Consider the following 46,177-nt stretch of genomic DNA (forward strand, 5'->3'; position numbering starts at 1 on the left):
GGATCACGACCGTGTCGCCGATGCGCACATCCTTCTCGCGGACAAGATCGACGTTATGCAGGCTGGCGCGTTGCACGGTGGAACCGGCCAAGAAAACAGGATCCATAACGGCTGTCGGTGTCACGACGCCGGTGCGGCCGACTGTCCACTCAATGTCGCGCACGATCGTTTCGGCTTCTTCCGCCTTGAATTTGTAGGCGATCGCCCATCGCGGCGCTTTTACCGTATAGCCGATTTCTTCTTGGGCAGCGAATGCATTGACTTTGATGACGATGCCGTCGATTTCGTAAGGCAAATCTTTTCTTTTCGCTGCGATTTCTTCCGTGAATGCCCACACGTCTTCGATTGAATCGAAGAGCCGGCGTTCCGGATTGGTCCGCAGGCCGACCTGAGCCAATCGGTTCAGCAGCGCATCCTGCGTCTCCACAGTCAATTGTTCGAAATTGGTGGCGCTATAAAGATAGATGTTCAGGTTGCGGCTGGCCGCAATGCTGGAATCCAGTTGACGCAGACTGCCGGCAGCAGCATTGCGCGGATTCGCAAAAATCTCCAGGCCTTTCTCATCACGATCCGCATTCAATTGGACGAATGAGGCTTTCGGCATGTAGCATTCGCCGCGGACTTCGAAAGTCAGCGGTTCATTCAGGCGCAACGGAATGGATTTGACCGTCCGCAGGTTCTGCGTGATGTCTTCGCCGGTGTTTCCGTCCCCACGCGTCGCGCCCTGGATGAACAAGCCGTTTTCGTACTTCAGCGATACGGCCAAACCGTCGATCTTCAGCTCGCACATGTACTGCAAAGGCTGATCGGTCAATTTGCTGATCCGTTGATGGAATTGCAGCAGTTCTTCCTGGTTGAAGGCATTCCCCAAGCTCAGCATCGGTGAATCGTGCTGCACCTTGGTGAAGCCGGGCAGGATGGTATCGCCGATGCGTTGCGTCGGTGAGTCAGTGGTGATCAGCTCAGGATGGGCTTTTTCCAATTTTTCCAGTTCTTGATAATGCTGGTCGTATTCTTTATCGGAAATACTGGGCTTGTCCAGTACATAATACTCGTAACTATAGCGGTTGAGGAGCGTCTTCAACGTCTCGATGCGCTCTTGGGCTTCGGTCGGACTTACTTTCGCCATGAATGATTCCCCTCCTAAATTATGCTTTTTCGATCGGTGCAAAGGATGCCAACAAGCGTTTGATGCCGATGTCTTTGAAGGCGATATCCAATGTCAAACCATCGCCTTCTCCGCTCGTCTGAACGACAATGCCTGTGCCCCATTTCTTATGGCTGGCTTTGTCCCCGACAGCCCAGCCAAGGCTGGCCGCACCGCTGCTTCCGGTTTGCTTGACGGACTGCGTCGTTTTTTCACGCGGTCCGGCCGAAAACGGCTGACTGAAGGCTTTCTCCTGGCGGGTATCGCTTGCTGTTTTCCAGCGGCCGCCCGAGCTTGCCGGTTTTGAAGAATACATGTTTGACGTGGATCCCGAACTGTCCTCGCGGTCCAGAACGGATCCGTCCAATTCATCAAGGAAACGCGATGCCGGGTTGGACATCGTACGTCCATAAAGCATGCGGGAATAGGCATTCGTCAGGAACAGTCTTTGCTCCGCCCGCGTGATGCCGACATAGGCCAAGCGCCGTTCTTCTTCCATCTGGTCCTCATCCATGAAGGAGCGGGACGACGGGAAAATGCCGTCTTCCATACCGATGATGAAGACGATCGGGAATTCCAATCCTTTGGCTGCGTGCATCGTCATCAGCGTCACTTCGCTCTGCGGTTCTTCCTCAATCTGATCCAAATCGGAAACCAGCGCCAAATCGGTCAGGAAGGAGGTCAGATCAAAGTCTTCTTGATTCATTTTATCGAACTCCTGCGTTACCGACAGGAATTCGTTGATGTTTTCGATCCGTGCTTCCGACTCCAGCGTCTTCTCCATTTCGAGGGCTTCCAGATAAGTCGTCTGGGAAAGCAACTCCTGCACCAATTCCGTGATCGGCAGGAATTCCTGCATTTTGTGCAGATTGTCCATAACGGTCGCGAATTTCTTCAATTCCTTCGCGGCTTTTCCGGATATGCTGGATAACGCCACATCATGGGCTGCCTGCAGCAAAGTCAGGTTATGCATATTGGCGAATTCGCGCAGTTTTTCGACACTCGCATCACCGATTCCGCGTTTCGGCACATTCACGATCCGGCCGAAGCTCAAGTCATCGGACGGATTAACGATCAGGCGCAGATAAGCCAAAAGGTCTTTGATTTCTTTGCGGTCGTAGAACTTGCGCCCGCCGACCATCTTGTAAGGGATATTCGACTTCAGAAGGTTCTCCTCGATGACACGCGACTGGGCATTCGTCCGGTAGAGCACTGCGAAATCACCGTACTGGCGTTTGTTTTCGCGGACTTCCTGGAGCATCTTCGAGATGACATAGCGCGCTTCATCGTGTTCGGATTGGCCCCGGAAGTAGACGATGTTTTCGCCGTCCGGATTGTCTGTCCACAACTCTTTTTCTTTCCGGTTGACGTTGTTTTGGATCACATCGTTGGCTGCGCGCAGGATTTTTTTGGTGGAGCGGTAATTTTGCTCCAGCAAGACCACTTTTGCGTCCGGATAGTCCTTTTCGAAGTTGAGGATGTTCTCCATGTCAGCCCCGCGCCATCCGTAGATACTTTGGTCCGCATCGCCGACTACGCAGATATTTTTGAATTTGCTGGCCAACAGCTGCACCAATTGATATTGGGCGTAGTTGGTATCCTGGTACTCGTCCACATGGATGTAATGGAATTTATTTTGGTAGTAGGACAGCGTTTCTGGATATTCCTGGAACAGTTTGACCGTCAACATGATCAGGTCATCAAAATCCATCGATTGGCTGTTTTCGAGCGCTTTTTGGTAATCCTTGTAGCATTCATAGACGATATTATCGATGTATCCGCCAGCAAGATCGCCGAATTCCTTCGGGGTCTGCAGCTCATTTTTTGCTTGACTGATCCGCCCCAAAATCATGCGGTGATCGAATTTTTTGGAATCCAGATTCTTTTCGCGGATGATGCGTTTCATCAATGTTTCGGTTTCGCTCTGGTCGCAGATGGTGAAGGAGCGCGCATAGCCGAGCTGTTCGCTCTCTCTTCTGAGGATCCGTACGCACATGGAGTGGAAAGTGGATACCCACATGTCGTTGCCGACCGTTCCGACCAAGCGGATGACCCGCTCTTTCATTTCTTTTGCTGCTTTATTCGTAAAGGTGATGGCTAAGATGTTCCAAGGGTTTACTGATTTTTCTTCCAGTAGATAGGCCATGCGGTGAGTCAGCACACGCGTTTTGCCGCTGCCTGCCCCTGCCATGATCAATAGTGGCCCTTCTGTCGCCAAAACGGCTTCTGCTTGCCTTGGGTTCATTCCTTTTATGAGGTCATGTTTTTGTTGCACAATTGCCATCCTTTCTTTTGTTGCCTTTGTTTCGGAGTGTGTATGGGTGTGTTCTTTTTTAGGTTCAAGGCGATGGTGCAGCCTTATCGCTTCTGATTTGCATCATGGTTTAGTCTATCATTTTAGAGGGCGGCTATCAATGAATCCCCTGATATTTTAAATAGTTTTTAACCCTTGTTCCCCTCCGTGCGGTTCCGTTTCTTTTCACCCTATTATGCCATCCAAAATAAAAGTCCTGCCGCTGAACCATTTGGTTGATTCAGAGGCAGGACTTTCTTTATACAATAATGATGGCTAGCTTCACGGGTTAGCCCTTCGGAAATTAGATAAATCTGACCCATTGCGCTCTTCGATGCTCATTCAGGGCCAGATTTCCTAAATTTCTTTCAGGGCTGAACGAACCCGTTCCGCTTTTCTCATATTACTGGGCTAGGATATCGTTTGAGTCTTTCAACGTTTCGAAGAAGAAGATGAGGTATTCGCCCATCTTGTCGTAATCCTTATCGCGTATGCAGATGCTTACTTCCTGATACAAGGCGAGCAATTTAGCTTCGTTTTGATAACGCGCCTCATCGATCAGGTCACTGTTGTCGGAATAGGTTCCGTGGATATCGCGGGCTGTCGTCAAAATCACTTTCTTCATGAACTGGTTGTCGCTTTGGGCAATGAATGTCTCAAAGAGTCGGTATTCATTATTGAAGTAACCCGTCGCATCACGGTAATTCAGGTACTCCACTTGTTTTCCCAGAAGTTTTTCAAATTCCTTATGATCCAAGGTTATGTCATTTTCCTTCAGATATTGTAGGTAATTCATGATGAGACCTGCAATCAGTTCCAGGCGTTCCAACAGACCCTCGTTTGAGATCTTCTTCTCGGCCACGATGTAGCCTTTGTAGGGAATGGATTTCACCATCCCTTCTTCCTCCAGCAAAAGCAGTGCTGTGCGGATCGGTGTCCGGCTCATGAACAAGGCTTCCGAAATAAGTTGTTCGGTTATTTTGGTTCCCGGAGGCCAGCAATTGCTGTCGATTTTATCTTTTATGTAGTCGTATGCTTTATTGAATAGTCTATCCTCCATCAATTGATTCCTTCCTTCATATAAGAGAGCGGACACCTGTTTCCGTTACTCTATAGATTCTAACAAGCCGTTTTCTTCCAGTTCGTTGATGAGGATATCCGGGCTGTCACCCAATAATGTGACGTGTCCCATTTTCCGTTTCGCACGGTGTTCTTTTTTTCCATAAAAATGGAAATGCCAATCTGGTTTTGTCAACAGCAAAATCAGTGCTTCGTCAAGTTTTTCCTCCATGATGTTGAACGTCACGCTTGTATCGTACAACTGGATTTCCGGAATAGGCAACCCACAGATGCAGCGGACAAGGATTTCATATTGAGAGATGCTGCAGCCATCCAGCGAATAATTGCACGAATGGTGTGGTCTGACGACCAAGCGGTTCACATAGAGGGAGCCCGATGAAGTCATGAATGTCTCGATCGTCAAAATGCCGGTCAGATTCATGGCCTTCGCAGCCAGCTTGCCGATATGTTCAAGCTCTTTCTGGATGTTTCCGCCTACGCGTGCTGGCGTGATTGTCTTCACAAGTTTCTGCTCCCGATAGACCGTTTCGGTGACTGGGAATGATGTGAACACGTTGTTCGCATCCTGTGCGACTGTGATGGCCAACTCCATCTCGAAGGGGATCCAAGCCTCCAAAATGCACGTCCCATTTTTCAGCAAGGCTGATGCCCTTCCGAAGTCCTCTTCACTGTACAAAAGATGCTGCACCGGCGTGGCCACTTCGACGCGGATCGGCTTCAGCACACACGGGAAGCCGATGCTTTTGACCGCCTCTTCCATGTCTTCGATGGCAGTTATCGTCGCGTAAGGCGTTACGTTGATGTTCAAGGATTCCAGAAACGCTTTTTCGATCAACCGGTCTTGGGTGATGGAAAGGCTGTCCGGATCCTGAGGTATGCTGATATAAGGATTGATTTGTGTCAGCAACATCGTATCCACGGCTTCGGATTCAAAAGTCAGGACGTCCGATTTAGCTGCGAGGTCCGTCAGCGCATCGAAGTCCGTATATTTCTTGGTTATCTGCCAATCAGCTATTTGCCCAGCCGGACAGGCAGGATCGGCGTCCAAGATGCCTATTTGGTAGCCCATTTTTTTGGCTTCCAAAGCAATCATACGGGCGACATGTCCTCCGCCAATAATACCGATTGTTTTCCCGGGTAAAATTTGATTCGGCATGTGATCACACTACTCTCTTGGATTTTTCGTTAGAATTAGGAATAAGTTAAAAAAAAGTCTTCACCAAATCATTTTATCACTATATTCGACGAATGTCGCCATGCAAAAACTGTCCGTTTGTCGAATTTTCGTGGTAAGTCAGGGAGCGTGCGGTTAAAATTTGTCAGGTTGCCGGATAACAGGGTGTTATCCGATTGCGACGCAAAAAAACGCACGGACAGGCTGTCCTCCTCAAAAGAGTCCAGCCCGTCCGCGCGTTTCTGTTTGCATCCTTCAATTATCATATTCATAAAGTGCGTTCTGTTCGATGACCGCTATCAATTTGGCGGCATAATCCGGATCGGTCGCATAACCGCAATCTTGGAGAGCCTGGGCCGCTTCTTGATAAGTGGTTGCCTGCAGAACAGGAGCGTATTGATTCGGATCCCAAGTGGTACCGTTCACGAACAACAGCGCATGGTCCTGGACCGATTCTGCCCAGTTGCCGTAGACCCTGAAGTTTGCTTGGATGGTGACCCACTGGCCGTTGTAGTATTCATTGGTAGTCAAGAGGACCGTATTCCCCGGGTCATCACCCTTCATGCCGTACAGATTATTGTAGACGGCGGACAGTTCGCTCTCTCCCCAATCCGATTCAAGGATCGCTTGTGCGATGCTGATGCTGGCATGGACACCGTAAGTCGCTTGCATCTGTTGCGCGGCAGGGGCGATATTGCCGATGAAGTCAGTTCCCTGATTATTGCCATACTCCGGGATATCCGGAATGATTGGAGAAAAATCGCCGATCAGCGACAGACTTGCCATAAAACTGATCAATAAGAAAAATAAAATCTTGACGGCCTTAGCGGATGCTGATTGCGGTTGTTTTCGAGTCCGCTTTCTCTTTCGTGCCATATGTTCCTCCGTCTGTTTGGTTGTGCTGTATTACCTGCTATTGTTCGCTGTTCCCGAGCGTTTCATTTTGCTTCAGGATTGCTACGTATTCTTCCAAAGTCAGGTTGTTTTCGGTCATGTAAACAGCGTTCTCTATACCCACATACCGAAAATGCCAAGGTTCAAAATTGATGCCGGTGATGGCTTCCTTCGCTTTTGGATAGCGCAAGACAAAACCGAATTTGGGTGCATTTTCTTTCAGCCAAAGCCCCTCAGGATAATTCTCCAGATCCGGGAATAAGCCTGAATTGCCTTCTTGGTTGGCTAAAGCGGTCGATGTGATATCCACGGCGAGTCCGGTTGTGTGTTCGCTGGCATTAGGCAAAGCGATATATTCTTCTGTCTTTGCGCGCGCCTCTTCTTCAGACAAACCTGCAGCCAGATAATTTTGATAGTTGACGTCATAGTTTGCCTGCTGTTGCTCGATGGAGCGGTAACCTGAAATCATCGTGAAATCCATTCCGGCAGTTTTTCCTGCTTCCAGCAGTTGCAAATAGGGTTCCTGTATCCTGCTGTCGATCGGATAGCCGCTCTCGGTCAGGTAGATCTCCATTGCGATTTCTTCAGCAAGTTGATTTTCCCTGTTCACCAATACCAGATTCCAGTCAGTTGATGAAGCTGCAGGTGTCACGATCACTTTGGACTCGGCTTCGTCAACTGAAGCTTTGGAAGAGGATTGCGCTTCTTCTGAATGTTTGCTAGTTGTCGAATTCTGCTGACTGTTTGACGGTTCATCGTCATCGGTTGTGCATCCTGTGAAAAAGAGCATCGCCAGCAAGAGTCCCGCAAGGAAACGCAGTCTTTGTGCGTGCCTCTCAGGTGTATGGGAATATTTTTTTTTCGTTTCCATCTTCTGCCCTCTTCTGGTCTGTAATTTTTTGCTATGCCTATTTTAGCACAACTGGCCCTCAAACCACACCCAAAAAGTAAGCCTTAACCCTGAAACACACGAAAAGCCAAGATAGTATCATCTCGGCTTTCCGGTTTATATTCTATTATTCAGTAATTTTTGTGATGGTATCAGGCGTATTTTCATTGAACCATTCAAGCAGATTGATTTTTTCCGAATCGATCTGATGGCGGATGATGCTAGGCAAGCGCAAATCGATGATATCTTTGTAACTCCAGAAATCATAATTGCACTCAAGCCGGAGTGTGGTGATTGCCGGTTTATGGATTTCTGAATCATGGACTGTCTCTTCGGTGGTGTACCATTTGAAATCGGCCAAATCCGTCGCTATCCATTTTTTGGCGACTTGATATTTCAGGAAATGATATTCTCTTACAGGGTTCTCTGCCACTTCGGGAAGAATTTCGGCATTGCGGCAAACTTTCTGGACAAGCATCCATTCATAATCGGTAAACAGTTTAGAAATGATCTGCATGTTCTCTGGTTTTAAACCATGCTCTCCTTTTTTCCAGCGATCCCAGCTCTGCGGCGAGATCCCTAGTTGATTGGCATAAAAAGCTTTTTCACTGACATATTGCTCTTTGATCGTATACAAGACAATTGTTATAAGTGCATTATTCATTTATGTAACCTCCAATCTATCATGTCCTTATTATACACTTATTACGTGATAAAAGAAATCCTTTGCTTAAAAAAACCGCCCACTCCGTTTTGTTGGAGTGAGCGGCTTGCTTATTTGTATGGTTTTGCTTGGTGAACGGGATTATTTGGATCCTTTTAGAACGGTTCTGAATCCTATACTCTTTCTGGTTTGTAGATGATCGATCCGATTTCGTAGCCGTGTTCTTCCAGTCTGGCACGGATACCGTCGATGTCTTTGCTTTCCAATTGGATGACGACTTGGACATAGCCCATTTTGCGGTAAGTCGCAATCTGTTGGATGTTGATGTTCTCATCTGAGAAGATATCGGTCAAGTCTTCGAGAACGCCTTTTTTGTCTTCATGGATATTGACGACAACGCGGACGCCCGGTGTGTAGTAGCCCAGCACATCGATGAAGGCAGAGAAGATATCCTTTTCGGTGATGATGCCGATCAGGCGGTTGCCTGCCTCGACGACCGGCAATACGCTGATGCCATTCTCACGCATCATTACTGCAGCTTCTTCCAAAAGAGCTTCCTTGTTGATTGTCACGACGCGTTTTTCCATGATGTCGGCCACTGTCGTTTTATTCAACAGATAGTTGACTTCATGCATATCCAGGCTGGTCATGCTGGAAGGCGTATTGCGTTCGATGATGCCCTCCGTGATCAGGCCCACGATGGTCTCGCCTTGAACGACCGGCAGACGGTGAATCTTGTGCTCCTTCATCAAATCCAAAGCTTCGATGATTTTTGTAGAAGGTTGAATTGTTACTAAATCCGTTGACATATAGCTCTGTACATCCATTTTTTAGCCTCCTAAGTAAGCTTTCTGAACTTCGTCACTTGCTAATAATTCTTCTCCGGTTCCGGTCAATACGATATTTCCCGTCTCCAATACATAACCGCGATTCGCGATTTTCAGCGCAACGTTGGCATTTTGTTCAATCAGCAGGATCGTCGTGCCTTGTTTTTGGATATCCTGGATGATATGGAAGATTTCCTTGATGAAGATTGGCGCCAGCCCCATCGAAGGCTCATCCAGAAGCAACAGCTTCGGCTTCGTCATCAAAGCGCGGCCCATAGCCAACATCTGTTGCTCTCCGCCCGACAAAGTGGCTGCATCCTGATTTTTTCTTTCGCGCAAAATCGGGAAACGTTCGAATATCGCCTCCAGATCACCGGCAAAGTTCTGCTTGTCTTTGCGGGTGAAACTTCCCAAATCAAGGTTTTCCTGTACGGTCAAACCTTTGAATACATGGCGGCCTTCCGGAACTTGGGCAATCCCTTGTTCAACGATTTTTCTGGTCGCCACATTATGGATAGGTTTCCCCAAATATTCGATTTCGCCTGAAGACGGTTTTACCAACCCGGAAATCGTACGCAAAATGGTGGACTTCCCTGCTCCGTTGGCACCAATCAAAGTCACGATTTCGCCTTCATTCACTTCAAAACTGATATCTTTGATGGCTTGGATCATGCCATAATGCACAGATAGATTTTTTACTTTCAGCACGTTAGTCGCCTCCTAGATAAGCCTTGATTACGGCTGGATTTTTTTGGATTTCTTCCGGTGTTCCTTTGGCAAGCAGACGGCCGTATTCCAACACATAGATTCTTTCGCACACATTCATGACCAAGGACATATCATGCTCGATCAAGACGACAGTAATTTTGAAATCTTTCTGTATTTTGCGGATCAAAGCGGTCAATTCCGCAGTCTCTTGCGGATTCATGCCGGCTGCCGGCTCGTCCAGGAAGAGGATTTTTGGATTCGTCGCCAAAGCGCGGACGATTTCCAAACGACGTTGCTCACCGTAAGGAAGATTTTTCGCCAATACATCATATTTCTTTTCCAATTCGAAAATGGCCAACAGTTCCAAAGCTTTTTCACGCATTTCGGCTTCCTTGCGGTAATAAGTCGGCGTGCGCAGCAAGCTGTGGAAAGTACTCTCACCCATGGTGCTGTGCATCGCGATCAGCACATTATCGATAACCGTCAGTTCCTTGAAGAGACGGATATTCTGGAAAGTACGCGCTAAGCCGAGATCCGTAATTTTGTATGGCGCTTTGCCGTTCAACAACACTTTTTTGTTGTCGATCTCCAATTCGATCGTGCCTTCTGTCGGAACGTAAACACCGGTCAGCAAGTTGAAGAAGGTCGTTTTTCCAGCACCATTGGGACCGATCAGACCGACCAATTCATTTTCTTCGATCGCAAAATCGACATTGGATACAGCGGCCAAACCGCCGAAGTTTTTGGTCAATTCTTTTACTTCTAATAGGCTCATTATTGGACCTCCTTCTTAGCAGAATCTTTTTTCGCAAAGCGCTTCAACAAAGCGGACATCGTGAATTCGCGGTTACCCAATAATCCGCCTGGACGGAATACCATGATGGCGATGATGGCCAGCGCGTAGAAAATCATCCGCAGCTCACCGAACGATTGCAGATATGTGTTCAGGATACCCAACACAACGGCTGCGACAACTGTGCCGGTTACGCTGCCGATACCGCCGAACACAACGATGATAAGCACGTCGATCGATTTTTGGAAAGTGAAATCGCTTGGATTGATGACGCTGAAATAAGTGCCGTACATGGAGCCTGCAATGCTGGCCGTCGCTGCACCAATCATGAAGGCGATGACTTTGTAAGTCGTTGCATTGACACCCATCGACTCGGCAGCGATCTCATCTTCGCGGATGGCGATGGTCGCACGGCCAGGGCTGCTGTTGATGTAGTTGACGGTAAGGATGGTCGTTACGACCAATATCACGAACAAGACCATGATGAAACCAGTATTCGATTCGAAAGGGAACGAAATGCCGCTGATTCCGCGCGCACCATTGGTAAGTTCACCCATGTTCAAAATCAGGATACGGATGATTTCCGCTACACCCAATGTCGCAATCGCCAAGTAGTCGCCTTTCAGACGGAGCGTCGGTATTCCGACGATCAAAGCCACGATGATGGAGATGATCATGCCCACGACCAATCCGACAAAGAAACCGGCCAAGCCTTCCATCCTATCTCCGATGATGGCGCCACTGTAGGCACCGATTGCCATAAAACCGGCATGTCCCAGTGAGAACTGTCCGGAAAAACCGATGACCAGATTCAGTCCAATCGCCAGGATGATGTTTATCAAGATTGTAACTAAAGTAATCTGGTAGAAGGGAGAAATCATATTTGTGCTGACGCCGATGAACAGTACAACAGCCATCACAGCGATAAGAATGAGCCAACCTAGATTTGTTTTATTGAATTGTTTCATTTTTATCACCTACACTTTCTCTTTTGTATTTTTCCCGAAGATTCCGGAAGGTTTGACGATCAGAATGATGATCAGGATCAGGTACACAACTGCATCTTTGAACATCGATCCGCCATAAGCGCTGACTAAAGTCTCGATGATCCCGATGACGTAACCACCGACCATGGCCCCAGGGATGATGCCGATGCCGCCGAATACTGCCGCAACGAAAGCTTTCAGACCCGGTGTCACACCCATCAATGGCGAAATCGAATTATAATAGATACCGACCAATACGCCTGCCGCTCCGGCTAACGAGGAGCCAAGGACGAACGTAAAGGAAATGACGTTATCCACGTTGATCCCCATCAATTGTGCTGCTTCAGGATCGGTACTTACTGCCCGCATCGCTTTCCCCATCTTCGTGTATTTTACGATGACCTGCAAAGCGATCATCAGAATGACTGTCGTCAGGAAAATCAGGATCTGCTGCGAGTTGATGGTCACCCCGCCGAAAGTCCAATTCCGGACGATCAAGGCTGTCGGGAAGGCCTTCACTTCAGGCCCCATTATATAGATCATGACATTTTGCAATAAATAAGAAACCCCGATGGCTGTAATCAGCGTTGCTACTCTTGTTGCGCCCCGCAACGGTTTGTAGGCGATCTTCTCGATGACCACCCCTAAAATGGCACAAAAAATCATTGAAATCAGAATGGCTGGGAAAAGGCCAAGACCAACGTTTTGGATCAAAGCATATCCCAGGTACGCGCCCACCATATAAATGTCCCCGTGGGCAAAGTTAATCAATTTGATGACGCCGTATACCATTGTGTACCCTAGCGCAATCAAGGCGTAGATACTTCCCAACGATATACCATTTATCAGCTGTTGAACTAAATTTTCCATTTTACACCTCTCTTTTCTTCTGCTGCACAGAAATCTTTCTTTCATTATACTGTATTGTTCGTCTATAGTTTACTATTATTCACGCACGATGAGGGATTAACTTTTGATGAGGAAAAACATAAAGAAAGGTGCTAAGCAAATTCTGCCAGCACCTCATTGTGTTACTTTAGAATCAAACGGTCTATTCAGGTTTCAATGCCGCAATGTTGCGCGCCAGGCTATTTTTATTTAGCTGGTTCCACAACAGAGTTGCCGACTTCTACACCATCTTGTAATTCAATAACGAAAGCCGATTTGATAGGGTTGTGGTTCTCGTCAAATGAGAATGTACCCGTTACGCCTTCGAAATCTTCAGTTGTCGCTAAAGCATCTGTGATTGCTTGAGGATCTGTGCTGTCAGCAGTCGCGATTGCGTCGAATACTAATTGCGCAGCATCGTAAGCCAAAGCTGCGAATGAATCTGCAGGTTTGCCGTACTCTGCTTCAAAAGCAGCTAAGAATTCTTGTACTTTAGGGTCTTCACTGTTCGGAGTGAAGTGGCTAGCGTAGAATACATTATCAACGTTGTCGGCACCTGCCAATTCAACCAATGTTGAGTTAGCGAAGCCATCCGGTCCAAGGATCGGTTGCATGATTCCCATTTCACGGGCTTGCTTGATGATCAGTCCGCCTTCTTCATAGTACCCAGGCAAGAAGATGACATCATAATCCATTTTTGCAATGTTCGTTAAGATCGCTTTGAAGTCGGTATCGCCGGCTGTGAAGTTTTCTTCCGCTACGATTTCTCCTTCAAATGTTTCTTTGAATGCATCCGACAAGCCGATTGCGTAGTCAGTGGAGTTATCCACTAAGATGACAGCTTTTGTAGCTTGCAGATCTGTTTGAGCGAATTCAGCCAAGGCTTTACCTTGGAAAGAATCTTGGAAACATACGCGGAATACGTATTCCAACACGGAATCGCCATCCATTGTTACGCTATCGCCTGTAGCAGCTGGAAGGATTGCTGGTACTTTTGCTCTTGTGACAGCTGGAGATTGCGCATTTGCTGCACCAGTTGTAGCAGGCCCTAAGATTGCGACAACATTATCTTCAGTAGCTAAACGAGTCGCAACCGATGTGGATTCTGAAGGCTCGGATTTATTATCGTAAGATATGTATTCAATCTCTTTGCCCAATAAGCCATCTGCAGCGTTCTGTTCTGCAACAGCCATTTTGATCCCTTCATCCATCAGCGTACCGTATGCACTCGCACCGCCTGATAATTCGAAGTTACCACCCAATTTGATTGTATCGCTCTCTTCTGTCGCGCCATTGCCGCATGCTGCAAGTACGAATACAGATGCCAAGCCCATCAATAATTTCTTTTTCATCTAAATAATCCTCCCCATCTCACTATATGTTAATAATTCGTTGCAAATCCAAAGAAAAGGCCCTCATCCTTCTCCTTAAAATTTAATGTCATTAGTATAGAATATTCTGACAATTTAAGCAACCCAATTTTGGCCTTTTTTGGCAAAAAGCGAATGTTCTTTTTTTACCCTACTTAAAAAGGGCGCCATTGCAACAAAACCAATAAAATAATCGGCCTCGAAAAAGACATTTTTCGTCCAAAAACATCCACTTTTTTTCTCTCATTTTCTGCAAAGTCACTCTGAACAATACCGCAAATGTGAGTGTATTATTTGCACAATAATATGAAAATGACTTGATAAAAATTCAAAAATGCTTATGATTGAGATATTATTTCATTTCGAGAGGAAGTGCAGTACTTACTATGTTCCATTTGGATAAGGAGAAGTTCCGCGTAGGCATGCGTACGACCAAATCCGGCGTTGCTGTCGGTTTGTGTGTCCTGCTGTTCAAATTATTGGACCGAGGTTCTCCTATGTTGGCCGGATTGGCTTCTGTCTTTGCTTTGCGTGAAGATTGCTCGCAATCACTCCATCATGGAATCCGTCGTGTCGGAGGCAATACTGTCGCCGGTATCCTCGGGGTCACCTTGATAGCCATCAAAGATTTTCTGGGACTGGATTTTTCTGTGGATTTCTTCGGTACGATCATCGCCGTCATCATCCTGATCATGGTCTGCAACATTCTGGACATGTCAACGGCTATCGTCGGCGCTACAGCGACTTTCCTAGTCGTTTTCTACAATATAGACGATACCGAAAAAATCACCTATGCCATCCAAAGGGTACTGGATACCGTAATCGGAACTTCCATCGCCATCGGGGTCAACTACCTGCTGCCTGGCGCACCCCAAACACCATCCGAAAACTGAGTATCTGCAGAATAAAACGCGCAAGCGGCCATCCATTGGCTGCTTGCGCGTTTTTCCTATTTTCTTATTCGACTGACTTCAACGCTTCGATCATGTCCACTTGTTTGAGTTTGCGGTGCATGATCAGCATGACGACGCTTGAGAACAATAACGACAGCAGACCTGAATACAGGTAGCTGATCGGCATGATTGTCGGCGGGAACATCATGAAGTCGATTTCAACCATTTTGAGAACGATTGTGCTCAAAATTTTTCCAAGAACGAAACCTGAAAAAATACCCAACAACGTTAAAATCAAGGACTCTCTGTAGATATACATGCTCACTTCCACATCATAGAACCCCAAAACTTTGATGGTCGACAATTCTCTGATCCGCTCCGATACATTGATGTTCGTCAGACTGTACAGGACAACGAAAGCCAATGCGGCTGCCGACACAATCAATACCAATGTGACGATATCCAGGCTCCCTAAGGTTTCAGCGAAGCTGCGGTCGACAGAATTGATGAACGTCACCAGTGCGACAGCCTTTTCTGCCATCGCTTCGGATCCGAAGCCCCGCTCCCAACTTTCCGGTTCTTCAAACAGCAACAAATCCGTTGTCGGTTCCGCGGCTTGGATGAAAATCTCTTCGTACAAAGTTGGCGTCAAGTAAATGTAATGGTTGACGTAGTTCTCGGTGACAGCCTGAATCGGAACCTGATAGGTCTGCATTTCATCATTCCGGATTTCGATGCTGTCCCCCGGTCCGACGCCTGCCAAATTCGCCAATTTTTCCGAGATGACGGCTCCCTCATCAGTCAGCGCGATCGGTTCTTGCGTTGCGCGATCACGCAGGCTGACAAAATCCGAAAGATTTTCGGTTCCCAATGGAGAAAAAACCGTGACGTTCTGCAGGTTCACACCTTTTTTATCCAGCTTATAGCTCTCCTGGACCACTTTGAGATGGTCCGTTATTTCAGGAGTCGCCGCGATCAGTTCATCATAAGAAGTGATGTCTTCCTCACTTGCTTCCGGGCGCATCGCCGTGATTGCGTTATAGCGCATCACATCGTTGAACTGTGTGTCCGCCAATCCGGAGATGGAATTTTTGATGCCGTATCCGGTCAAAATCAAGGCGGTACAGCCAGCCACTCCCAGTATCGTCATCATATTGCGCGCTTTGTAGCGCAGCAAGTTCCGTACCGTTATCTTCGAATTGAAGCTCAGGCGATCCCAAACGAACGTCAGTCGTTCCAAAAGCACACGTTTGCCATTCTTCGGCGCTTTCGGCCGCATCATCGCTGCCGGATTTTCCCGGAGCGACGTATGTGCCGCCCATGCTGCCGGGCCGATGGTACAAAGCAGCGCGATGGCTATGGAAATCAGTGCATAGGACAAGTAATAGGTGATCTTTACGGAAGGCAGGCTGTACATGGACCCGTAGGCATCAAAGATGACCGCAGGGAAAATATTATAACCGGCCACCAAACCGAGCGATGTGCCCACGATGCAGGCGATCGCTGCATAGATCAAATATTTTTTGGCGATATCGAAATCGCTGTAACCGAGGCCTTTCAACGTCCCCATCTGTTGGCGCTGTTCATCCACCATCCGGGCCATCGTCGTGAAACTCACCAAGGCCGCGATCAGGAAGAAGAACACCGGGAAAATTTCTGCGATTGCCGAGATGCGGTCGGCATTGTCGCGGTATTCCTGATAACCAGGATTGCCGGACCGATCCGTCACATAGTAGACAGGGTCGATCAGATCGGCCAAAGCTTGCTTCGCTTCCTCGACCTGCCGTTCCCCATCGGCTATCTCGATTTCTGCATCGGCCCGCTCAGCTGTGAAGGTGGCCAAGCCATCTTGATATTCTGCTTCGCCCTGCTGGATTTCCTGCCAAGCTTCAGCAAGGGCCTGTTCACCGCTCGCACGTTGGCTTTCCAACTCGGCCCAGCCGTCGTTGATCTGTGCCTGGCCGTCCTCCAGTTGAGCGAATGCCGACGCCAATGCCAATCTGCCGTTCTCCAATGCTGCTCCTTGTTCGGCGAATTGGGCATCTGCGGCTGTAATCTGGGCTTCGGCATCGGCCATGAATGCAGCAATTTTTTCTTCCAGAAGTTGTTGCTGCTCCAGCAATCCCTCCCCTTTGTCAGACAGCTCGGAGCCGGCTTGCTCCAAGAGGCGCTGTTCTTCCAAGAGAGCGGCCTCTTCACTGGCCCGTTCCGCCTGGAAAGCCGCGGCTGCGGCGGTTAAGGCTTCTTGCCTGCTCGCTAATGAGGCGCCTTGTTGCTCCAACTCACTTTGGCGGATAGCCAAATCCGCTTCGGTTTGAACCAGAGCGGCCTGCTCCGCATCCAATGTTGCCTGTTGATCGGCCACAGCCGCCAAGCGTTCCGCAACGCTCGGGTCCGTTTCCGGATCCAAAGCTGCTAAGGCGGCCCTTTCTGCATCGATGGCGGCTTGCCTTGCCGAAAACTCCGCTTGCTTGACTGCTTTCTCCATTTGGAAGGCTGTCATGTCAGCGGTGAAAAGGGTCAATTCGTTCTGATAGGCTGCCCCATCCGTCTCCAGACTCGTCTGCTCAGCCAGCAACAGTTCTCCTTTTGTCGCTAAGGCGGTTGCCCGTTCCTGCAGCTCCGCAGCTTTGGCTTCCAGTGAGGCTTGGGTCGCTTCAACTTCGGCTTGCCCATCCAATAAAGACTGCGCCAAATCAGCGATTTCGCGGCCTTCCGGTGTGTCGGGCAGGCTCGCCAGCAGCACATCCAATGAATCCTCCGAACCGGTCTGCCCTTGCAGGGATTCTTTCTGAGACTCCCAGGCAACTTTTGCCTCGTCGTAGAGCGCTTGGTTTTCCAGATAGGTTGCCAAGCCTGCGCGGTATTCAGCCGTGCCCTCATCGATTTCAGCCTGGCTGGCAGTTAATCTGTTCTCGGCTTCTGCGATTTCATCCAGAAACAACTGACGATTTTCTTCATAGGCCGCTATGCCGTCATCCAATTGTTTTCGGGCATCCTGAAGTTTCTGCTCGGCTTCCGCAAGTTTGTCTTTCCCTTCCTGCAGTTCATCTTCCGCATCTTTGATCTTCCGCTGCCCTTCTGCTCGGATTTCGTTGATGCGCTCCAAAGGTCTTCCGTTCAATGCAAGCTCCACTTTATCGGCCAGGCTGTCCACCTGGTCATCGTAGCTGTCCGTGTAGCCGGTTTCCGCCGCATCGGGAGCGATCGTCAGGTAGGCTTCCGTGTAGATGCTGCCGAGCATGTCCGAATCGGCCACGACAACGAAAGCATCCAGGCTGCCTTTCCCGACGTTCGTGGAGCCGCGCATCATCGTTTCGATGTACATCGGCGAGTCTACGAAACCGACGACCGTGTATTGCTGATCTTTCAAGGAAATGCGGTTTTCCTTTTCCTCCTCGGTGAGCCCTTCTTCGGACTCATGGCGGAAGCTGATCGTATCCCCAATCTCATAAGTGTCCATCAGATTCTGTTTCGCATCCAAGGCGATTTCTCCGCTTGTCTCCGGCAGTCTGCCATCGACGACTGCATATTCATTGACCGGATCCGCACCGCTTTGCAACGGGAAGACTTTTACGAGGAAGTCACTGCCTTCCATTTCGATATCCACTGTGCGCATCGGATGGACAGCCAGATCGGCCGTTTCCGCCAAAATGGCGATATCCGCTTCTTCCAATCCGTAGGTGGACAACACCTTCAGGTCATACAGATTGTTTTCTTCATAATATTGGTTGGCGGTATCCAGCATATCCGGACCCGCCGCTTTGATGCCGGCAAAGAAGGCCACACCCAACGTGATGATGGCCAATAACGCGAGGAAGCGCGCTTTACTTTTGCCTATTTCTATCCAAATGTCTTTCCAGAGCGCCTTCTTCTTCATCGTCGGCTCCCCCTCCTACCATTCGATTTCTGATACTGGTTTAGGATTCGGATTTTCATGGACTGCCCTCACTTTGGCATTGTTGATTTCGATGATCCGGTTAGCCATGGCTGCGATGGCTTGGTTGTGCGTGATGACGATGACGGTAGTCCCGGTATCGAGGCACGTATCCTGCAGCAATTTGAGCACTTGTTTGCCTGTTTCGTAATCCAGTGCCCCTGTCGGCTCGTCGCAAAGCAACAGCTTAGGTTGCTTCGCCAAGGCGCGGGCGATGGCGACGCGCTGCTGTTCGCCTCCCGAGAGCTGCGCCGGAAAGTTGTCCATGCGTTCGCTCAGACCCACCGCCCGCATGACTTCAGCAGCATCGCGGGCATGCGGCGATATCTGCGAGGCAAGCTCCACGTTCTCCTTTGCGGTCAGGTTAGGCACCAGATTATAGAATTGGAAGACAAAACCGACATCCCGCCTTCTGTAGGTCGTCAAGGCTTTTGAAGTGAACTGGGAGATGTCCACCCCATCGATGCTGATGTGCCCCTCATCGGCATCATCCATCCCTCCAAGGATGTTCAGAACGGTGGATTTGCCGGCTCCACTGGGCCCAAGTATCACTACAAACTCTCCTTCGTTGATGTCGAAGCTGATTTTGTCGTTGGCTGTGATCCGTGTCTCGCCCATCTGATAGAATTTGCTGACATTCTTTAAGGAAATATATGCCATCATGCAACCCTTCATTTCTTGATTGATTTGTATTCTGAAGCTTTCCACAGACGTGTATGCAAAAAACGACCCGGGAAACCTGAACGTTTCTCCTTAGGTCGTTTTTCAGTGCCTAAACCGTGCTATTCGACGATATTGGTGGCGATTTTGTCCAATGTGCGTGGCCGGTCATGCAGATAGCCGTGCGGATAGCCCGCCACCATCCCGGCGACAGGGGTGAAACCTTCAGGAATCTGCATTTTTTCGCGGATGCCTTCAGCATCCAACGTGCCGTTCTGAAAGAGTCCCATCACGAAGCAACTGCCCAACAGTTCTGCGGTTGCCTGCAAGTGCATATTCTCTACGATTGCTGCTGCGCTTGCGATGCTGCCTGGTTTAGCCGGTTCTTTGGCGGAAACAACGAAAAAGGCAGGTGCTCCGTACAAGGGGTCTTTGTCCTTATTGCCCGTCACTTCCTTCGCTGCGGATGTAATCGCTACCAATATTTCCGAATTTTTTATGACCGTGATATGGTAATCCTCAAAGCGACCGCGGCTGATCGGCGCATTTTGCCCAGCCTGCAGCATAATTTCGATTTGTCCCCGGGATAGCCCGAACGTTTGGTAGCTGCGTGTTGTTTGTCTCGTATGCATTACTTTCATGAAATCCATTCAATTCCCTCACTTCTCAAAAGATAACTGTACTATACTGCTATTATACCCTTTCGGGCACAAAAAATGAACGGAAATCGAGGCCTGCAGAAAAAATCATTCTGCATGATCGCTGCTTAGCTGTTCAGCAATCAAAGCCCCGTTTCCGTCCAAGAGGGAGGAGTTCTTCTGCGGGTACAGAAGAGGAAAAAGAAACGATTATCTTTGGGTATGAACACAGTATAGCCGCGATTTTTGAATATTTAATGAAGGAAAGCCTGTTTTTTCATGATCATTTTGGGAAGAAAGCCGTTTTCAGATGGACATATCTGTGATAAAGTAAGTGCAGCAAAAGATCGGAGAAATTAAATAATATGAAAACACGCATCATTATTGTCGGTGGAGGTTCAAGCGGTCTGATGGCGGCTTGCACCGCTGCCGAAGCAGGAGCTGAAGTGACGCTCCTCGAACAAAATCCAAGTCTCGGGAAAAAATTGCTTTTGACAGGCGGCGGACGCTGCAACGTCACCAACAATCGTCCCGAAGAGGAAATCATCCGGCATATTCCCGGAAACGGAAAATTCCTGCACAGCAGCTTTACCCAATTCAGTCAATATGACATCATGACCTTCTTTATCGAACGAGGAGTCGCACTGAAGGAAGAGGATCACGGCCGGATGTTCCCTGTCACGGACAAAGCTCGGACTATCCTGGAAGCATTCATCGAGGAACTGAAGCGGCTGCAGGTCCAGATCCGGACCAACATAAAAGTGGAACGCATCCTGATCGAAAACGGACAAGTGACCGGTGTCCTTTTGGAAGATGGCGAAACCCTCCAGGCTGATCGGATCATCCTGGCGACCGGAGGGAAGGCCCTGCCGCGCACAGGATCCAAAGGCGATGGCTATAAGTTCGCCAAGGCTGCTGGGCACACCATCACGGAACTGTACCCTACCGAAGCGCCGATCACTTCCGATGCGGACTTCATCCGTTCAAGCGAACTGAAGGGACTGTCCCTGCGCAATGTTGCCCTCAGCATAAAAAATAAAAAAGGCAAAACGGTCGTGTCCCACCAGATGGACATGATCTTCACCCACTTCGGCGTATCCGGCCCTGCTGCTTTGCGTTGTTCGATGTTTGTCCACCAAACGATGAAGCGCGATAAAACCGAGACCGTCACGATGTCATTGGATGTCCTGCCGGAACTTTCATTGGGTGCCGTCGAGCAACAGTTGCAGAAACTCATCAAGGATCAACCGGAAAAGAGCGTCAAAAACGGCTGGAAAGACCTGATGCCGGAGCGTTATTTGCTTTTCGGCTGCAACCAGGCCGCTATCGACCCGCAGAAATCCCTGAAGGAATTGACGCCGAAGGAAATCAAAGCTTTCGCCGACTTCTGCAAAAATTTCTCCTTCGAAGTGAACGGCACGCATCCTTTGGATAAAGCCTTTGTCACCGGCGGGGGCGTCTCCACGAAGGAAATCAATCCGAAGACGATGGAAAGCAAACTGACGCGGGGGCTTTATTTCTGCGGCGAACTGATCGACTACAACGGCTACACAGGTGGCTACAACATCACCGGCGCCTTTGTTACAGGGCACACTGCCGGGCAGCATGCAGCTGCAGATCGGGACGAATAAAAACATCCATTCGCAAAGAGAACGGAGCCACCTCATTTAGAGGCAGCTCCGTTCCCTTTTTTCTATATTGTAGGAAAAATATAAATTTCTCTGTACTCAAAAGTGCGTCACCGTTGGTGCTTCAAAGAATTGCAAAATGTTCCATGCAATCCAAAGCGTTGGCTAGCTTCACGGGTTAGCCCCTCGGAAATTAGATAAATCTGACCCATTGCGCTCTTCGATGCTCATTTGCATGGTAGTCTTAGGGATTCATCCCTTAGACTACCAGTACAAGGTGCCCGTAGGGAACGTTGCGAGGTCATATTTCCTAAATTTCTTTCAGGGCTGAGCGAACCCGTTCAGCTTTTCTTATCTCGCCAGTTTCTTGATGATGAAGACCTTCAAGTAATCGCTGGTCCTGCTGCCTGCCGGAACAGCGAAGTCGCTCGGCAAGTGGAAGGTTTCCAGGATACGGTAGTCACAATGGCTGTTCTTGAAGGCTTGGTCGATGTCCTGTTTGAAATTTTTTTCCTTGTAGTTGGCGGCGTTGGAAGAAACGATCAGTGTGCCATCCGGTGCGGTGATCTGGATCAGCTCCTCCAACAACTGGGTGTAATCCTTCGTGACCGAGAAAGTCCGCTTTTTGGTGCGGGCAAAGCTTGGCGGATCGATGATGGTCACGTCATACTGCAATTCTTTGCGGATGGCGTAGCGGATGAAATCGAAGACATCCATGACATAGATTTTTTGCGCATCGCCATCCAGGTTGTTGACGGCGAATTGTTCTTTGGTCCGTTCCAATGAACGGTTCGCAACATCGACACTTGTTGTTTCGATTGCTCCGCCCATGGCTGCAGCAACCGAGAAAGCGCCCGTGTAGCTGAAGGTGTTCAATACCCGTTTACCTGCCGCATAACGCTCCGTCAGAGCACCGCGTACGTCGCGCTGATCCAGGAAAATGCCCGTCATCAGCCCATCATCCAGATAAGTCGCATAGTTGATGCCGTTCTCCTTCACGATCAGGGGCGTCGGGGCTGCTTCACCCGTGACGAAGCGGCTGATCAGGCTGTCTTTCCGTTGGTAACGGAATTTTTCATAGATGCCCTTCGTTTCCGGGAAGACCGCTTGAAAAGCAGCGAGGATGGCGGCTTGGTAGCGGAAGATGCCTCCGCTGTACCAGGATACCACCGCAAATCCGTCATAATGGTCGATGGTGACACCGGGAATGCCGTCACCCTCCGCATTAAAAAGCCGATAGGTTGTCGTTTCCGGATCCGCTTGCAGATCCATGCGCTTGCGTTTCGCTTTTTCGAACTGGTTTTTGAAGAACGCTTCATTGAAACTATCCGCGTTATCCAACGAAAATACCCAGCCTACTCCTTTGTTCTGTTTGGCCAAATAGGCTCTTGCAACGAATGCTTGGCGAGAATCGACCAGTTCGACTATTTCGCCCTCATTGAAGCTGAGTTCATTTGGAAAATCCTCGAACTGCAGCAAGGGATTCCCTGCCTTAATTTTTTTTTCGCTTATTTGCGTAATGATTATTTTTTTCATTGTTTTCTTCCTTTATAGTCAATTGTCCGTTCTGTACTGCTTTGTTTTTTTGAAGATATCCAGATGCCGTAGCCGATTGCTGCACCCAACGTATTGAAGAAGACATCATCGATATGCGTCACGCCCGTCTGAAAGATGAGCTGGAGGAACTCGATCATGGCGGAAAAAAGAAAGCCGATCGCCGTAACTTTGAGGAAACTGCATTTTTTCCTGAACAGATACGGGCCCACGAAGCCCAACGGCATAAACCAGACGACATTCCCCCACGAATTATACCAGGCCGAAAAACCGGAGTCCCCGTAAAATAGCTTGACCGTATCCACCAACGGCAACCAATGGATCGCCGACCAATCGATTTTGTGGTACTCGACGGTCCAGAAGGTCTCCTCGTTGCGGAAAACCGTCAGTTGAAGCAGCAGCACGATGTAGATAAACAGAGCATGCAACAAGCCTTCCTTATATAAGGGGATTTTTTTGCCCGTCTTGCGGTGTCTGTGCAGCAGATAGGCCGCCCGCAGGACCAGCCAAATCAAATAATACAGAATGGTCTTGTCCACGCTGTTGAAAACTAATTGTATGAGCGGAAAATGATTGACGGATGATTCCAGAGAAGCAGCCACCCACTCATACGGTCCTTGTAAAAATATCATAAGCTATGCTCACCTTTGTCAGTTTTGTTCCTTTGATCAGATACATGGAAAGACCCATTTTCTCGAAAAATCCTAAAAAAAGCAACCGTTCTTGATAAAAACTTAGGAAAAACTTTACGGTGCTTCGATTGACTATCAAAAGCATTCAGAATATAATGACACTAGCTCATTTTACATAAAATTCACAAACAACACACATTACCCTTAAAAATCCACATGAAATTTACATGTGTTCCACAAGATATCATTAGGAGGTCTCTTTTTTGAAACAAAAATTAACTGAACAGTTGCAGACGCGATTCGGATTTTTCCTGTTCGCCGTCGTCCTTTTCTGGCTGAAGACCTATTTCGCTTACCACACAGCGTTCTCTTTAGGCGTAGATGGCTGGTTCCAGCAACTGATTCTTTTCATCAACCCAATCGCCACTACCTTGTTGATTCTGGGAATTTCCCTTTTTGTGAAGAATCCTAAAAAAGGTTACCGAAGCTTGATTGCTCTGTACATGCTGAATTCGATCCTGTTGTTCGCAAACATCGTCTATTACCGCGAATTTACGGATTTCTTGACGATCAAGACCATTTTCGGTTCGGCCAATGCAACCAAAAACCTGGGTTCAGGTGTCATCGCCATGATGCAGCCGATCGACCTGTTCTATTGGATCGATGCTTTCGTGCTCGTTTACGTCTATAAGAAATTCGTCAGCAAAAACCGCGACGAACGCATCTTCAAGAAAAGATGGGCATTTGCGACAATCGCCGCTTCAATCGCTCTCTTTGCCGCTAACCTGGGTCTTGCTGAAATCAGCCGCCCACAATTGCTGACGAGAACTTTTGACCGCAACTATATCGTAAAATACTTGGGTATCAATGTCTATACGCTTTATGATGGAATCAAAACCGCCCAGGCCAACCAAGTGCGTGCAAGCGCGGACAGCTCGGATATGGCTTCCGTTCTTGATTATATGAGTACACATTACGCCGAGCCGAACGAAACATACTTCGGACAAGCGGAAGGCAAAAACGTCGTCTACATCCATCTGGAAAGTATGCAGCAATTCCTGATCGATTTGTCGCTGACGGACGAAACAGGCACGACAGCTGAAGTGACGCCGTTCCTGAACAGCTTGTATCACAGCAGTGATTCATACAGTTACAGCAACATATTCCACCAGACCGGACAAGGAAAAACAAGTGATGCCGAACTGATGCTGGACAATTCCCTGTTCGGATTGCCTCAAGGTTCAGCCTTCACACAGATCGGCGCGGACAATACGTTCCAATCGGCACCGGCCATCTTGAGTGAAACATTTGGCTACACGTCAGCTGTTTTCCACGGCAATGTCGGCTCTTTCTGGGATCGCGATAATGTTTACAAATCCTTTGACTATGATTATTTCTTTGATGCCGACAGCAGTTATACGCTGACGGATGAAAACTCAGTCGAGTACGGTTTGAAGGACAAATTGTTCTTCCAGGAATCGACTCAATACTTGGAACAATTGCCGCAGCCTTTCTATGCGAAATTCATAACTGTTTCGAACCACTTCCCGTTCCCTGAAGACGAGATGAACAACACCTTCGCTTTGGATACCGGCGACGAAACGGTTGACGGTTATTTCAATACCGTCCATTATGCCGATGAGGCCTTGGCTGAGTTCTTCCAATATATGAAGGATGCAGGACTTTATGATAATACGATTTTCGTATTGTATGGCGACCACTTCGGCATTTCCAGTTCACGCAACGAAACATTGGCGCCGCTCATCGGAGCGAATGCAGATTTGTGGAGTGCCTACGATGATGCCATGATGCAACGGGTTCCTTTCATCATCCACAACCCTGGTTCCGGTACTGGACAGATCAGCGACGTCTATGGCGGACAGATCGATATCTTGCCTACTGTGATGCATCTTCTGGGTGTAGACACTTCGGCCAATGTCCAACTTGGGCAGGATCTGTTGTCGGCTCAACATGAGGGAATTGTTGCTTTCCGTAACGGCAGCATCGTAACGAGCGAATACACTATTTTAGGAAATACTGTCTATCATACTCAAACAGGTACACTTGCTTATCAGACCGAAGAAGTGATCCAAAAGATTGCTGAAATCCGGGCGCAAGCTGAACTGCAACTGGCCATCTCCGATCAGATCATCAACGGCGACTTGCTTCGCTTCTATACGCCAGATGGATTCACCCCAGTCGACAAAAGCTTGCACAGCTATGTGGATTCTCCAGCCGAATTGGAAGAGGACCTCGCCGAATTGGGCGACCTGAACACTTCCTTGTACTACACGAACAACGGCGTCTCAAGCGTTCCGCTTTACCAGACGGATGCCCCTGAGTTCCCGGCCAACCAAGCCGCTGCTGAAGGACCCGCAACGGAAGAACAACCCGCTTCGGAAGAAACCCAAGCAGAAGGACAGACAGAAACAGTTGAATAACCAAAATAGCTGTCGGAATTTAAAATTCCGACAGCTATTTTTTTAACTATTTTTATCAAGTGCAGTTTTCGTTGGCAATGTAATCGTGAAAGTCGTTCCCTCTCCTGGATTGCTTTCCACGTCGACAGTCCCTTTGTGGTTCATCACTAAGGATTGGACCACAGCCAAACCGATTCCCGACTCGCCAAATTTTGTATTCTTTCTGGAAACATCCACTTTGTAGAACCTTTCCCAGATGCTCGTGATATCCTTCTTCTCGATGCCGATTCCCGTGTCCTTGACCTGGATGACTTGCTGATCGTCATCCGGGAACGACGACAAGGTGATGGTACCGTTTTTCGTGAACTGGATTGCGTTTTGAGTGAGGTTCACCATAATTTGGATAAAACGGTCATAGTCCGCGTAGATCCGGTCCGCTGCATCCACCTGGACGATGATCAAGTCATCCTTCGCCTGTGCTTTTGCCCGCATCTGCTCCGCGACATTCTCCAACGCTTCCTTAGCGGAAAATTCCTGCTTCACTAAAATAATCTGATTGGAGCGGATCTTTTCATAGTCCAGGTTTTCGTTCACCAAACGGATCAGCCTTTTGGTTTCTTTTTGCATCAGTTGCATGCTCCGTTCCCGACGTCTTTCGGGAATCATGTGGTGCTGGATCCCTTCCAGGATGCCATTGATCGTCGTGAGCGGCGTGCGCATCTCATGGGCAACATCCATCATGAACTGACGCCTTAAATTCTCTTGGCGTTCCACTTCCTCGTTGGAGGCTTTCAAAGACCTTGCCATTTGGTTGAAATCCTCAGACAGCTCATCAAATTCATCTTTGTGATGATTCTCCAGCGAAATATCAAAATTGCCTGAAGCAATCTCATGGGTGGCCCTCCGCATGCGTTTGATGCGCCTTGTCAGATAATTGGCGATGCCGAGGCTCAATACAATCGCGATGCCCCCGGAAGTCAGCACAGCCACAAGCAGGTTGTGCTCAATTTCGTTGATTTCATCCTCGATGCCTTTTACCGGCGAGCCCACCGCTATGAAGCCTGTGAACTCGGCCGTAGTCGCATTAAAAAGCGGGAGATAAACCGTCAAGAAGCGCTTCTTTTCGTTCAGGAAGCCGCGATCCCGTTCCGTCAAAGAAATCCGTTCCCCTTCTGAGAGCCTCTCAAAATCCTCCGTGCTGATTCCGCTCGTATACAGATCCGTTGCTTGCGGGTACACCATATGGTCTTCTGCATCAAAGATGGCAAACGAGACGTCCTGGTTGGACACCAAAGTCGAACCGCTTTCCAGTTGCTGGATCGTCATGTTCTGATCGATGATCGATTCGGCATATCCGTACAGCTGCGCCTCTTTCTCGTCGTAGACATTACTGGTGACGTATTGGATGATCAGGATGCCTGTCGTACTGACGGTTATTAGAATCAATGCGAAAAAAGCAAGGGTTTGTTGATAGACGTACTTCATTTTCCCTCTACTCCGCTGTCGTCGAATTTGTAGCCGACTCCCCAAACCGTTTGAATCACTTGCGGTCCGACCGCTTCTATTTTTTGCCGCAATTTCTTGATGTGGGCATCGATTGTGCGTTCATCCCCGTAATAAGGATCTTCCCAAATCCGGGTCAAAAGATGTTCCCTCGAAAATACTTGTTTCGGGTGTTCGGCCAGCAACGCGAACAGTTCGAACTCCTTCGGCGTCAAACTTTCGATCTGGTTCCCGTCAAGATAGGCTTCACGCGTGATCGTGCTGATTTTGACATGATCGGTTAGCACATCGAAATCGTTCGTAGCCTGCACCTGCGAATGATCTACCTTAGCGCGACGGTGCATCGCTTTGATGCGGGCTATCAGGGTCAGCGGGCTGAACGGCTTCGTGACGTACTCATCCGCGCCGATTTCCAGACCGATGACCTGGTCGCTTTCCGAATCGCGCGCCGTCAGCATGATGATTGGCACAAACTGGGAAATCTTTCTTATTTCGCGGCAAACCTGCATCCCATCCATGCTTGGCAAGTTCAGATCGAGGATGATCATATCCCATTTTTTGACTGCAGCCGCGAACGCCTCCAGTCCTTCTTTCCCATCATGTTTGAAAGTAGCTTGCCAGCCTTCATTCTCAAAAAACATCGCCATCATTTCGCAGACGGCTTCATTGTCTTCTATCATCAAAATTTCCATAGCGACTCTCCTTTTCATTTCTTCCATTATATCTTTTTTTCCGATAAGCAGCATCATTTCCAGTCTACGATACCACATACCTTTGAAGTTTCTATGAATAAATAAGGAAATCGCTGTTTCAGAAAGAAAAAGCCCCGGAATCCGGGGCTTTTCAATGGAAGCATCAGACTGCTTCCTGTTCTCTTTTCGCTTCCACGAAATACAATTCTTCCACTACCAATTCGATGACATAGACGTGCTGCTCCTGCTTATTGACATAGGAACGCGAAACCAAATGGCCATTGACACCGATCTGGTTGCCTTTGGCGCAATACTGTTCGACCAGATTTGCGGTTGCTCCCCAAAACACGACAGGTATGAAATCCGCCTGTGGTTGGCCTTCATCCGCTTTCCTTAGGCGCTGCACCGCTAATGTATTGTTGCAGACTTGCCTTTCCCCATTCACCTGTTGCACTTGGATGGGCCGCACCAGCCGCCCGATCAATGATACTTGATTCATCCTTTCATTCCTCCTTCAGCTTGACTTACTGTCTATAATATCCGCAAAAAAGCATGCTTGATTTTTTAACGAAAAAAAATAAACCTGAAGACTTTTCTTGTCTCAAGGTTTATTTTTCTGTATCAGCGGATGGCTTTCCCCATCCGCAGCGAATCGGCGTAATCGTTTATTTTTCGCAAACGGTGATTGATGCCCGATTTGGAGATGACTCCACTGGGGATCATTTCACCAAGTTCTTTCAGGCTGATGTCGGGATTCTCCAACCGGATCACGGCAATTTCCTTCAGCTTGTCAGGCAATCTCCCCAGCCCTACCGTCGCTTCGATGAATTCGATGTTGGCGATCTGTTTCGCAGCAGCATCGATCGTCTTATTCATATTCGCGTTTTCGCAATTCACTAAGCGATTGACCGAATTACGCATGTCTCGGATGATCCGCACGTCTTCAAACTTCATCATCGCGTTATGGGCACCGATCAATGCCAGAAAATCGGCGATCTTCTCAGCTTCCTTGAGATAAGTGATGAAGCCGTTGCGGCGCTCGATCGTCCGCGCGTTCAGGTCAAAGTGATTCATCATATCACAGATATCCTGATTGTGGTCCTCATAATTGGAATAGATTTCCAGATGATAACGGCTTGTTTCCGGGCTGTTCACCGAACCACCGGCCATGAAGGCGCCGCGCAGGTAAGAGCGTTCCTTCTGGTTATTGTTCATGATGTCTTCGGAAACTTGCGTCTTGAATGACAAGCCGTCGAAAATGCTCAGATCACTCAGCAATTCCGTGACGCCCTGCTTCAGGCGCACAATATAGACGTTATTCTTCTTCAGCTTCATTTTACGGCGCACCAACAATTCGCTTTCGAATGAGTAGTGATCCTTCAAGAGAACGTACATCCGTCTGGCGATTGCCGCATTTTCTGTCTGGACATTCAGGACAAATGACTGGTTATAGATGCTGACCGATCCGCTCATCCTGATCAACGCGGTCAGCTCGGCTTTCGCGTGTTCGCGGTGCACTTCCAATGTTGTTAATTCTTTTTTTACTTCAGATGCAAAAGACATATATGCCCCCTTTCCGACAGCTTCTTTCTATCAGAAAAAAGGTCAACAGATAGTTTTGATATTGGAAATCAGATTGATCAGTTCCGAAACGACTTTATTGCCGTCATGGTACACGCCGCCGTTCTTCATATCCAGAAAGTCCGCTGAGATGACCCGGCAATTTTCTTCGCGCAACCCTTTGAAATCATGGCGCACTTGCAGCAGATATTCTTCATCGGCTTGTTGATTGAGGTATTCATCCGGCACTTTTTCCGTGTTCACCAATACGGTATCGATGAATTTCGCTTTCAGATGGTCATGCAAAACCTTGATATGATCAGCATCGGTGAAGCCCTCTGTTTCGCCCAATTGCGTCATGATGTTGCAGATGTATACTTTCTCGGCTTTGGTATCGATGACCGCTTGTCCCAGATCACTGATCATCAGGTTAGGCAAAATGCTCGTATACAGGCTTCCCGGTCCGATAACGACCATATCTGCATCCAGAATGCTTTTGATGACGTGACGGGAAGCGACGGCCTCCCTAGTTTCATCCAACGGTTTGACATATACCCGTTCGATTTTTTTGCGGCCATTTGCGATTTTCGACTCGCCCTTGATGACCGTACCGTCCTTGAACTCTGCGTAGAGCGAGAGCGGCTCGTCAGCTGCGGCGTAAATTTTCCCTTTCACGCCCATCATGACGGACAACAACCGAATGGCATCAAAAATGTTCCCTTTCATTTCAGTCAGGGCCACGATGATCAGGTTTCCGATTGCGTGCCCGGAAACGAAGGAATCCTTTGAATCGAAACGGTACTGGAAAATGTCCTTTTCCAATTTCGGCATATCGGAGAGCGCAATCAGGCAGTTGCGGATATCCCCGGGAGGCACAATGTTGATATGGTCGCGGATGATGCCGCTGCTGCCGCCGTCATCAGCCACCGTGACGATGGCCGTGATATCCGTATTGTGGTTCTTCAGTTCTTCAAGAATGACCGGCAAGCCCGTTCCGCCGCCGATAACGACGATTTTCTTCGTTCTGCTCGGATTTTGACTCATGACCGATTCACCGTCTCTTTGCGCTTATTCCGATCACGATGGGTTGTATTGACCTGATAACCAGCACTCTTCAATTGCAGGCTGGTGCGTTCAGCCAAAGCGACCGAACGGTGTTGTCCGCCTGTGCAGCCGATGGCGATATTCACGCTGGTCTTGCCTTCTTTTTTGTAGCCAGGAATGATGTATTCCAGCAAATCGATAAATTTTTTGTAAAAAATTTCCGTCTCCGGTTGCTTCATGACATAATCGTAGACAGGCTTATCCAGTCCCGTCAACGGACGCAGTTCATCAACGTAATGCGGATTGGGCAAAAAGCGCACATCCATAACGATGTCGGCATCGATCGGCAAGCCGTACTTGAACCCGAAAGATACGACTTCGATATGGAAAACATCCTTATCGTCGACTTTGAAAGTATCCAGCAGACGTTCCCTTAATTGGCGCGGTGTTGTTTCGCTTGTATCGATGACCAACTGCGACCGATTGCGGATGTCCTCAAGCAGTTCCCGCTCTTTGCGGATTCCTTCCAGTACGGTTCCGCCCGATTGGGTCAGGGGATGACTTCTTCTTGTCTCTTTGTATCGGGAAACAAGCACATCGTCCTTCGAATCAAGGAAAATAACCTTTGTCGTGATAAAGGAAGTATTGTCCAAACTGTCCACAGCAGACATGATTTCTTCAAAGAATGCACGGGAGCGCAGATCGATCACTAAGCAGATTCTGCTAATTTTACCCGATTCCTTTACAAGCTCCCAAAATTTCGGTAATAAACTTGGGGGCATATTATCTATACAGAAATAGCCTAAATCTTCAAATGTCTGTAAGGCCACCGTTTTCCCGGCGCCGCTCATCCCCGTTATGACTACCAATTCGAGAGTGTCTGCCATTATAATTCCTCCAGTCAAAAAATATATATGTCCATTATAACATACCGGGTGTATCATTTGTGCATTTCTGAATATTTTATCGATTCTTACGTTTTGGTTTGGGTATTCAAGCAGAAAAGCTTCCTTACTTTGCTCCGCTAAACGAGGCATCTCGCTCTTTAAACGCGTTCTGAATCCCAGAAATCTGCGCCTAAGCTGACTACCACACACGGACAAAAAGCGTCCGCTTTGTGTTAGTCCTCTTAGTGCTCGATTTCTACCCGGGATTCATCTCGCTCTCTTTGGCTTATGTTTGAAGTGGCGGGCGGCGGCTACTGCGTTTTGCCAGCCGGCGTAGAGGTCTTCGCGCACTTCAGTAGGCATATTCGGATGGAATTCGCAATCGGGTTCCCAATTTTTGATGATGTCATCGGTATCCTTCCAGAATCCTACTGCCAATCCCGCCAAGTATGCGGCTCCCAGTGCAGTCGTCTCCATCACTTTGGATCTGGTCAACGTTGTGTTCAGAAGGTTGCTTTGGAATTGCATCAGGAAGTTGTTGTGGGCTGCTCCTCCATCGACGCGCATGTTCGTGATGACCAGTCCGGAATCCTTCTGCATCGTATCCACGACATCCTTTGTCTGATATGCCAAAGATTCGAGCGTCGCACGGATCAGGTGCGCTTTAGAAGTCCCTCTCGTCAATCCAAAGAAAGCACCACGCACGTCCTGATCCCAATAGGGTGCCCCCAGGCCGACAAACGCCGGAACCATATAGACGTTCTCGTTCGATTCAAGCATTTCAGCATATTCTTCCGACTCGGCTGCAGTCCGGATTAATTGGGCTTCATCGCGCAGCCATTGCAGAGCGGACCCGGCCACAAAGATGCTTCCCTCAAGGGCATACGTCACTTCACCGTTCAACCCGTAGGCGATCGTCGTAAGCAGGCCGTTTTCCGATTTCACCGGTGTACGGCCTGTGTTCATAACAATGAACGCGCCGGTCCCGTAAGTATTTTTCACCATCCCCTGTTCAAACCCGGTCTGCCCGAAAAGAGCGGCTTGTTGATCGCCGGCGATTCCGGCTATCGGGATGCGCGAACCGTAAAAATCATTTTCTTCGGTATATCCGTATATTTCCGATGAAGAACGGACCTCAGGCAGTAGCGTTCGCGGAATGTCCAGCAAATCCAGGATCTGCTGATCCCATTTCAATTCGTAAATATTGAACAGCATCGTTCGGCTGGCATTGGAAACATCCGTTACGTGCACCTTTTTTCCTGTCAGTTTCCAGACAATCCATGTATCAATGGTGCCGAAAAGCAGTTCGCCCTTCTCAGCCCGCTCACGAGCACTCGGGATATGATCCAACAACCATTTTATTTTGGTGGCGGAAAAGTAGGAATCAATAATCAATCCGGTTTTATCATGGATGAAGTCGTTATGCCCTTCCTGCTTCAGTTTGTCGGCGATTTCCGAAGTCTGGCGGGATTGCCAAACGATCGCATGATGGATCGGCATCCCAGTAACGCGGTCCCACACAACCGTCGTCTCGCGCTGATTCGTTACCCCTATTGCCGCAATTTCCTCCGGACGGATGGCCCCCCTGATCAAAGCATCCGCTATGACCGACTGGACACTGATCCAAATTTCATTCGCGTCGTGTTCCACCCAGCCTGGTTCAGGATAATATTGCATCAATTCTCGTTGCGAAGAAGAGATGATTGTGCCTTTCTTGTCCCAGATGATTGCACGCGTGCTGGTCGTCCCTTGATCTATCGACATGATGTATTTTTTTTCCACTTGTATGCCTCTTTCCTGATTTGAAATTTATCATCGGCCAAAAACAAGAAACCGCTCTCATTTTTTGTTGTCTGCGCATATTTGCCTCTACTATTATCCTAGCATTCTTTTCGACGAATCCCAATTATTTTTCTTTGCTCCAATCCTGCATCAGAAGCTCATGTAAATTATTTTGGGGAGATCTCAAACCCTAGCTGCCTGCTGAAGAGTTCAAAGTTAAACGTAACTGTTGAGCGCAAAAAATAAACAGTGAAATCAAAGGACAAGGCAGTTCCATTCAAAATGGATCGCTTTGTTTTTTTGATTTTTGAAAATTCCGCCGCGCTTCGCGATCGGATAATTTCTTTTAATGATTTTCCATTTGTGATAGAATAGATTGGACTCTAGACGGACAGACATTCTGATCTAGCAAGAGATACTTAAGGAGTGGTATAAATGTGTGGTTTTGTTGGATATATCCATGGATCGACAGCATGGAACCATCAGACTGTAATTGAAGGTATGATGAACAGAATCGTCCACCGCGGGCCAGACAGCGGCGGCATGTATTCTGATGACAAGGTAACGTTAGGCTTCCGCCGATTGAGCATCATTGACCTTTCCGATAACGGGAAGCAACCGATGTACAGTGCCGACGGAAATTTGGTATTGGTGTTCAACGGCGAAATCTTCAACTTCCAGGAGTTGCGCGAAGATCTGAAGAAAAAAGGACACATCTTCCATTCCAAAACGGACAGCGAAGTTTTGATCTACGGCTACAAAGAATATGGTTATGATTTCGTGAAACAACTGCGCGGCATGTTCGCGTTCGCGATCTGGGACAAAGTGAACGATACGATGTTCATCGCCCGTGACGGCTTCGGCATCAAACCGTTGTACTATACGACAAACACAACCGACGGCAGTTTGCTTTTCGGTTCTGAAATCAAGTCATTTTTGGCTCACCCTGCTTTCATCAAAGAAGTGAACAAGGATGCTTTGCGCCCTTACTTGACGCTGCAGTACTCTTCGATGGGCGAAACCTTCTTCAAGGGCGTCCACAAATTGAAACCTGCGCATTATATGGTGCTGAAAGGCAATGATATCCATACGGTCGAATATTGGGACAAGAAATTCCATGCCGAAAACGGCACTTTGGAGAGCTATGTGGAAGAAATCAAAGCAACGATGGCCGATTCCGTCCGCGCCCACAAAATCAGTGACGTGAAGACAGGCGCTTTCCTATCCGGCGGCGTCGATTCCAGCTTGATCACAGCCTTGATGAAACCGGAAAAATCCTTCTCGGTAGGCTTCTCCGAATATGAAAAAATGTTCAATGAAACCAACCAAGCTGCCGACCTTTCCGAAATCTTGGGCATCGAGAATGTCCGCAAGTACATTTCGCCAGAGGAAGCTTTCCACGCCCTGCCTACCATCCAATACCATATGGATGAACCGCAATCGAATCCGTCGTCCGTTCCGTTGTATTTCTTGGCCGAATTGGCGAAGAAAGATGTCACGGTCGTACTTTCGGGTGAAGGCGCAGATGAAATTTTCGGCGGCTACTCTTGGTATGAACCATCCAAGAAAATGGAGACCTATGAAAAGGTCCCTTACAGCCTTAGAAAAGGCATCGGCAAATTGGCCCACAAACTGCCGAAGAATACCCTGACGACCTTCCTGGTCAAAGGCGGCCAAAAAGTGGAAGAACGCTTCATCGGCCAGGCCATCGTCTGGGACGAAGAAGAAGCTGTGGACATCCTGAAGCCGGCCTACAAAAATGGCCCGGATATCCGTTCAATCACCAAACCGATCTATGACGAAGTCAAAGGCCAGGATGATGTGACAAAGATGCAGTATCTCGATCTGAACCTTTGGATGCCTGGGGATATCCTGTTGAAAGCCGACAAGATGAGCATGGCCCACTCGTTGGAGTTGCGTGTACCTTTCCTGGATAAAGAAGTCATGGAATTGGCGAAACGCATCCCTTCCGATTACCGCGTCAACGAAATCGATACAAAATATGTGCTGCGCAGAGCGGCTGCCGATGTCCTGCCGGAAGAATGGGCGAAACGTCCGAAGTTGGGCTTCCCTACTCCGATCCGACACTGGCTGCGTGAAGAAGAATTCTACAATGAAGTCAGAAAAGCTTTCGCTTCAGACTATGCGGCAGAATTTTTCGACACCGACAAGCTCGTGCAGATCCTCGATGACAACTATACGAAGAAATTGGATTACGGCCGTCAGATCTGGACTGCCTACATCTTCCTCGTCTGGTACAAACGTTTCTTCATCGATGAAACGCCTCTGTCTGCGGAAGCTTTCGTAGCTTAAGATTGCCGATTCAAAATGCAAAAGAGAGTTTCCCGACAAGGGTAACTCTCTTTTTTTTACCTTTTTCTCTCGGTTGCAGGCAGTGGTTAGGCTTTATCATCTGTGCATGTAAATGGTATCATGTAGGTATAACAAATTGGAAAGAAGGTTATTCTATGGCCAGAGTTTTAGTTGTGCGCGCGCATCCGTTCGACAGCAGCGTCTCCCGTTCCATGAAAGTCCTGGATGCTTTTCTGGAGGAATACAAAGCTGTGAATCCTTACGATCGCATCAAGGACATGAATCTTTACGAAGTCGCCATCCCGGAAATCGACCGGGATCTTTTGACTGCGTGGAAGGAATTGTCGAAAGGCGTGCTTTTTGATCAATTGACTTCCCGCCAGCAGGAAAAAGTGACGCTCTTCAATCACTACACCGATGATTTTTTGGCAATGGATAAGATCATCATCGCCAATCCGTTGTGGAACATGCACGTGCCGGGTCGTCTGAAGACGTGGATCGATACCATCACAGTCGCCGGACAGACATTCCGTTACACTGAATCCGGAGCGGTCGGAATGGTCCCGGATAAAAAATTGCTGCATATCCAAGCGAACGGCGGAATCTTCGACGGACGTGATCCTGCCAGCCAATACATCAAGAGCATTTTCCGCTTCCTGGGAGTGGAAGAAATCTCGCAACTGTTCGTCGAAGGGATGGACACATACCCGGACCGTGCCGATGAAATCGTTGCAGATGCGATCGAAAAAGCCAAACAATTGGCCAAAACTTTCTGATTTGCCCGCGCCCAAACAAAAAGAAGCCCGCGGGCTTCTTTTTTGTTTGTTACGTTTTCTCGGATTACTCTGCAGTCAGGCTACGGATGCTTGCTTCGAAAGCAGCGACTTTTTCGTCGACTGCGGTTTGGCTTTCAGCCTTCGCACCAATGTAGAATTTGATTTTTGGTTCTGTTCCGCTTGGACGGATGGCGATCCAGCTGCCATCTTCCAGGAAGTATTTCAGCACGTTCGAGCTCGGCATATCGATGCTTTCCGTGGATCCGTCAGTGAATGTCTTCGTCGAGTTGCCGAAGTCTTCAGTGATTGATACGGCGATGCCTGCGAAGTCTGCCGGTGCTTCCGAACGGAATTTAGCCATCAAAGCTTTGATCTTTTCTGCCCCGGTGATGCCGGACATCGTGACTGAAATCGTCTGTTCTTTATAGTAGCCATGCGTTTCGAAGATTTCTACTAAGCCGTCATACAGCGTTTGGCCTTTTTTCTTGTAATAAGCCGCTACTTCAGCAATCAAAACAAGGGCTTGGATGGCGTCTTTGTCGCGGACAAACGGTTTTGCCAAGTAGCCGTAGCTCTCTTCGAAACCGAACAAGAATTCCTTGCTGTGGTCTTCTTCGTACTGCTTGATTTTTTCTGCGATGAATTTGAATCCGGTCAGAACATCAACCATATCCGCACCGTAAGATTTTGCGATTGCGGTCGGCAACTCGCTGGATACGATCGATTTCAGGGCTGTTCCGTTGGCTGGCAATGTACCGGCCGCTTTTTTCGCGCGCAGCAAGTAATCCAGCATCAATGAAGCGATTTGGTTACCAGTCAGAACAACGTACTCGCCTTTGGCTTTGCGGACGGCCGCGCCCAAGCGGTCAGCATCCGGATCGGTCGCAACCAAAATATCGGCATCCAGTTCCGTACCCAGTTTGATGGCGTATTCGAATGCGCCTGCTTCTTCCGGATTCGGTGATTTCACGGTGGAGAAGTTAGGATCTGCGACTGCTTGTTCCGGAACGAGATAGATGCCTTCAAAACCGGCGTTCTTCAAGGCACGTTCACCCATCATCTGGCCAGTCCCATGCAGAGGCGTGAAGACCAACTTCATCTCTTTGCTCATTTCATGGACAAGGGCAGGATCGACAGTCACTGTTTTGACCAACTCAAGGTAAGCCGCGTCGACTTCTTCACCAAGCATTTTGATCAAGCCGGCTGCTTTCAACTCTGCTTCATCGCCCACTTGGATCGTCAGCGGATTTTCGATTGCTCTTACATAATCGGTCAAAGCATCCGCATCGTCAGGAGTCATCTGGCCGCCGTCGTCTCCATAGACTTTATAACCGTTGTAATCAGCCGGGTTGTGGCTCGCTGTGATCATGATCCCCGTTAGCGCATTCAAATGTCTTACCGCAAAGGACAACTCGGGTGTAGGACGCAAGCTTTCAAAAACGAAAGCCGGAATGCCGTGCGCACCCAATGTCTTCGCCGCCTCCATCGCAAACTCCGGAGATTGGTGTCTGGAATCGTAAGCGATCGCGACGCCGCGTTTTTTCTCTTCTTCACCTTTCGCCTCCATCAAACGAGCCAATCCTTCGGTCGCTTGGCGGACTGTGTAGATGTTCATCCGATTGATGCCGACTCCCAGGATGCCGCGCATACCGGCAGTCCCGAATTCCAGCGGAGCAAAAAAAGCATCTTTCAGTGCTTCTTCATTTCCCTCCAAAGACTTTAATTCTTCTTTTAATGTAGGTTCTAATAAGGCAAAATTATTCCATTGTGCGATGGTTTCTTGATAAGACATTTTCATCATCCTTCCATATTAGTTTAATCATATTATAACATTATTTACATGCATTATGAGCGAAAAGATGGAATCTAAAAAAAAAGTTCACGCTCTATAAATCAGAGCATGAACTTTGTTGATATTTATCGATCGGACAACAACTTAACTGTTTTGATGAATATTCTTTCAGTCCACTGTCTCGGCAGCCGCTTCAGCAGCCGCTAGACGGTCATGCAGGTCTTCGATGTAAGAAAAGGCGCGGTTCCCGGCTTCTCCACCATCTCCGACGGCAGTCGTGATTTGACGCAGAAGCTTCTGACGCACGTCCCCGATAGCAAAGATGCCCGGTACGGCTGTTTCCATATGCTCATTCGTGATGATCCAGCCTTCTTCATCCGTGATCCCCAGATCAAGGAAGGCATCCGATTGCGGCAAAATGCCTACGTAGATGAAGACCCCGTCCACGGCTTTTTCGGTTATCTCGTTGGTATTTTTGTTCCGGATCACTACGCCCGTTACTTTTTGTCCGTCTCCCTTGATTTCTTCCACAAAGGAATCCCAAGTGAAGGACACTTTCTCATTCTTGAAGGCACGGTCCTGGATGACTTTTTGAGCCCGCAAAGCATCACGTCTGTGTACGATGTTGACATCCGCGAATTGCGTCAAGTAAGTCCCTTCCTCCACGGCAGAATCTCCTCCGCCGACCACTGCCAATTTTTTACCTTTAAAGAAGGCCCCATCACAGACGGCACAATAGGAAACGCCGCGGCCATTGTACTGTTCTTCCCCAGGAACCCCCAATTTACGGTGGTGGGAACCTGTAGCGATGATGACGGCACGCGTTTTATAGGATTTTTTTCCTGCTTCGACGATGCGGTAATCGCCATCGACAACAATGCGCTTCACATCTCCGTAGGCGTGCTGGGCTCCGAATTGCATGGAGCTTTCGTACATCCTTTCAGCCAACTCGGGACCCAATATCGATTTGAAGCCAGGATAATTTTCAATTTCGGCAGTGTTGATCATTTCGCCGCCGGGAACGCCCCGTTCCAGCATCAAGGTGCTCAGATTGGAACGGGAGGCATAAAGCGCCGCGGTCATTCCGCCTGGTCCGGCTCCGATGACGATGACGTCATAAATTTTTTCAGTTTGTTCCATGTTTAGTGTATCTCCTTCTGGTGTTAAGTCTGTTCCGGCCTGGTGCCGGAATCGAATTCCTATTCAGTTTACTCTGCCTTTATTTTTTTTGCCACAATTCTGCTCAGAGTGCCGAATTAATGGAGAAGAAGCCGAGCCATGAATCGCAGAACGATTGATGGCTCGGCCTCTGTTATTTTTCATGCAACATCCGGCTGGCTTTGGATGGCCAAAATGGCTACTTGCCTTCGTCTTCGGCAGCCAACTTTTCGCCCAGTTCCACCAGATAATTTTTCAATTTATCCTTTATTTCCGGATGGGTCAGCCCATAGGAAATGCTAGTCGTCAGGAAGCCGAATTTGTCCCCGACGTCAAAGCGTTTGCCGTCGAAGCGTTTTGCGAAAACGCGCTGCGTTTGGTTCAAAGTATCGATGGCATCGGTCAATTGGATCTCTCCGCCGGCACCCGGATTCTGATTTTCCAGAATTTCGAAAATTTCCGGAGTCAGCAAGTAGCGGCCGATGATAGCCAAATTGCTCGGCGCGTCTTCCGGATTCGGTTTTTCGACGAATCTGCGGACGTTGAACAGGCCTGGCTCCAGTTCCTGATCGGGATCGATGATGCCGTATTTGGATGTTTCTTCATGCGGCACTTCCATCACGGCGATGTTCGAAGCATGTGTGCGCTCGTAGGCATCCATCAACTGTTTGGTCAATGGCACTTCGTCTTCCATCAGATCATCCCCAAGCATGACAACGAAAGGCTCATCCCCGACAAAGGCTTTTGCCTGCAGAACCGCATGGCCCAATCCCAATGGATAAGATTGGCGGACGAAATGGATGCGCAAACCCGTCGTTTCCTGCACCAATTCAAGCAGCTCATTTTTGCCTTTTTCGCGCAGATTCGCTTCCAACTCAATGTTCGAATCAAAATGGTCTTCAATCGGACGCTTGCTTTTTCCGGTTACGATCAAGATATCTTCGATCCCTGATGCGATCGCTTCTTCAACGATGAATTGAATGGTCGGCTTATCGACGATCGGCAACATTTCTTTTGCCATCGCTTTCGTTGCCGGTAAAAAACGCGTTCCGAATCCTGCAGCAGGAATCACTGCTTTTCTGACTTTTTTCATATTGACTGGCTCCCCTTTTTCACATTTTGAGAAGATTGCTCCGCTTTGCCTTCGCGCAGCATCAATTCCTCGATTGCTTTTTTGACATCGACTTTCTCGTACAACACTTTATAGATGGCTTCCGTGATCGGCATTTCAATGCCTTTTTCCTGTGCCAATTCATAAGCGGCTTTTGTTGTCGCCACGCCTTCAACGACCATCCCCATATTGTTCAGCACTTCATCCAGGTCATGGCCTTTTCCGATCAGATCCCCTGCTCGCCAGTTGCGCGAATGGCGGCTTGTTCCGGTAACGATCAGATCGCCTACCCCGCTCAAACCGAAGAAAGTCATTGGATCGGCACCGAAAGCAATTCCCAAGCGGCTGATTTCCGCCAATCCGCGCGTCATCAAAGCCGCTTTCGCGTTATCGCCATAACCCAATCCGTGAAGCGCTCCCGCTCCGACTGCGATGATGTTCTTTAAGGCAGCACCCAACTCAACCCCGATGACATCCGTGTTCCGGTAGACCCTGAAGTAGGGATTCATGAACAGTTTTTGCACATAACCTGCATCCTCTTCGTCCTGGGATGCGGCAGTGATTGTGGTGATGTCCTTTTTGGCGACTTCTTCCGCATGGCTCGGTCCGGAAAGGACGACTAAGCTATCGTATTTTTCAGCTGGAATCTCTTCCTGGATGATGACGGAAATCCGTTTATGGGTGTCCTGCTCCAAACCTTTGCTGGCGTGGATCAGATGCGGCTTTGTTTGTCCGTCCAATAACGATGCGACTTCTTTCGCGACCACGCGGATCGCTTTTGTCGGCAAAACGAACAAGAGCGCGTCTGCTTCTTTGATGGCGGCTTTCAGATCCGTGTATCCCACAATCGCTTCACTCAGTTTTGCACCTGGAAGGTAGTGTTCATTCGTATGCTGCTCATTGATTTCTTTGATTTGTTTCGGGTCATTCCCCCAAAGGCGGACATCATGCCCATTCTCATCCAACACCATGGATAAGGCTGTACCCCAAGATCCTGCCCCCAATACGGCGACTTTTTGTTTCATTTTGCTCGCTTCCCCTCCATTAAACTCTCACGCCGGAAAGAATGTACTCTTCCAACTCCTGTGGATCCTTGACTATTTTTGTTGGCTGATATGGTTGAATGAAGGCAGTCGTTTTTTCGGACCAGCCAACAAAAACGCTTGTGACGCCCGCATTGTTGCCTGCGACTATATCGTGGTGATTGTCCCCGACCATTACGCTGGTTTCCCTATCGGCGTCCAGACGATCCATAGCCAGGAAGAGTGATTCCGGATCAGGTTTCGGTTGCGAAAAATCGCCTGAGCCGAGGATCGTGTCAAAATAATCCGTGATGCCGAGGATCGAGACCCCACGTTTCAGCACATCGCTGCGCTTCGTCGATACGACGCCCAAGCGCAGGCCTTCCTGTTTTAGATTCTCAAGCACTTCTTTGATGCCCGGGAACATGCCGATCATTTCATCATGCTTTTCCAGCATCACTTCCCGGTAGCGGGCGACCAGTTCATCCTGTCGGCTATGATCAAGATTCCCGTATATTTCCTCTAAACTGGGACCGTTGAATTGGGCCATTTCCTCTTTTTTGAACCGGCCCGGAAAATTTTCCTCCATGACGACGAAGTGGCTTTCGCTGATGAGCCGGTTCGTATCGGCGATCGTGCCGTCAAAATCAAATAATACAGTTTTAAAATTCATGCCTTTATTATGCTTCCTTTCTGGTGATGTTCGTGTAAAAGGGATCAGGCGGATAATTGTTTCTGCGTCTGTAGGTCCAGACTCCCATCGCTCCGAGGAACAGCAGGATGGACAGCGCCTGTGAAACCCGGATAGGCCCGAAAAGATACAGACTGTCCGTGCGCATACCTTCGATGAAGAAGCGGCCGAACGAGTACCACATGACATAAGTGAACATCACTTCACCGACACGCAACAGCTGTTCTTTTCTGCGCAGGAACAGAATCAGCACAAAACCGGCCAACGACCATAGTGATTCGTACAAGAAGGTCGGATGGTAATAAATCCCGTTTATGTTCATCTGTTCAATGATGAATTCGGGCAGGAATAAATTCTCCAAAAAGGCGCGGCTCACTTCCCCGCCATGCGCTTCCTGGTTCATGAAATTCCCCCATCTGCCGATGGATTGCGCAATCAGCACTGCGGGTGCCAAAATATCCAATATCAATGCAAAAGAAATCCCTTTTCGTTTCGTATACCAATAAATCGTCAAAATGCCGGCTATCAATGCCCCGTAAATAGCGATGCCACCATTCCAGATCTGAATGATTTCGCCTGGGTTCTGCAAATAATAATCCAACTCAAACAATACATAGTAAATGCGGGCTCCGATGATCCCGATCGGTATCGTCCAGAACATCATATCGACAATGAAATCCGGATCCAACCCTTTTTTGTCGGCCTCTTTCGTCGCCAATGTCATGGCAATGAGGATGCCTGCCGCGATGATGACACCGTACCAACGGATTTCCAGGCCACCGAACGATAAGGCGACGGGGTTCAATGCGGCTATCAAATTATTCATTTATCTGCTCCTTCGGTTATGCCTAATCATTTTTTTGGGCATTCTCTTTTATCAAAGCTTCCAAATTTCTTTCAAAAGTCTCAGCGGCATTGTAGCCCATGGTTTTCGCACGGAAATTCATGGCCGCCACTTCGATGATGATGGCAAGATTTCGCCCTGTCTTGACCGGAATCGTGATTTTAGGGATGCCGACATCCAGAATGTTCACGATTTCCTCCGTGCTGCCCAGACGTTCAAACTTCTTGTCTTTGCTCCAAAGCTCTAGGTTAACGATCAGATTGACTTCATTGGTCTGTTTGACTGCGCCTGCCCCGAACAGGGTCATCACATCGATGATGCCGATACCGCGGATTTCGATCAGGTGGCGAAGGATGCCCGGCGCCTCACCGATCAGCGTATTTTCATCATGTTGGTACAGATCGACGCGATCGTCAGCAACCAGACGGTGTCCTTTTTGGATCAATTCCAAAGCCGTTTCCGACTTCCCGACACCGCTGTCCCCTGTGATCATGACACCCATTCCAAATACGTCCACGAAAACTCCGTGCATCGAAACCCGTTCCGCCAACTTGCCTTCAAGGAAATTGGTGATGTTACTGGATACTCTTGTCGTTCTGGATTGTGCCGAAAGAATCGGTATGCCGGCTTCCTGAGCGGCTTTCATCAATTCTGCAGGCGCCTGCAGCTTGCGTCCGATGACGAAGCAAGGAGTCTCTTTACTGCAAAGTCGTCTCATGACGATCAGGCGCTCTTCGGCGGTCATCCTCTCGATGAATGTCAATTCCGTTTTCCCCAACAATTGGATGCGGGCCGACGGGTAGAAATTAAAGAAACCTGTCAACTCGACTCCGGGTCTGGAGATTTCGCTGGTGGTGATTTTGTTTCCCAAAAATTCTTCTCCGCTCAGTACAATATAACCTGAAGAATCCACTAATTCCTTTACAGTGACTGTATTCGCCATTCTTATCCCTCGCTCTATCATATAATTTCCTGTCCCAGATTGGGCAGGATTTTTTTACATTTTCATCTTGCCACAAACAATGATCGTATCGCTTGTGGTTTATTGTATTCCTATCCATCATAACATTTTATAGGTGCATACGAAAGAACAAAAAGGCAGCTGAAACAATCGTTTCAACTGCCTTACTTTATGTTATTTGGTGTCGAGCACCGCAGAGGAACCCTGTTGGTTAATGCGATTCGTCCCTGCTCAGGAACATATGCACGACTGACATGATCAAAGCCACCAGGAATGCCGTGCCATAGCTTGTAAAGTGGAATCCGGGACCCACCAGCCAAGATGTCAGATACAGCATGAAGCCATTGATGACGAAACTGAACAAGCCGAACGTCAGGATCGTTATCGGGAACGAGAGAATCGAAAGCACCGGTTTGATCAAAAAGTTGACGATGCCCAAGATGATGCTGGCCCAAAATGCCGTCCAAAGGCTATGCACATAGAATGAAGGTGCCATGAAATAAGCCAAAGCGATGAACACTAGCGAGTTGACCGCCGCTTTTTTCCAAAATCCCATCAGAAATCACTCCAGTCGTCCTCTTCTTGTTTGTCCACTGGTTTTGCTTCTTTTACTGGTCTTGAAGCGTCGGAACTGCGGCGGGAAGATGAAGACCCGTACGTTCCGCCGAATGATTGGCCGCTGTCGCTTCGGCCCGGTTCAGGCATCAGTATAGCCATCAGGATGTACAGCAATACGGGTGATCCGACCCCCGCAAATACGGCAATCAGAAAAACCACACGAACAATCGTCGAGTCGATGCCGAAGTATTCGGAAATACCTCCCAGAACACCGCTGACTTGTCTGTCTGTAGCAGATTTGGTTAATTTTTTCATTTTCGTTCTCTCCTTATGTGTGCCATTTATTGTCGCTATTTTTAGTTATTTTTTAAGAATATGTTTCCTGTTGTTGTCTTTAATTCTACCATAACCGGCGATTCCTCGTCCATTCGTCTGAATTCCAGGTACTTGTTTGTATGTTCATTTTTTTGGCGGATAATTTCGATGTTTTCCATCCGGTTCATGATTTTCCCCAAAGAACTGCTGGCTTTCACCTCTGCGCTTTTGGCAGCCGGCAAAGACAGCTTGACGGACCCGTTGACTGAGCTGGCCTGGATCTGTTTGGCGTTTGTTCCTGGATAGGAAAGTTTCACATCGCCGTTGACAACGGAAACCGTCGCGCTGACGACATCGCTTTTGATCGTCAGACTGCCGTTGATGGTCTTCGCCAGCACATCAACGATCGTGCTTTCTGAGACATCCAGATTCCCGTTGACGCCATCCGTCTCCAGCATGATGGCCTTGAGACCTGAGATGACCATATTACCATTGGTGGATTTGATGTAAAAATCTTTTCCTTCAATGTTTTTCAGGGTTGCATTTCCATTCAACATCTTGATTGCGACGTAATCGTATTCGCGTTTCGGCAAGGACACGACGATATCGCATTTCACCCGTTTGTTCGGAACGCGGAAAGTGAATTTATCCTCATCCATCACAAGCGTGCTCCGAGCATCGAAAGCTTCCTTCGCTGTCGCTTCTTCTGTTTTACCGTAGATTTTCACATCCGCGGCAACCGAAATGGTTTCGCTATCCCAACTCTGCAACGTCACATTGCCGTTTGCCAGTTGAAAATCAAGGATCGTCGCTGTATTTTGATCGAATGTGAATTCATGCTGGAATTTGCTGGTGATCAATCCAGGGATTTTGATGTTGAAATCAGTGTCTTTCCAATCGACATTCTCTACGACCGTTTGCACCGTGTCGGTCAAAAATTTGCTCAATTGCGCCCCCGCTTTGGTGAGGCGATCTGTGAAATTGGCGGCTGTATCTTTCCATTCCTCTTTATTGCCCAGTTTCTCGCCAAAGGATTTCACGCTGTTTTCCACATGCTCCTTCTTGAGGCTGCGCATTTTTTGTTCCATCTCGA

The 46,177-nt window shown here is 48.4% G+C and carries 40 protein-coding genes; 5 read left to right on the forward strand and 35 right to left on the reverse strand.

Annotation, left to right across the window (positions count from 1 at the left end):
- The 13 genes from ligA to WBV27_RS06315 form a co-directional block, all read right to left on the reverse strand.
- A partial coding sequence (gene ligA, locus WBV27_RS06255) for an NAD-dependent DNA ligase LigA (protein ID WP_424200388.1) occupies positions 1–1,129 on the reverse strand: 1,129 nt, incomplete at its 3' end.
- A gap of 19 nt (positions 1,130–1,148) precedes the next feature.
- A complete protein-coding gene (gene pcrA, locus WBV27_RS06260; RefSeq protein WP_424200390.1) occupies positions 1,149–3,431 on the reverse strand; it encodes a DNA helicase PcrA in 2,283 nt (760 codons plus the stop codon).
- Between the two features lie 412 nt (positions 3,432–3,843).
- Complete coding sequence (locus WBV27_RS06265) at positions 3,844–4,500, reverse strand: GntR family transcriptional regulator (protein WP_424200392.1); 657 nt, start codon at positions 4,498–4,500, stop codon at positions 3,844–3,846.
- 45 nt (positions 4,501–4,545) lie between these two features.
- Complete coding sequence (gene purK, locus WBV27_RS06270) at positions 4,546–5,676, reverse strand: 5-(carboxyamino)imidazole ribonucleotide synthase (RefSeq protein ID WP_424200394.1); 1,131 nt, start codon at positions 5,674–5,676, stop codon at positions 4,546–4,548.
- A gap of 273 nt (positions 5,677–5,949) precedes the next feature.
- Positions 5,950–6,570, reverse strand: a complete 621-nt coding sequence (locus WBV27_RS06275) for a glycoside hydrolase family 73 protein (protein WP_200831804.1) — start codon at positions 6,568–6,570, stop codon at positions 5,950–5,952.
- A 37-nt stretch (positions 6,571–6,607) separates the two neighbouring features.
- Positions 6,608–7,459, reverse strand: coding sequence for a M15 family metallopeptidase (locus WBV27_RS06280; RefSeq protein WP_424200396.1), 852 nt, complete (start codon positions 7,457–7,459; stop codon positions 6,608–6,610).
- Between the two features lie 145 nt (positions 7,460–7,604).
- Positions 7,605–8,141 carry a hypothetical protein gene (locus tag WBV27_RS06285; RefSeq protein ID WP_424200398.1) on the reverse strand — a complete coding sequence of 179 codons (537 nt, stop codon included), beginning with the start codon at positions 8,139–8,141 and terminating at the stop codon, positions 7,605–7,607.
- Positions 8,142–8,314: 173 nt separating this feature from the next.
- The gene (locus WBV27_RS06290; protein WP_086629317.1) at positions 8,315–8,968 is read right to left on the reverse strand and encodes a CBS domain-containing protein; all 654 of its coding nucleotides are present in this window, start codon (positions 8,966–8,968) and stop codon (positions 8,315–8,317) included.
- 3 nt (positions 8,969–8,971) lie between these two features.
- A complete protein-coding gene (locus tag WBV27_RS06295) occupies positions 8,972–9,640 on the reverse strand; it encodes an ABC transporter ATP-binding protein (protein ID WP_424200448.1) in 669 nt (222 codons plus the stop codon).
- 37 nt (positions 9,641–9,677) lie between these two features.
- The gene (locus tag WBV27_RS06300; protein ID WP_276641628.1) at positions 9,678–10,451 is read right to left on the reverse strand and encodes an ABC transporter ATP-binding protein; all 774 of its coding nucleotides are present in this window, start codon (positions 10,449–10,451) and stop codon (positions 9,678–9,680) included.
- Positions 10,451–11,437: a branched-chain amino acid ABC transporter permease gene (locus WBV27_RS06305; RefSeq protein ID WP_424200450.1), complete on the reverse strand. Its 987-nt coding sequence runs from the start codon at positions 11,435–11,437 to the stop codon at positions 10,451–10,453. The genes WBV27_RS06300 and WBV27_RS06305 overlap by 1 nt, the downstream gene beginning before the upstream one ends.
- 9 nt (positions 11,438–11,446) lie before the next feature.
- Positions 11,447–12,325, reverse strand: a complete 879-nt coding sequence (locus tag WBV27_RS06310; RefSeq protein WP_086629321.1) for a branched-chain amino acid ABC transporter permease — start codon at positions 12,323–12,325, stop codon at positions 11,447–11,449.
- 224 nt (positions 12,326–12,549) lie between these two features.
- Positions 12,550–13,695 (reverse strand): ABC transporter substrate-binding protein, encoded by a 1,146-nt coding sequence (locus WBV27_RS06315; RefSeq protein WP_424200401.1) that lies wholly within the window; start codon positions 13,693–13,695, stop codon positions 12,550–12,552.
- Between the two features lie 404 nt (positions 13,696–14,099).
- Here WBV27_RS06315 and WBV27_RS06320 point away from each other — a divergent pair, with 404 nt between their 5' ends.
- Positions 14,100–14,606 carry an FUSC family protein gene (locus tag WBV27_RS06320; protein WP_424200403.1) on the forward strand — a complete coding sequence of 169 codons (507 nt, stop codon included), beginning with the start codon at positions 14,100–14,102 and terminating at the stop codon, positions 14,604–14,606.
- Positions 14,607–14,670: 64 nt separating this feature from the next.
- Here the strand turns inward: WBV27_RS06320 and WBV27_RS06325 are convergent, their stop codons facing one another.
- The 3 genes from WBV27_RS06325 to WBV27_RS06335 all read right to left on the reverse strand — a co-directional run bounded on the left by WBV27_RS06325 (position 14,671) and on the right by WBV27_RS06335 (position 19,853).
- Positions 14,671–18,486 (reverse strand): FtsX-like permease family protein, encoded by a 3,816-nt coding sequence (locus WBV27_RS06325; protein WP_424200405.1) that lies wholly within the window; start codon positions 18,484–18,486, stop codon positions 14,671–14,673.
- A gap of 15 nt (positions 18,487–18,501) precedes the next feature.
- Positions 18,502–19,203: an ABC transporter ATP-binding protein gene (locus tag WBV27_RS06330; RefSeq protein ID WP_086943228.1), complete on the reverse strand. Its 702-nt coding sequence runs from the start codon at positions 19,201–19,203 to the stop codon at positions 18,502–18,504.
- Positions 19,204–19,325: 122 nt separating this feature from the next.
- The gene (locus WBV27_RS06335; RefSeq protein ID WP_424200407.1) at positions 19,326–19,853 is read right to left on the reverse strand and encodes a nitroreductase family protein; all 528 of its coding nucleotides are present in this window, start codon (positions 19,851–19,853) and stop codon (positions 19,326–19,328) included.
- A gap of 353 nt (positions 19,854–20,206) precedes the next feature.
- Between WBV27_RS06335 and WBV27_RS06340 the strand changes: the two genes are divergently transcribed.
- Positions 20,207–21,472 (forward strand): NAD(P)/FAD-dependent oxidoreductase, encoded by a 1,266-nt coding sequence (locus tag WBV27_RS06340; protein WP_424200409.1) that lies wholly within the window; start codon positions 20,207–20,209, stop codon positions 21,470–21,472.
- A gap of 348 nt (positions 21,473–21,820) precedes the next feature.
- Here the strand turns inward: WBV27_RS06340 and WBV27_RS06345 are convergent, their stop codons facing one another.
- Positions 21,821–23,005, reverse strand: a complete 1,185-nt coding sequence (locus WBV27_RS06345) for a class I SAM-dependent rRNA methyltransferase (RefSeq protein WP_424200411.1) — start codon at positions 23,003–23,005, stop codon at positions 21,821–21,823.
- Positions 23,002–23,655, reverse strand: a complete 654-nt coding sequence (locus WBV27_RS06350; RefSeq protein ID WP_424200413.1) for a VanZ family protein — start codon at positions 23,653–23,655, stop codon at positions 23,002–23,004. Before WBV27_RS06350 ends, WBV27_RS06345 begins: the two co-directional genes overlap by 4 nt.
- Positions 23,656–23,918: 263 nt before the next feature.
- Here WBV27_RS06350 and WBV27_RS06355 point away from each other — a divergent pair, with 263 nt between their 5' ends.
- On the forward strand, positions 23,919–26,096 hold the full coding sequence (locus WBV27_RS06355; RefSeq protein ID WP_424200415.1) for an LTA synthase family protein: 2,178 nt from the start codon (positions 23,919–23,921) through the stop codon (positions 26,094–26,096).
- A 42-nt stretch (positions 26,097–26,138) separates the two neighbouring features.
- Here the strand turns inward: WBV27_RS06355 and WBV27_RS06360 are convergent, their stop codons facing one another.
- From WBV27_RS06360 to glpK, 7 genes are all read right to left on the reverse strand, one after another.
- Positions 26,139–27,560: an ATP-binding protein gene (locus WBV27_RS06360; RefSeq protein ID WP_424200417.1), complete on the reverse strand. Its 1,422-nt coding sequence runs from the start codon at positions 27,558–27,560 to the stop codon at positions 26,139–26,141.
- The gene (locus WBV27_RS06365) at positions 27,557–28,270 is read right to left on the reverse strand and encodes a response regulator transcription factor (RefSeq protein WP_424200419.1); all 714 of its coding nucleotides are present in this window, start codon (positions 28,268–28,270) and stop codon (positions 27,557–27,559) included. Before WBV27_RS06365 ends, WBV27_RS06360 begins: the two co-directional genes overlap by 4 nt.
- Positions 28,271–28,433: 163 nt before the next feature.
- Entirely contained in the window at positions 28,434–28,769 is a 336-nt protein-coding gene (locus WBV27_RS06370) for a single-stranded DNA-binding protein (RefSeq protein ID WP_068560913.1), read from the reverse strand.
- A 122-nt stretch (positions 28,770–28,891) separates the two neighbouring features.
- Positions 28,892–29,833, reverse strand: a complete 942-nt coding sequence (whiA, locus tag WBV27_RS06375) for a DNA-binding protein WhiA (protein WP_106449294.1) — start codon at positions 29,831–29,833, stop codon at positions 28,892–28,894.
- Positions 29,834–29,875: 42 nt separating this feature from the next.
- Positions 29,876–30,874: a gluconeogenesis factor YvcK family protein gene (locus tag WBV27_RS06380; protein WP_424200422.1), complete on the reverse strand. Its 999-nt coding sequence runs from the start codon at positions 30,872–30,874 to the stop codon at positions 29,876–29,878.
- A complete protein-coding gene (gene rapZ, locus WBV27_RS06385) occupies positions 30,871–31,761 on the reverse strand; it encodes an RNase adapter RapZ (RefSeq protein WP_424200424.1) in 891 nt (296 codons plus the stop codon). The genes WBV27_RS06380 and rapZ overlap by 4 nt, the downstream gene beginning before the upstream one ends.
- A gap of 267 nt (positions 31,762–32,028) precedes the next feature.
- The gene (glpK, locus tag WBV27_RS06390) at positions 32,029–33,543 is read right to left on the reverse strand and encodes a glycerol kinase GlpK (RefSeq protein WP_424200426.1); all 1,515 of its coding nucleotides are present in this window, start codon (positions 33,541–33,543) and stop codon (positions 32,029–32,031) included.
- Between the two features lie 435 nt (positions 33,544–33,978).
- Here glpK and asnB point away from each other — a divergent pair, with 435 nt between their 5' ends.
- Together asnB and WBV27_RS06400 are read left to right on the forward strand one after the other, a co-directional pair.
- The gene (asnB, locus tag WBV27_RS06395; RefSeq protein ID WP_424200428.1) at positions 33,979–35,856 is read left to right on the forward strand and encodes an asparagine synthase (glutamine-hydrolyzing); all 1,878 of its coding nucleotides are present in this window, start codon (positions 33,979–33,981) and stop codon (positions 35,854–35,856) included.
- 155 nt (positions 35,857–36,011) lie between these two features.
- Positions 36,012–36,632 (forward strand): NAD(P)H-dependent oxidoreductase, encoded by a 621-nt coding sequence (locus WBV27_RS06400; protein WP_424200430.1) that lies wholly within the window; start codon positions 36,012–36,014, stop codon positions 36,630–36,632.
- A 64-nt stretch (positions 36,633–36,696) separates the two neighbouring features.
- On the opposite strand, the gene WBV27_RS06405 is transcribed toward WBV27_RS06400, so the two are convergent.
- The 10 genes from WBV27_RS06405 to liaX all read right to left on the reverse strand — a co-directional run.
- On the reverse strand, positions 36,697–38,424 hold the full coding sequence (locus WBV27_RS06405) for a phospho-sugar mutase (RefSeq protein ID WP_424200432.1): 1,728 nt from the start codon (positions 38,422–38,424) through the stop codon (positions 36,697–36,699).
- 168 nt (positions 38,425–38,592) lie between these two features.
- Positions 38,593–39,564 (reverse strand): thioredoxin-disulfide reductase, encoded by a 972-nt coding sequence (trxB, locus tag WBV27_RS06410; protein WP_424200434.1) that lies wholly within the window; start codon positions 39,562–39,564, stop codon positions 38,593–38,595.
- Between the two features lie 217 nt (positions 39,565–39,781).
- Positions 39,782–40,675, reverse strand: coding sequence for a UTP--glucose-1-phosphate uridylyltransferase GalU (gene galU / locus WBV27_RS06415; protein WP_086629367.1), 894 nt, complete (start codon positions 40,673–40,675; stop codon positions 39,782–39,784).
- Complete coding sequence (locus WBV27_RS06420; RefSeq protein WP_424200436.1) at positions 40,672–41,718, reverse strand: NAD(P)H-dependent glycerol-3-phosphate dehydrogenase; 1,047 nt, start codon at positions 41,716–41,718, stop codon at positions 40,672–40,674. The genes galU and WBV27_RS06420 overlap by 4 nt, the downstream gene beginning before the upstream one ends.
- Before the next feature lie 19 nt (positions 41,719–41,737).
- Positions 41,738–42,388, reverse strand: a complete 651-nt coding sequence (locus WBV27_RS06425; protein ID WP_424200438.1) for an HAD-IA family hydrolase — start codon at positions 42,386–42,388, stop codon at positions 41,738–41,740.
- Between the two features lie 7 nt (positions 42,389–42,395).
- Positions 42,396–43,232 (reverse strand): prolipoprotein diacylglyceryl transferase, encoded by an 837-nt coding sequence (gene lgt, locus WBV27_RS06430; protein ID WP_424200440.1) that lies wholly within the window; start codon positions 43,230–43,232, stop codon positions 42,396–42,398.
- A gap of 22 nt (positions 43,233–43,254) precedes the next feature.
- Entirely contained in the window at positions 43,255–44,193 is a 939-nt protein-coding gene (gene hprK, locus WBV27_RS06435; protein WP_424200442.1) for an HPr(Ser) kinase/phosphatase, read from the reverse strand.
- A 229-nt stretch (positions 44,194–44,422) separates the two neighbouring features.
- Positions 44,423–44,767 (reverse strand): phage holin family protein, encoded by a 345-nt coding sequence (locus WBV27_RS06440; protein ID WP_086629377.1) that lies wholly within the window; start codon positions 44,765–44,767, stop codon positions 44,423–44,425.
- Positions 44,767–45,084 carry a PspC domain-containing protein gene (locus WBV27_RS06445; RefSeq protein WP_424200444.1) on the reverse strand — a complete coding sequence of 106 codons (318 nt, stop codon included), beginning with the start codon at positions 45,082–45,084 and terminating at the stop codon, positions 44,767–44,769. Before WBV27_RS06445 ends, WBV27_RS06440 begins: the two co-directional genes overlap by 1 nt.
- A gap of 41 nt (positions 45,085–45,125) precedes the next feature.
- A partial coding sequence (gene liaX / locus WBV27_RS06450) for a daptomycin-sensing surface protein LiaX (protein WP_424200446.1) occupies positions 45,126–46,177 on the reverse strand: 1,052 nt, incomplete at its 5' end.

This window comes from Trichococcus sp. (genome assembly GCF_049589555.1).
Taxonomy (GTDB): domain Bacteria; phylum Bacillota; class Bacilli; order Lactobacillales; family Aerococcaceae; genus Trichococcus.

Coding starts and splice junctions, on each gene's coding strand:
- pcrA (WP_424200390.1), bottom strand. CDS start 3,431: ATGGCAATTGTGCAACAAAAACATGACCTCATAAAAGGAATGAACCCA.
- WBV27_RS06265 (WP_424200392.1), bottom strand. CDS start 4,500: ATGGAGGATAGACTATTCAATAAAGCATACGACTACATAAAAGATAAA.
- purK (WP_424200394.1), bottom strand. CDS start 5,676: ATGCCGAATCAAATTTTACCCGGGAAAACAATCGGTATTATTGGCGGA.
- WBV27_RS06275 (WP_200831804.1), bottom strand. CDS start 6,570: ATGGCACGAAAGAGAAAGCGGACTCGAAAACAACCGCAATCAGCATCC.
- WBV27_RS06280 (WP_424200396.1), bottom strand. CDS start 7,459: ATGGAAACGAAAAAAAAATATTCCCATACACCTGAGAGGCACGCACAA.
- WBV27_RS06285 (WP_424200398.1), bottom strand. CDS start 8,141: ATGAATAATGCACTTATAACAATTGTCTTGTATACGATCAAAGAGCAA.
- WBV27_RS06290 (WP_086629317.1), bottom strand. CDS start 8,968: ATGGATGTACAGAGCTATATGTCAACGGATTTAGTAACAATTCAACCT.
- WBV27_RS06295 (WP_424200448.1), bottom strand. CDS start 9,640: ATGATCCAAGCCATCAAAGATATCAGTTTTGAAGTGAATGAAGGCGAA.
- WBV27_RS06300 (WP_276641628.1), bottom strand. CDS start 10,451: ATGAGCCTATTAGAAGTAAAAGAATTGACCAAAAACTTCGGCGGTTTG.
- WBV27_RS06305 (WP_424200450.1), bottom strand. CDS start 11,437: ATGAAACAATTCAATAAAACAAATCTAGGTTGGCTCATTCTTATCGCT.
- WBV27_RS06310 (WP_086629321.1), bottom strand. CDS start 12,325: ATGGAAAATTTAGTTCAACAGCTGATAAATGGTATATCGTTGGGAAGT.
- WBV27_RS06315 (WP_424200401.1), bottom strand. CDS start 13,695: ATGAAAAAGAAATTATTGATGGGCTTGGCATCTGTATTCGTACTTGCA.
- WBV27_RS06320 (WP_424200403.1), top strand. CDS start 14,100: ATGTTCCATTTGGATAAGGAGAAGTTCCGCGTAGGCATGCGTACGACC.
- WBV27_RS06325 (WP_424200405.1), bottom strand. CDS start 18,486: ATGAAGAAGAAGGCGCTCTGGAAAGACATTTGGATAGAAATAGGCAAA.
- WBV27_RS06330 (WP_086943228.1), bottom strand. CDS start 19,203: ATGGCATATATTTCCTTAAAGAATGTCAGCAAATTCTATCAGATGGGC.
- WBV27_RS06335 (WP_424200407.1), bottom strand. CDS start 19,853: ATGGATTTCATGAAAGTAATGCATACGAGACAAACAACACGCAGCTAC.
- WBV27_RS06340 (WP_424200409.1), top strand. CDS start 20,207: ATGAAAACACGCATCATTATTGTCGGTGGAGGTTCAAGCGGTCTGATG.
- WBV27_RS06345 (WP_424200411.1), bottom strand. CDS start 23,005: ATGAAAAAAATAATCATTACGCAAATAAGCGAAAAAAAAATTAAGGCA.
- WBV27_RS06350 (WP_424200413.1), bottom strand. CDS start 23,655: ATGATATTTTTACAAGGACCGTATGAGTGGGTGGCTGCTTCTCTGGAA.
- WBV27_RS06360 (WP_424200417.1), bottom strand. CDS start 27,560: ATGAAGTACGTCTATCAACAAACCCTTGCTTTTTTCGCATTGATTCTA.
- WBV27_RS06365 (WP_424200419.1), bottom strand. CDS start 28,270: ATGGAAATTTTGATGATAGAAGACAATGAAGCCGTCTGCGAAATGATG.
- WBV27_RS06370 (WP_068560913.1), bottom strand. CDS start 28,769: ATGAATCAAGTATCATTGATCGGGCGGCTGGTGCGGCCCATCCAAGTG.
- whiA (WP_106449294.1), bottom strand. CDS start 29,833: ATGTCTTTTGCATCTGAAGTAAAAAAAGAATTAACAACATTGGAAGTG.
- WBV27_RS06380 (WP_424200422.1), bottom strand. CDS start 30,874: ATGAGTCAAAATCCGAGCAGAACGAAGAAAATCGTCGTTATCGGCGGC.
- rapZ (WP_424200424.1), bottom strand. CDS start 31,761: ATGGCAGACACTCTCGAATTGGTAGTCATAACGGGGATGAGCGGCGCC.
- asnB (WP_424200428.1), top strand. CDS start 33,979: ATGTGTGGTTTTGTTGGATATATCCATGGATCGACAGCATGGAACCAT.
- WBV27_RS06400 (WP_424200430.1), top strand. CDS start 36,012: ATGGCCAGAGTTTTAGTTGTGCGCGCGCATCCGTTCGACAGCAGCGTC.
- WBV27_RS06405 (WP_424200432.1), bottom strand. CDS start 38,424: ATGTCTTATCAAGAAACCATCGCACAATGGAATAATTTTGCCTTATTA.
- trxB (WP_424200434.1), bottom strand. CDS start 39,564: ATGGAACAAACTGAAAAAATTTATGACGTCATCGTCATCGGAGCCGGA.
- galU (WP_086629367.1), bottom strand. CDS start 40,675: ATGAAAAAAGTCAGAAAAGCAGTGATTCCTGCTGCAGGATTCGGAACG.
- WBV27_RS06420 (WP_424200436.1), bottom strand. CDS start 41,718: ATGAAACAAAAAGTCGCCGTATTGGGGGCAGGATCTTGGGGTACAGCC.
- WBV27_RS06425 (WP_424200438.1), bottom strand. CDS start 42,388: ATGAATTTTAAAACTGTATTATTTGATTTTGACGGCACGATCGCCGAT.
- lgt (WP_424200440.1), bottom strand. CDS start 43,232: ATGAATAATTTGATAGCCGCATTGAACCCCGTCGCCTTATCGTTCGGT.
- hprK (WP_424200442.1), bottom strand. CDS start 44,193: ATGGCGAATACAGTCACTGTAAAGGAATTAGTGGATTCTTCAGGTTAT.
- WBV27_RS06440 (WP_086629377.1), bottom strand. CDS start 44,767: ATGGGATTTTGGAAAAAAGCGGCGGTCAACTCGCTAGTGTTCATCGCT.
- WBV27_RS06445 (WP_424200444.1), bottom strand. CDS start 45,084: ATGAAAAAATTAACCAAATCTGCTACAGACAGACAAGTCAGCGGTGTT.